Here is a 56,480-nt window from a genome sequence, read left to right on the forward strand (position 1 = left end):
CGGACGTCAGACCCGACGTGTAGTCGATGATGTAAAACATGAAGAACGTGCCGATCAGCGGCCCCAGCGTGGTCGCGGCGCCACCCGCCAGCACCCAGAGGAGCGGCAGGATAGAGTACTGGATCGAGGCAAAGCCCSAGCCGACATAACCGAACAGGATGCCGTAGGCAGCACCGGCCCCCGCGCAGAAGGTGCCGGAAAGCACCACCGCCGACAGCTTTGCCCGAAAAGTATCGTAGCCCAGCATGCGCATCCGCTCCTCGTTCTCACGGATCGCGACCAGCGTGCGCCCGAACGGCGAGCGCACCAGCCAGAGCGAAAGGAGCAGCACGATCGAGAACAGCGCCCAGCCGATCAGGTAGCGCAGCGATGGCTCCGACAGGCTGATCGCCGTGCCGCCAAGGTCAAGCGTGCGCATGGCGGGCGTCAGCACCAACCCTTCTTCGCCACGCGTCCAGGTCGTGAAGAACAGCGAGGTGAGATAGCCCACCTGCGCGAACATCATCGTCACGATCATGAAGGCGACGCCAGTCGTGCGCAGCGCAAGCAGTCCGATCACCAGTGCCAGCAGCGCGCCCGAAACGATGCCGCTGGCAAAGGAAACCGGCACGTTCCAGCCGAGATGGTAGATCGGTAACCCCGCGCCATACATGCCGGCGGCGAAGAACATCGCGTGGCCAAGGCTGAGCAGCCCGGTGTAGCCGAACAGCAGATTGTAGCCCATCGCGAAGACGGCCAGCACCAGCACGCGCGAGAACACGCTCCGATGGTATTCGGGCAGCACGTAATTGGCGGCAAGCAGCACCGCGATGACGGCGAGGTGCAGAAAAATGTCCTTGCGGGTCGAGCGGGGCATAGTCATTTCGCCACCGTCCCGAACAGGCCCTGCGGGCGGAACACCAGCACCATCGCCACCAGCAGCGTCGCCAGCATTTTTGCCAGCGTCGGCGAGAAATAGAGCGTCGAGATGATGCCGTCGGAAAGGCCGATCAGCAGCGCGGCGATGATCGTGCCGCGCAGCGAGCCGAGGCCACCGATGATGACGACGATGAAGGAGAGGAGCAGCGGGTCGCGCCCCATCAGGTAGTGCGCCTGCTGGATCGGCACGACCAGCACCGCCGCCGTTGCCGCCAGCATCGCGCCGAGCGCAAACACGCCGGCATAGACGCGGTCGACCGGGATGCCGAAGGCGAGCGCGGTTTCGCGATCATACTGGGTAGCCCGCATGATGAGACCGATCTTCGTGCGCGTCAGCACGAACCAGGTCGCCAGCATCAGCACGATGGCGGCGAAGATCACGAACAGCTTGTAGCCGGAATAGCCGAACCAGGGCAGCTGGACGCGCACGTTGAACGGCGCCTGCACCGGCCGTGCATCCGCGCCATAGAAGGTCAAGGCCAGTTGCTGGATGATGTAGAGAAGGCCGATGGTGGCGACGATCGTCGCCTCGGGATCATAGTTCAGCTGGCGTAGCACCAGCCGCTCGGATAGCATCGCCACACCGCCAACCACGAGTGGCGCGACGAGGAGCGCGGCGACGAAACCGATGGACGGATGGCCGGCGAATGCAGTCGAGATCGCCCAGGCCAGCACGGCGCCCAGCATGAACATCTCGCCATGGGCGACATTAACGATGCGCATGACGCCGAATACCAGCGACAGGCCGAGCGCCGTCAGCGCCAGCACCGCCGCCATGACGAGGCCCTCCATCGTCGCCAGCAGGAACATCGGGCCGAACGACATCAGCTTCTCCCTGCATGCGTAAACTGTCGGCGCAATTTACCCCCACCCCTAACCCCTCCCCACAAGGGGAAGGGGGATCGGGAGAGGTTTGCACCGATCGATTTCTGAAAAACCACCGCAGCAAAACCACGCGGCTCTAGCTGAGGGATAACGCTGAAATCCCCCTCCCCCTTGTGGGGAGGGGTAAGGGGTTGGGGTGCAAATCCCGTCGCCGCCGCGCGTTCGGGCACCAAGGAGAGCTGGTCGCAGGAACTCCCCTGCTGCCCTTGTCCGCTCCCCTCACATCGCCGCACCGACCTTTCCCCTCCCCGCACGCGGGGAGAGGCTTCAGCCAGGGCGGACTTGTGCCAGCGGAGCCGGATCAGCTTGCGCCTCAAAGCGGCTGGGTGGTGTAGTCGGCTTCGGGTTCGTACAGGCCGTCCTCGATCGAGGTGCGGTGCACCACGTTGAGGCGGCCGTTCTCTACCACCGAGATGTTCTGCGTACCGAACACCTGGTGGAGCTTGCCGTTGAACACCTTTGCGCCCTGCGGATGCTCCGCGCCTTCCGGAATGTCGGTGATGGCTTCGGTCGCCTCGATCAGCTTGGCGCGATCTTCCGGCCCCTTGTAGTCAGCCGCTTCCATCGCCTGCTTGATGATGTAGAGCGTCTCCCAGCAGCCAAACATGTGCGCCGCGGTCGACACGTCCTTCGGGTCGTTGACACTGGCGCCATTGTCGTCGAGACCGACGGCTGCGCGATAGGCCTTCTCATGTTCGCTGGCATTCGCCTGCAGGTAGCGCGGCGAGCCTTCCCAGAAGTGCGAGCCCTCGAGGAATTCGAGGCCGGGGCTGTTGATGTCGACCGCCTCGAGTGAGTCGATGAAGCCGAACAGTTTCGGGCCGCTGCCGCCGTAGAACTCGCCGAGTTCCTTGACGAAGGTGAGCACGGCCGGGCCGACCATGACGTGGTAGATCACGTCGATGTCCGACGGGATCTGCGGGAAATAGCGGGTGAAGGAGGTCTCGGTGGGCGGGATGGCGATCTTCGCCACCACCTGGCCGCCCTGCTCCTCGACGGCCGGCGCGAAGAAGTCGCGGTGGTCGTGGCCGAACGCATAGTCCGGATAGATCATCGTGACCTTCTTGCCGACATTGTTCATGATCCACGGTGCGACCGAGCGGCACTGCTGGCGCACGTCGGTGATGCCTGGCTGCACGACCCAGCGGTTCATCTTGCCGGAGGCGACGTGATAGCCCTCGGAGACAACATAATACGGGATCTTGAGCTCGCCCGCCGCCGGCGAGGACCCGACGACGACATGGCTGAACAGCGTGCCGTAGATCAGGTCAACCTTGTGCTGGTTGGCGAATTTCTCGACCACTTCGGCGCCGCGTGCGGCGTCGGTGCCATCATCCTCGATGACGATCTCGATCGGGCGGCCGTTGATGCCGCCGGCCTCGTTGATCGCCTTCACGGCGGCGGCGGTGGTGCGCTCGTACCAGCGCCCATAGGCGGCGCCGATGCCTGTGCGGTGTGCCTGGAAACCGATCTTGATCGGTGCGGAAGACTGCGCCTGCGCATAGCGCACGAAGCCCGGTGTGGTGCCGAGCGCGGCCGCGGCGCCAAGCCCCTTCAGGGCGCTGCGTCGGGATATCGAACTTGTCAGGATGCTGGAAGAATGCACGATGTCGGTCATCATTGATCCCCTTCACAAACCCGCGCCGAACGCTGCGCATCCCCGCACAGCCTGCCCAACGCTACGTCAATTGGTACAGGGTTAGGCCACCGTTCCGCAACAAGGCAATTTGCAGGAACGGTTTTGTCACCCGGCCGTCGGGGAGGAGAGCAGCCACAGGCCGAACACGGTATAACCGGCCATCAGCGCCGCCAGCGGCAGCTGGCTTGACGCTGCGTCTCTCGCGCTCCCGTAAAGCCGTGCGGCAATAACATGTGCGACGAGCACCGCAAGCACGTGCCCGCCGATAATCGCAGCCGATTGCAGGTTCCACACAAGCCACGCGGACTGGGCCCCCATCAGCAGCCCCGCCTGCACATGCATGCCGGCCGTACCGAACAGGTCGAGACCGTTCATCAGCGGATCGGACAACGCCGAGAGCGCATACTGGCCATTGATCACCAGCACGACGAGATAGTGCGAGAAGTGATAGGCCATCGAGATCGGGATGATCGACCACACTAGCGTGCCCGCCGCGCGGCCAAAGCCCGCCGGAGCGCGCGTCAGCCGCTCGCCGAGCCAGACGGCCAAGAGAAACGCGGTGGACAGAAGCACGAACATGGCGACCATGCCGAAGCTCGATATGCCAATGACGGAACTGCGGCCGGTGAACTCGAGCGGATTGATGCCGAACAGGCCGAACCAGAAGAAGGTGCGCATCAGCCCGTCGAACGAGACGGTTGAAAGCGCCAGTAGCAGGAAGAGCGTGCCCGACAGCGGCAGCGGCTTTGTCCCCACGAGCTTCGCGCCCGGCAGGCACAGGGCAAGGCGCCTGCACCCTTCTCCATCATCCTTGCTGTCAAGGATCGCGAGGCGCGAAATCATTCGCAGGAACACGGAAAGACATTCGCCCCGCTGCATCCAGGCTTCATAGCCGAAGGCGACCGCAGCCACGAGGTTCACCGCAAAGTAGGCAGAGACCGCCACCGCCAGCCGTGCCGGATCGTCCGGCGCCGGATAGACGAGCTCGAACCATGCGAAGGCGAAGAATTGTACGATGGCCGGCCAGTAGCCTAGCCACGCTGGCATGCGATCGCCCGTGCCGCGCCCGAGCAAACGAGAAAGAAGCCGCGCCGGCAGGTACCACGGATTGATCCAGCGCCAGAGGTCGCCGGCAATGCCCTGCAGGAGCGTCAGCCCCACCCAGAACACTGTCCACACCATCAGCGGCAGCGGATTGGACAGGGGATCGCGGCTGCCGATAAATCCGATCACGACCAGCGCCGCGAGAATCGCCAGGCAAAGAAGACTACCGGCCAGCCGCAGCTTGTCGGGTACCGCGAACAGCCTGATGCGGACATCGGCAAATCGGTTGAGGACGGTGAGCGAGCCGACCGCCAGCACCGTGAAGGTCAGCGCCACAGCGACTGCGCCGCCCGCGAGATAATAGTTGGTGGGAAGAAGCAGCACATGGCCTCGGTCCGTGGCATGCGCCAGCGCCTCGCCGGGCACCAGGCATGCCGAGGCCAGCGCGGCCGCAAGGCGCGCGCATGCGCTTCTGCTCCGCCGGCTTCTGTCCCGGCTATTTGGCCCGGTGATTCTCTGCATCCTTCCCCCGCGCATCGCGGCTACCGGCTGAACCTAGTTGATGCGCGCGGTTTTCAGCAACGCCGGGACGCTGCTTGCCACGGCATTTGCGCGGTCAGGACAGAAAGAATGAAGGACGCATGCATTTGGCGAAGTTTTCCCCTTGTCGGACCGCCCGTCCTTCGCTATGTGTGCGCCCGCGCCAGAGATGGCCGACCACGCACCGCGGAGAGGTGGCAGAGTGGTTGAATGCACCGCACTCGAAATGCGGCATGGGTGCAAGCCCATCGGGGGTTCGAATCCCTCCCTCTCCGCCAGCGCTTCTTTTCCCTTTATCTGATCGTTCCGCGCCCGTCTCATTCCTGCTGAAGGCAGTTCGCGCTTCAACTACCAGATAGGGGTGCCCGCGCCGTTCGGTGGCCTTTGACGGTTGTGCTACAAGTCCCGGATGAACTAAACGTGCCACGGATGACCCCCGGCGGGCGCGGAGACTGTTTGCGGAGCAATGATGACTACCAAGCCGATCGACGCGGTCATCGCCTGGGTCGACGGCGACGATCCGGCTCATGCCGCGAAGCGAGGCCTTTATCTCGAGGGCAATGGCAAGGCCGTATCAACCAGCGCCTCCGCGGCCTCCCGCTTTTCCGATCGCGGCGAGATTTACTACTGCATCGCGTCGATCCTCAAACATGCGGGCTTCATCCGTCGCATCTACGTGGTGACTGCCGACCAGTCGCCCCGCCATCTGGCCGACTTCGCCCGCGCCGGCATCTGTGAAGCGGATCGAATCGTGGTCGTCGACCACAAGGAGATCTTCCGCGGTTACGAGCAGTACCTGCCGACCTTCAATTCGCTGACCATCGAAGCGATGCTGTGGCGGATACCCGGCCTGTCGGAAAACTTCGTCTACCTGAACGACGATTTCTTCATCAATGCGCCTTTGTCACCGTCCGACTTCGTCGGCGAAGACGGAAAGGTGGTCGTTTACGGGCGGGTGCTGCCGAACTTCCATCACGTGGCGAGACTGTATCTGAAAAAGGTGCTGCTTTCGGCGCTCGGCCGAAATGTCTATCCCGGCTTCCGCTCCGCGCAGATCAGATCATCCACCCTCTTCGGCCTGCAGCAGTTCGTGGAGGTGGGCCACAGCCCGCAGACCCTCACGAAGAGCGTGTTCCGGGACTTATTCGAAGAGCATCCCGACAAGCTGGCGCAACAGCTCGCGCCGCGATTCCGGACGGCCGACCAGTTCCTGCCGGCCGGAGTGTCGCACCACTTCCATCTCAGGCAAGGCACGATCGAGGTCCGGCCGCCGGCGGACGCCTATCTCAAGGCGGACAATCTGAGCCCCGCAAAGCTCGACGACATCCGGCTCGAGCGCTACCTGTTCGGCTGCATTCAAAACCTCGAGCAGTTCGCACCTCGCGACCTGAAGGCGCTGCGCGACGTCCTGGCCAGGAAGTTTGCAGGCTTCCTGCCTGCCTCCGTGCTGGACTGGATGCGGGAAATTGATTCGATGGCTAGCCAGCCTGACGAGTAAGGCGCGGCGCCGGTATGACGGCAGGCCGGACTATTCCTCTGGCGAGCTTCGGTGAGGCCGAACGGCGAGCATGCCGCCATCCGGCCCATTTGCATCAGAGCGCATTGATCTTCTCGAGCATCCCTTCCCGCCAGTCCTTCGACAGCGGGGATTCGAGGTACTTCTTGTTGGCGTAGGCGCGGAAGGCCTCCACGTCAGGTGTGTAGACCTCGAGCCCCTCACCCTTGAAGTACTCGATCAGTTCCTCTTCCTGCTTGATGTACTCGGCGTCGCTCCAGGCAAAGGCCTCGTCCGCCGCCTCCTGCATCCGCTTCTGCTGCTCGGGCGTCAGCGAATCGAACAGCTTTGCGCTGATGAGCAGCAGGCCGAAGCCGACATTGTGGCCGGTCAGCACGATCTGGTCGGTCACCTCGTGGAACTTCATCAGCTTGTTGTTGGGCAGCGGGTTGTCCTGTGCGTCGATCGCGCCGGTCTGCAAGCCGGTGTAGACCTCCGCATAGTCAAGCGCGACCGGATTGGCGCCGATCGACTCGCCGAGGAACTGCCAGGCCTCGCCGCCCGGCATGCGCAGCTTGATGCCGGCAAGGTCCTCGGGCTTCTCGATCTTCTTGTCGCCCTTGAGGTTGACGTGGCGCGTTCCGTAATAGGCAGGCGCGAGCACGACGATGCCCATCTCGTCGCGCGCCATCTTCTTGAACTCATCGCCGATCTCGCTGTTGAAGATCGCCTTGAGGTGCGCCGCGTCGCGCACGAGATAGGCCGCGGTCAGGATCGAGAAGGCCGGCACCTGCTTGGCGAAATCCGACGGCGGCATCAGCGCCAGTTCGAGATTGCCGCGCTGGACGGCGACGATCTCGGTGCCCTGCTTGTAGAGGGTCGAGGCGAAATAGGGCTCGAACACGAACTCATCGCCGAGGCGCTTGGCGAAGATCTCGACCAGCGCGCGCGAGCGTGGCGCGTCAGCCGTGGTCGAATCGGCAAAGCGCAGCTTGATCGTCTCTGCCGCGGCTGCGCATGTGAAAAGCAGGCTGGCTCCCACAGCCAGCATGATCCTGCGGGTCATGTTCATTCCAGTTGTTCCTCCGAGAACGTCTAGCCGAAGCGATGCTCCGGCATTCCTTGTCCGACGCCATGGATGGCGAGCAGTGCGCCAGACAGCGGCTGCGCCTCCCGTTCCTCCGGCGTCAGGAATTTGGTGGCGGTGGTGACGTAGAGCGTCTTCAGGTCGCTGCCGCCAAAGCACACGCAGGTCGGGTTCTTGACCGGCAGCTCGATGCGCATGTCGATCTGCCCGTCGGGCCGGTAGCGCACGACGCGGCCGCCCGCGAAAAACGCCTGCCAGATGCAGCCGTCAACGTCGACGCAGGCGCCGTCCGGCCGGTCGCGGACGTCGGAATAGTCGGCAAACAGCCGCCGGTTGGTCACCGTGCCGTCGTCGGGATCAACGTCGAACGCCCAGGTCTGGTAGCGGCGCGTGTCGGTGAAGTAGAGCACCTTGCCGTCGGGCGAGAAGGCGATGCCGTTGCTGACGATGATATCGCCGGTAACGCGCGTCACGGCCCCGTCCGGATCGACACGGTAGAGGCTGCCATTCGGCGTCGCGAGGCCGTTGTCCATCGTGCCGATCCACAGGCGCCCCTTGGGGTCCACCCGGCCGTCATTCAGCCGGTTGTCGAGGCCCGTCTCGACCGTAGCGAAGTGCGTGAACCGGCCCTCCTCGACCTCCAGCCACTTTAGCTCAAGATCAATCGCGACCAGCCGCCGCCCGTCCTTTCCGAGCGCCTGCGAGCCGGCATAGGTGCCGGGCATGCCGATCCAGCGATGCGCGCCGGTGGCGGGGTTGTACCACTGCAGCTTCGGCCGCTCGATATCGAGCCACCACAGCAGCTGACTGCTTTCGTCCCAAAGGGGCGTTTCGCCAAGCTGGTCCCGTGTGGGAACAACGCACTCCACGCGCGCGGATGATACGGAAACGGTCACGCGATTGCCCCTCCCCTGAGCGTCAGCGCGAATGCATCTGCCAGCTGTTACTGGCGGCCCCGCGCTGAAAATTCCTCCTCAGCGGTTATCACGTTGCGGCGAGGACGGGTCAAGAGTGGGGGATAAGCCAATGGCAATTGCGGCGTGCCAGTCTCGTGACGAGATCCCGCAGTTGCTCGAAGCGCCTCCACTTAGTCATGCCCCGGCCATGACCCGGGCATCCATGCCGGAACGGTGGAGACATGGGTCGGTCGCAGCAACTGGACCCAAGCGGTTCGCGTTCAATTGCAGTCCCATGTAATACCATTTTACTCTGTACCGGGGGTCATCGTCCAGACGAACACACCCGCCATTTTCTTGCGGGACTCACTAAAAGCAACGCTGAAGAATATTCAGCGCTTTCTGATACGCGTCTCAAGAGGCTTTTCCTCACCAATTTCTTGTTTCGTTCAAATTTTTCTAGATTCCTCAAAAAGCTGACGTATTATCGCCATTGTTATTAGGAGGGACTTGGTGACACTGGCACGAGTGCAACAAAGTCTGCCAACTGCAATTTTCGCTTGGGGGTTCGCTTTCGCGGCTGCCGCCTTTCTAGGTTGGATTCTAGCTACAACGCTACCGACCGACCCCTTCATGGACGGACCAGCTACATCAATACTAGTGGCGACGTCTCTGTTCTTTTTTCTAGGAACAGTTATACACTTATTATTGGCTCGACCCAGCTCGGATCTAGTTAGGCCGCGCGTCATACTATATATAAATGCGGATAACGCAGAAAGTATATTGCTCTTCTCTCCGGCAGACTGGTTATCATATCGTTCTGTATATGCGATATTTGTAAAGGAGGAGAATTCATTCGAGAGATTCATTGGCCTTGGCCAAGTTTACGTGATCCAAGATGACAAAAGAATCCAGGTAGTAGTTACGCAAAAATTGGAGAGTGCAAAACACGTATGGGAAAATTTAGATTCAGGATCGCGAGACTATTTTGACAAGATCGTCCTGAAACCGGGAGTGCCGTCGAATGGATGACTCGCCGAAAGAAAAGATTGTAAAGGTAGCCGAGGTATTAAACGCATTCGAGGTTATACTCAATGTCGGCTCGCTCGATGGCGAAAGAATTGGAAACGAGTATGTAATATATAGATTTGCCGACGAGATATTTGACCCGGACACAAACGAATCTCTTGGCTATTTAGAGCAAGTGGTTGGACGTGGAGAAATCATCCATGTTCAAGAACGGATAAGCACTCTTCGCTCAATAGATTATGAGAGCGGGAATAAAAAGGTAATAAGAAGAAGTTCCGCTTTCGGAGTTGCTATGGGTCGCTTCTCCCCTGAGATTGAAGAGATAGTAGAAAGCCCAGATAAACCGAAGCCGTTTAACAAACCAACGGTAGGTGACCTAGCAAAGCGAATTTGACGCAATGGTCTTCTTTATGGATCTCAGTTGTTGGTGCGTCAACGCTACGCCCCCCTAATGCATCACCTCTTCGACCTTCATCCTCCGCCCGTTGCGGTCGAAGAAGTGACCCTTGTTGAGGTGGCGGCGGTCTTCGCGCAGCGTGGTTTCAAGATCGCGCAGCTTTGAGCGCGCGAGATCGTTGCTGACCGGCCCGGCGATGCTGTCGACAGGAAAGAAGGCCGCGCCGTTCCACTTCACACCCGAGCCGTCGAGCAGGTCGCGCATCTCGCGCCAGCGCGTCTCGTCGCCGATGACGTTGATGAAGGTCGAGCGCAGCAGGTCGATCGACGTGCCACGGATTTCGACCAGCACGACGAGCATGGTGAAATCGCCGCGCCGGCGGTATTCCGCCGGCAGCCACCTGTCGAACAGCGCAGGTCGCGTCTCAAAAATCGACAAGCTGCGTCTCCGGCATGTAGTGCTCGAACAGTACCCAGAACGGCTTTTCGCGCGTCGAGGCGTACCATTCTTCGAATTCGGCCAGCGCCTTCGCGGGGTCCGGCGCCTCGTCCTCCTCGCGCGGGTGGGTGGCGTCGAAAGCCGCGCCTGCGACCCCGGCATAACGCTCCAGCACCCCGGTGCGCGCCTCGCTGTCTTCCACCCAGCCGAGCCGGTCGCGCAGTGCCCGGACCGCCTTGGCAATAGCCGCTTCCCGGTCCTCCGCGCCTGACACCATGTCAAACAGCGCGCGCATGACGTTCATGCGCCGGAAGGCAAACGCTCGCGCCTCGGCGAGCTCGGCCACCTTCCTGTTCATCTCGCGGCGGAATTCGGCCTCGGCCGCCTCGCGGGCTTTCGCCTCGCCTTCAAGGGCGGCGATGAAGGGATGGATTTCGCTCATTCGCCCCTCCCGGAAGCTGGCGGAGGAGAGTGGGGGTCGAACCCACCTGGGACCGTCTCACGGCCCCACCCGGATTTGAAGTCCGGACGCCCCACCGGGGACGCTTCTCCTCCTCCCCTGCCTGACGAGCCGAACAGGTCGAGCCTGTGCGGGTTCAGGCGGCGCAGGTCGCCGCGGCGGATGGTGACGCCATGGCGATCCAGAAATTCGAGGATCTCGATGGACACCTTGCGGCCGTTTTCGAGACGGTCGCGAAGATCGGCGGCGACGAACTCGCCCTTGTCCTTCCCCGCCGCGATATCCTGCAAGATCTCGACAATGGCCGCAATGACGCAGCGGGCGAAAAAGCTGTCATGCGCCACCTCATGGACCAGCCCCATGCGGCCGGCGCGCTTGAGCAGCGCGCGCATGTGCTGCTCGTCCACGCCGAACATGTGGGCGAAGTCGCGAGTGCGCGGCGGGCGGAACCGCTCGGTGCCCGTAAGATGCGGCTCGATCTGCCGCCACAACGCCTCGTCCTCGGGCGAGAAGCGCACGACATGCGAGGCAAGCCGCACCCACGCGCCGTCGAGCGAGATCACGTTCTGGCGCTGCAGGCCCTGCAGGATAGTGCGGTAGATGGGAGCCGGCGGGCGGATCTCGCCCATCAGCCGCAGCCGCTCCATACCGATGCCCGGCTGGTCGGGGTTCTCGGCGTGGAACGCTTCGAGGTCGGCAAGCATCTTCTGGCGCAGCCGCAGCCAGCGCGCCGGGGCCATGACGATGGTGCCGGTCTCGGGCGGAATGCGGATGACGTCGGCAAAGAGCTGCGCCGTCTCAGCCTCACCCAGCGCCCGGTCGCGCGCGAAGCGGTCGAGGTCGATGAAGTAGGGCGGTGCGTCGAGCAACGCCGCCACGATGGCAGCTGGCTTGTCGCGCATGAGCGCATCGAGCTGCGTGCGGCGCTCGGACGAGCGGCGCTTTCGCGCCGGCGCGCGCAGGTCCAAGAACCTGCCGCCGCCTATGGTGCGCTGAGCCGAGGTGTCGCGAATGACGAAGCGGTCGTTGGCAGCCGCCGCGATCGGCCGCTCGAGCACAAGTTGCACGATCGCCTTGCCGCCGGGTGTGAGCTGGTCGTCGTCGAGCAGGACGATGCGCGCCGGCACTTCCACCGCCGCGTGGTGCAGATGAACCGGGAACCATTGCCCGAGCGGCCGCGGCTCCGAAGGAAGGACGTAGAGCTCCGCATCGATGCGCGCGGTCGGCGCATGCAGCGCCTCGTTGACCACCATGTCGCCGCGCAAGATGACGTCGCGGCCGATGCGCTCGCCGGCAAGGTTGAGGGCGCAGCGGTCGCCGGCGCGGCCGATCTCGGACTTCTGGTTCTGGGCATGGATCGAGCGAACGCGCGCGGGCAGCCCCGACGGGCTGATGACGATGGCGTCGCCCACGCGCACCTCGCCGCTGAGGACAGTGCCGGTGACAACGGTGCCCGCGCCCTGCAGCGCGAAGGAACGGTCGACGGAGAGGCGGAAGCGCCCGGCGTCGCTCCTCCGGCCGATCTCGGCGGAAGCGGTTGCAAGCCGCTCTTCGAGCGTGGCGACACCGAGGCCGGTTACGCTGGAAACCGGCAGAACTTCAGCGCCCTCGAGTCCAGTCCCCGCGAGGAGCGCCTCGATCTCGATCTGGACGGCAAGCAACCGCTCCTCATTGACGAGGTCGGCCTTGGTGATCGCGACGATGCCGCGCTTCACGCCGAGAAGGTCGAGAATCGCCAGGTGCTCGCGCGTCTGCGGCATCACGCCGTCGTCGGCGGCAACCACCAGCAGCGCATAGTCGATGCCGCCGGCGCCAGCGAGCATGGTGTGGATGAACCGCTCGTGGCCCGGCACGTCGATGAAGCCGATGCGCTCGCCATTCGGAAAAGTCCGGTAGGCAAAGCCGAGGTCGATCGAAATGCCGCGCGCCTTTTCTTCCTTGAGGCGGTCGGTCTCGACGCCGGTGAGCGCGCGCACCAGCGCACTCTTGCCGTGGTCAATATGGCCGGCGGTGCCAACGATCATGGCTCACCCGTTCCGGCAAGCGGCTCTGCTGCGCGGCGTGCGACCTCGGCGCGCTGGTCGGGCGTCAGCGCCTCATTGGCGGCGGGGATGAAATTGCCGGCGAGCTTCGAGCCGCCATCGCGTCCGCGCAGCAGCCAGGTCAGGGCCTCCAGCGGATCGCGCCCAATGCCTGAACCGGTTAGGTACGCAGCACCCAGCATCGCCTGCGCATCGGCATCGCCGCGTTCGGCGGCCTTTTGCCACCAGCTGACGGCGGCAGCGGGGTCCCGGGGCACACCCAGCGCGTCGTGATAGAGATTGCCGAGCCGCGTCATCGAAGCGGCAACGCCCTGCGCGGCAGCCTTTTCGGCAAAGCTCCGCGCCTCGGCATAGTCGCCCTGCTCGGCATACATCCAGGACAGCATGTCCTGCGCCACCGCATCGCCCTGGTCGGCTGCCAGCCGATAGAGCCGCATCGCCTCGGCGTCGTCCTGCGGCACCCCCTCGCCCCGGAAATGGAGCGTCGCAAGGTTGCGCTGGCCGACCGGATCGCCCGACACGGCCGACAGTTTCAGCCACTTCGCCGCAAGTTCCGGGTCCGGCTCGACACCGTAGCCGCCGGAGAAGCAGGCGGCGATGTTGTTCTGCGCCCTTGCATTGCCGGCGCGCGCCAGCGGCTCCCAGATCGCAAGCGCGGCCGCGTAGTCGCCGGCTTTTGCCGCCGCGAGCGCCACCGCCATGTCGTCATCCTCGCGCTTGCGCTTCGGCAGCAGCCGATCAAGCCAGCCCATGTCTCAACCTGCTTAGATTGGCGAGGAAGGCTTCGGCGTCCTCAAGACAGCGAAGGTCGAGGACGAGCATCCCGTCGGCGATGCGGCCTATCACCGGCACCGGCAGGGCGCGCAGCGCCGCCGCCAGCCTGTCGAGCGCGCTGCCGCTGCCCGAAACCGGGCGGAAGCCAAGCCCGGCCGAGGGCAGCGTGTCGAGCGGCAGGGCGCCGGAGCCGATCTGGCTGGCGCAGTCGATGACCTGCACCGCGAAATCGCTGCCCACCGCCGACTGCACCTTCGGCGAGAGCGCCAGAGCCTGCGCAGTGATGTCCTCGCGCTGGCGTGACAGCAGCCGCAGCGTCGGCAGCTTTTCAGCGAGCCGGTCGGGGTCGCGATAGAGCTTCAGCGTCGCCTCGAGCGCGGCAAGCCGCAGCTTGTCTACACGCAGTGCGCGCTTCATCGGGTTCTTGTTGATCCTTGCGATCAGCTCCTTGCGGCCGACGATGAAGCCGGCCTGCGGTCCCCCGAGCAGCTTGTCGCCCGAGAAGGTGACGATGTCGGCGCCTTCCGCGACCGCCTCGCGCACGGTCGGCTCGCGCCGCAGCCCCCACTTTGCCAGATCGACCAGCGTGCCGGAGCCGAGATCGTTGACGAGCGGCACGCCCGCTTCATGCGCGATTTGCGACAGCTCCGGCGCGTGAACTTCCTTGGTAAAGCCCTCGATGCGGTAGTTGGAGGTGTGCACCTTGAGGACGAGCGAGACGCCTTCCTCGGCAAGGGCGCCGCGATAATCCTTCTCATGGGTGCGGTTGGTGGTGCCGACCTCGATCAGCCGTGCACCGGCGCGCGCCATGATGTCGGGCATGCGGAACGCGCCGCCGATTTCGATCAGCTCGCCGCGCGAGACGATTGCGCCGCCACCATTTCCAGCGAGCGTATTGAGGACGAGCAGCACCGCCGCCGCATTGTTGTTGACGAGGGTTGCATCCTCCGCCCCGGTCAGTTCGCAGATGAGGCGGCGCAGATGATCGTCGCGCTCGCCGCGCTTGCCGCTGTCGAGGTTGAATTCGAGCGCCACCGCATTGCGCATCGCCCCGGCGGCAGCCTCGATCGCGGCTTCTGCCAGCAGCGCGCGGCCAAGGTTGGTGTGCAGCACCGTGCCGGTCAGGTTGAAGACCGGGCGCAGCGAGCTCATGGCGCTTGCTCCGAGATCCGCCATCGCGGCAGCTGCAACGCCGTCGGCATCCGCAAGCGCTTCGCCCTTTCGCGCCGCCTCACGCTGGGCATCCAGCTGCCGGCGGATCGCCGCAGTCGCCTCGACGCGCCCGAAGCGTTCGACCAGCACGGCACCGGTTCCGGAGCGAAGCACCGCATCGACGGACGGAATGGAGCGGAACGCCGTGTTCATGCGCAAGCCCCCGTACCGGTGCTCGACCCGGGCCTACCCCCACCCCTCATTCCGCCCCACAAGGGGGAGGGGGAACGGAGAAGTCCGCGCAACTCGAACTCGCGGGAGAAGCTGAGGCCACCATCGGCAAGAGTGAACACGACGCGAGGAAGTGAAACCTGCTCTTTCGACCGTCTGAAGCCGTCTCGGCCCCGTCGCTCCAGCGTTTCAGGCGCACCAACATCCCCCTCCCCCTTGCGGGGAGGGGTTAGGGGTGGGGGTACAAACAGCAGCTCCTTCCCCCACGTCAGTGGCAGCTCGTCGCCAGCCCGGCGCGCCTCCCGCATCGCCGCGCCTCCTAGTAGCCCAGGAGGAACGGGTTGAACGAGCCGCGACGGAATTTCGTCTCCTTCATCAGAAGGTCGAGGCCGAGACTGCCGACGTCGTCGGCGAACGGGTCGAGCGACACGTCCTTCTGCTGGTTGAAGATCTTTACGTAGCAGCCGCACTCGTCGCAGGTCTCGGCCTTGATCGTGCCGGGGCCGTCCTCGATCTCCTGGTAGCGGATACCCTTAGTTGACGAGCAGATCGCGCACTTGATGCGCACATGATGCCAGAGCGTCCCGCACAGCGCGCAGGAACAAAAGCGCGAACCGCTCGCGTGCGGCCAGTTGACGATCAGGGAACTGACCGGCGGGCCACCGCAGGCCGGGCAGGCGCCATCGCCGACCGGCTTCAGCTCCCGCTCCGGCAGCGTCGAGGCAAGGCGCACGAAGCGCAGCTGCAGGGCGGCGGCGACATAGCCGTATTCCGCCATGCGCTCGACAGGGACGGAATCGGCCATCAGGTCGGTAACGATCGCCGTCAGTTCGGCCTGGGTGGCCTTGCGCACGCTCTCGAGCGCGGCCTGTGCGGCCTTCGGCTTCTGGAGCGTCTCCAGCTTTCCAAACAGCTTCTCGCTCAGCGACAGGAACTCTTCGTCGGGCGTGAAGGCGTTGCGGTCGAGCGGCGGCATGCCGTATTCGAGCGCGCGGTCGAGGCTCGCCTCAGCCGGTGCCTCGGGCTCGGGCAGCTCCTGCGCGAGCTCGTGCTGCGCGCGGGCGATGCCGGCGAGGAAGCCGAGATACGGCCCGATGCCGTCCGGTCCCGACAGGACCTCGAAGCGCTTCGCGCGCCGCTCGAACAGGCGGACAGGGTCCGGCACCCGCGCAATGGGCGGGGTCCTGACTTCGCCGATCTGGGTGACATCTCCCTGGACGGGAATTCTGCGGGGCATTCGGTCCTCCACGAGCCGCACGGGCCACGCGGCATTCTCGGATGAAGATCCGGCGAAGGATTTCGCCGGACCGGATGCTTGCATGTTCAGCGCTTGTCGGCGCTGCTGATCTTCTCGCGCTGGCCATAGGCCGCAAGGGCGCGGAACCACTTGCGGTGATGGCGCCAGGCCCAGCCGCCACTCACCTTGCCGCGGGTCATGGCGCCGAGCGTACCCTGAACCCAGAAGGCTGCATAGACGTGGACGATCCACACGCAGATGATCGCCACAGCGGCCATCGAGTGGATGAGGACGGCGATACGGCGCTGCGGGATCGTCAGCATGCCGGAGAAATATTCCTCCCAGACGCCGAGGCCTGAAACGATCAGCGTGATGATCAGGATCGACATCGCCCAGAAGACGAACTTCTGGCCGGCATTGTACTTACCGACTTCGGGCAGCTTTTCCTCGTTGCCCTTGAGCACGTCGCCGATCCGCGCCGTCCACTGCGCGTCCTCGCGCGAGGGCAGGTTCAGCCGGAAGAAGCGGATGAACAGCCCCGCAAACGAGACGAACAGCACGACGCCGATCCACGGATGGATCCAGCGTGTCATCTGCCCGCCGCCGAACAGGCCGGTCAGCCAGTAGAGCGACGGGTGGAACAGCGCGAGGCCGCTGAGTGCGAGCAGGATCAGGCTGATCGCCGTGATCCAGTGGTTGATGCGCGCCCATCGCGTGTAGCGGTTGACCTGGACCTCCGGCCCGACGATCAGCTTATCCCCGCGGTCGATTTCCTTCTTGCTGACCTGCGGTGCGGGACGCGGAGCGCCATGCATCATGGTATCCGTCATGCGCGCGGCTCCCCATCCTGAGGCTCGGCGGCCGGTGCCTGCGCAGCCAGGCGCCTAGCTTCCTCGTCATCCTCGCGGCTGACGCGGTTGCGGCCGGACAGCGCCATGTGAACGACGCCTGCTGCCGCGGCAAAGCCCATCAGCGCAAGACCCGCATATTTGGTCACGCCCTTCCAGGCCTCGACCACCGGCGAGATGCGCGGATTGTCCGGCAGGCCCGCATAGAGCGATGGCCGGTCGGCGTGGTGCAGCACGTACATGACGTGCGTACCGCCAACGCCCGGCGGATCGTAGAGGCCGGCATTGTCGTAGCCGCGAGACTTCAGGTCCTCGATGCGCTTTTCCGCGTGGGCCTTCATCTCCTCCTTGGTGCCGAACACGATCGCCTTTGTCGGGCATGCCTTGGCGCAGGCCGGGCCCTGGCCCACCGCGATGCGGTCGGAGCACAGTGTGCACTTATAGGCGCGGTTGTCAGCCTTGGAGATGCGCGGGATGTTGAACGGGCAACCCTGCACGCAGTAGCCGCAGCCAATGCAGTTCTCGTGGACGAAGTCGACGACGCCGTTCGAGTACTGCACAATAGCGCCCGGCGCCGGGCAAGCCTTAAGGCAGCCCGGATCCGCACAGTGCATGCAGCCATCCTTGCGGATGAGCCACTCGAGATTGCCGGTCTCGTCGTTCACCCACTCGGTGAAGCGCATCAGCGTGAAGGTGTTCGGGGTCAGGTCGTGCGGGTTGTCGTAGACGCCCACATTGACCCCGACTTCCTCGCGCAGGTCGTTCCACTCCAGGCATGCCGACTGACAGGCCTTGCAACCAATGCATTTCGACACATCGATGAGCTTGGCGACCGGCTCGAGCTTGCGTTCCGGCTCCGGCACCTTCGATGCCGACCGCCGGATGTAGTCCTGCGGTCCCATCGTCTGCTGGGTGTCGGGAGCGACAGGCGGATTGACGTTGATGGTCATGGCTCAATCCTCCCCTACGCTGTCGCCGGTCCGTCGGACCGCTCGATGTTGACAAGGAACGCCTTGAACTCCGGGGTCTCGATGTTCGCGTCGCCCACGAACGGGGTCAGCGTGTTCGGGCCCCAGCCATTCTTGGCCGCGCCGGTGAAGCCCCAGTGCAGCGGAATGCCGACGATGTGCACCGGCTTTCCGTCGCAAACGAGGGGCTGGATGCGCTTGGTGACGACCGCCTTGGCGTGGACGGAACCACGCTTGTTCCAGACCCGGCACCAGCCGCCCTTCTCGATGCCCTTCTCCGCCGCGAGCTCTTCCGAGATCTCGACGAAGAATTCCGGCTGGAGAACGGCGTTCACCCAGACGTGCTTCGTCCAGTAGTGGAAGTGCTCAGTGAGACGGTAGGAGGTCGCCGCGTACGGGAACTCCGCCGCATCGCCGAACTCCTCGCGGTCGCTGGCAAAGACGCGGGCAACCGGGTTGCCGCGGATCGCCGGGGCGACGACGTTGGCGACGGGCGACTCGAACGGCTCGTAGTGCGCCGGGAACGGTCCGTCACGCATCATGCCGCGGGTGAACAGTCGCGACTGTCCCTCCGGGTTCATGATGAACGGCCCGACTTCGCGTGGATTCGCCGTCACGGCGATATCCGGCACGTCATAGCCGACCCACTTCTCTCCGTTCCACTCGATCAGCTTGCGGGACGGATCCCAGGGCTTGCCGTCAAGGTCGCAGGAAGCGCGGTTGTACAGGATGCGCCGGTTCGCCGGCCACGAGAACGCCCAGTTGGAATAGGCGCCGGTGGCATCCGGGTCATTATTGTCCCGGCGGGCCATCATGTTGCCGTCCTCGGTGTAGCAGCCGGAATAGATCCAGCAGCCGCAGGCGGTCGAACCGTCGGCGCGCAGCGTGCCGAAGTTCGGAACCTGCTTGCCCGCCTCCAGCACCACCTTGGTCGGATCGTTCGGGTCGCGCAAATCGGCCACCGCATAGCCGTTGAGCTCGCGGGCGAGCTCATCCGGTGAAGGCTCGTCCGGATTGGCGTATGGCCAGGTCAGGTTGAGGATCGGATCGGGGAACTTGCCGCCTTCTTCCTGGTACATCTTCTTCAGCCGCAGGTGCAGCTGCGCCATGATCCAGGTGTCGGCCTTCGCGTCGCCCGGCGGGTTCTGTGCAGCCCAGTGCCACTGCAGCCAGCGGCCGGAGTTGACCAGCGCGCCCTCGTCCTCGGCGAAGCAGGTGGACGGAAGCTGGTAGACCTCGGTCTGGATCGACGCCGTGTCGACGTCGTTGTGGGTGCCGTGGTTTTCCCAGAACCGGGCCGTCTCCGTCTCCAGCGGATCCATGATGACCAGGTACTTCAGCTTCGACAGCGACCGGGTCAGCTTCCCGCGGTTCGGGAAGGCAAGGAGCGGATTGAAGCCCTGGCAGAAGTAGCCGAACATCTGCCCCTGATCCATCATCTCGAAGGCCCGCAGGACGTCGTAGGACGCCACGTCGAGCTTCGGCAGGAAGTGATACGCGAAGTCGTTTTCCGGCGTCGCTGCCGAGCCCCACATCGCCTTCATGAAGGAGACGAAGAACTTCGGATAGTTCTGCCAGTAGCTCATCTGGTTCGGCCGAAGCGGCTTGAACCCGCGCGAGCCGATGTAGGTCGCGTAGTCGACTTCCCGTTCGGTCGGGATGTTGAGGTATCCCGGGATCAGGTTCGACATCAGGCCGATGTCGGTGAGGCCCTGGATGTTGGAGTGACCGCGCAGCGCGTTCATGCCGCCGCCACGGACGCCGATATTGCCAAGAATCAGCTGCAGCATCGCCATCGAGCGGATGTTCTGCGAACCCTTGGAATGCTGCGTCCAGCCCAGCGCGTACATCGACGTCATGGTCTTGTCAGGCGTCGAGCACTCCGAGATCATCTCGGCCACCTTCAGGAACTTGTCCTTAGGCGTGCCGCAGATGCGCTCCACCATCTCCGGCGTGTAGACGGAAACGTGCTTCTTCAGCAGGTTCCACACGCAGCGGGGATTCTGCAGCGTCTCGTCGGTGACGACATAGCCGTCCTCGCCGATCTCGTAGTCCCACGTCGAGCGGTCGTAGTCCCGCTTTTCCGAGTCATAGCCGGTGAAGAGGCCGTCCTTGTAGTCGAACCCTTCCTTGACGATGTAGGCGGCGTTGGTGAACGCGCGGACGTAGTCCCACTGCACCTTGTCGTTGTCGATGCAGTACTTGATGACGCCGAGCAGGAACGCGATGTCCGTGCCCTGACGGATCGGCGCGTAGTAGTCGGCAACCGACGCCGAGCGCGTGAAGCGCGGATCGACGACGATGAGCTTTGCGCCACGGTTGGCCTTGGCCTCCGTGACCCACTTGAAACCACAGGGATGTGCTTCGGCGGCATTGCCGCCCATGATGATCACCAAATCCGTGTTACGGATATCCGTCCACGAATTCGTCATTGCACCACGACCAAAAGTTGGGCCCAGACTGGACACCGTGGGGCCGTGTCAGACTCTCGCTTGGTTGTCGAAAGCCACCATGCCGGTTGAACGGACAACCTTGTACGTGAGCCAGGCTGTCTCGTTGGTCGTCGCCGATGCGGCGAGGAACCCGGTCGAAGTCCAGCGATTCACCGGAACGCCATCCATGTTGCGTTCGATGAGGTTCGCGTCGCGGTCTTCCTTCATGTGCCGCGCGATCTCGTCGAGGGCCTGCTCCCAGGAAATCTCCTCGAACTTGTTGGAGCCCGGACGACGGACCTTTGGCTTGGTCAGGCGTGTTTCCGACTTGATGAAGTCCAGCAGCGCCGCGCCCTTCGGGCAGAGCGTACCGCGGTTGGTCGGATGGTCTACGTCGCCCTCGAGGTGGACCGCCTCAGCGGTGCCCTGGGTGATGTCACCCTTCGAATAGATGATGACGCCGCAAGCCACCGAGCAGTACGGGCAGGTGTTGCGGGTTTCCGTCGTCCCTGCAAGCTTGTAGGGCCTCAGGCCTTCAACAAATGCGGCTTCCGCTTCCCCAAAACCGAAAGCGCCGATCGTTGTTGCTGCAACGCCCGCGCCCGCGCCTTTCAGAAAACTTCGCCGAGAGATTTCCATATTCATCAGAACCTCCCTGCAAAAGGGTTTCAGACTGGAATTCACCAGACTCTGGGAGGATGCTACCTGCGCAATCCGGGTCTGTCAAAAGACCTGTCAAGTCATAAAACATGATCTTATTACTCATGTTACCTGATGCGGACTCCTGTTACCGACATTTCTCAGTATAGTGTTCCGGCATTAGTGAAAAACTTCGAGGTCGACAGATGGACAAACCGACGGAAAAGCCGCGCCTCACAAGTCTTGCACACGGCGGAGGCTGCGGATGCAAGCTGGCGCCTGCGGTGCTGCAGGATCTGCTTAGCGAGATGCCGCAGGCGGGGCCGTTTGCGAACCTTCTTGTCGGCACGGAGACCGCCGACGACGCCGCCGTCTGGGACCTCGACGGAACCACCTCGATCATCGCCACCACCGACTTCTTCATGCCGATGGTCGACGATCCGCACACCTTCGGCCGCATCGCCGCGACCAACGCGATCTCCGACGTCTACGCCATGGGCGGCAAGCCGATCTTCGCACTCGCCATTGTCGGCATGCCGATCGACAAGATGGACCCGGCCGACATCCGCCAGATCCTGGCCGGCGGCGCTTCCATCTGCGCCGAAGCCGGCATCCCCGTCGCTGGCGGCCACTCGATCGACTGCCCGGAGCCCGTCTACGGTCTTGCGGTCATCGGCTCCTGCCCGACCGCGCAGGTGAAGCGCAACTCGCATGCGCGCGCAGGCGATGCCCTCATCCTCACCAAGGGGCTCGGCATCGGCATCTATTCCTCAGCGATCAAGAAGGACCAAATTTCCTACTCGGCCTATGAGGAAATGGTCGCCTCGACCACGCTGCTCAACAAGATCGGCGCCGAGCTTGCGGCACACCCGGCTGTCAGCGCCATGACCGATGTCACCGGCTTCGGCATCCTGGGCCACTCGCTCGAAATGGCGCGGGGCGCAGGCCTGACCGTGAAGCTCGACCTCGCCTCGCTTCCGCTTCTCAGCGAGGCGGAGGCACTCGCGCAAAATGGCTGCGTGACGGGCGCCTCGCACCGCAACTGGAAGAGCTATGGCGAAAGCGTCGTCCTGCCGGAGGGCCTTGAGGACTGGCGCCGCCACATCCTGACCGACCCGCAGACCTCCGGCGGCCTGCTGGTGGCGGTCGCGGCGAATGAGGCGGAGAACCTTGTTCGTCATATCCGCGACAACGGCTATCCGCGCGCCTCCATCGTCGGCCGCATAGAACATGGGCCCGCGCAGGTGGTGGTCGAGTAGCCTTAGTTCCGGCCGGACCGTCCTACGCAACGAAATCGCGCTTCATCTGTTCTTGCCTCAACCATGATGGAGGTAATGATGAAGCGCATGCTCTTCGCCCTGCCGCTGGCAGGAGCCATGATGACCGCGCCGATTGCCTGGGCGCAGACCACCACAGCTCCGGTGCAGCAGGATGCCCCGGCAGCCGCACCAGCGCAGCAGCCCGCTGGCTCCGAGGCGCCGGCGGCCAAGGATGTGGCTCCGGAAACCCAGTCCAGGCGCACCGACTGCGTCGACACCGGCGCAGCCCCTTCCGGCAGCACTGACGATCTCGCCAGCTCGCTGGATGCCACAACATCTGCAAGCACCAGCGCGAGTGCCGATGCGACGGCACCAGACAGCAATGTCGCGTCAGCCGAAGCAGAAACAAGCACTGCGGGATCAGCTTCAGACACCTCCACCGCCAGCTCCGGCACGGACAGCAGCGAGGAATCTGGCGAAGTCGCCGCGGCCAACGGCCCCTCCGCTTCCGAGACCCAGCCGGTTCAGGGAGCTGATTCGGGGACCGCGCCCGGCGGTTCGGGCTCCAGCGGCTGGACAGGAGGAACCGGCGGCTCCTTCATTGGCACCAATCAGACGGAGCCGATCGAAACCTCGCCGCAGCAGGAACATCCCGCCGTCGCCACGGGCCTTGACCCCATCACGGGCGAGACAGCTGTGGAAGGCCCCCAGTCCCCTCCCCCACCGCTGGATGAGGCGAATCCGGGCGACGTCGCCAGCGCACAGACGGAGTGCTGAGCGCCGAGTTTCCGCTGCTGCCGGTTGATGACTGTCAACGCCGCCAGACAACTTCGGCTGTAATCTCCCCCACCCTCCGGCACCCGGTCAGCGCCATCGCGACCTCGAACTCGGCGCGGAGGAGCGTGAGGAGGTGAAGAACGCCGACGGCGCCGCCGACGGCGAGCGCATGGAGGATCGGCGCCCCGATCATGACGGCATCAGCGCCAAGGGCCAAAGCCTTGAGCATATCGGTGCCGCGGCGAATGCCGCCGTCGACGATCACTGGCACACGGCGCTGAACCTGCGTCGCAACCCGCTCCAACATGTCGAGGCTTGCAGGCAGCGTGTCCAGCGTGCGCCCGCCATGGTTCGAGACCACAATCCCGTCGACACCGCAGGCAATTGCCCGCTCGGCATCGTCCGGGTGCGGAATTCCCTTGAGCAGCAGCGGTAGCGAGGTTTCTGAGCGCAGCCATTCAATGTCGGCCCAGCTCGGCGCGCGGTCGAGCAGCCCCTTGAATACCGGGCTCTCGCCGGGTCCCGCATGCGAGACCGGCCCCGCCATGCCGTCCAGATTTACCGCCCGCACATGCGGCGGCAGGCGAAATCCCGCGCGCTGCTCGTCGTTGCGCACGCCGTTGACCGGGGCATCGACCGTGACCATCAGCGCCTTGTAGCCGGCAGCCTCGGCGCGGCGCACCAGCCGCAGCGTGTCGTCGCGACTCTGCTGCATGTAGAGCTGGAAGAGGAGCGTCGTCTGCGACGCCGCCGCGATCTCCTCGAGGCTGACGCTCGCCTGGCAGCTGACGGTCATCCATGTCTTTGCCGCGCTCGCGCCGATGACCGTTGCGCGCTCGCCGTCCGGATGCACCAGCATCTGAAACGCCGCCGGGGCCACGATGAGCGGCATGTCGAGCGGCATGCCGAACAGTTCCGTCGCCGTGGTGGCGCCGCTCATGTCGGCAAGTACACGGCCAGACAGCGCAAGGCGGTCGAAAGCCTCGCGGTTCCAGCGCTTCGTGATGCCGTCGGCGCCGGCGCCGGAGATGTAGGCCCACACGTCGGCGGGCAGCCGCGCTCTGGCATGCCGCTCGTAGTCGAAGGCCGAGACGACATCGGGCGGGATCGGACTGCCGGCTTGCGAGGCCATCAGGTCTCCGACCAGTGGCGGATCAGGTTGTGGTAATGCGCCGCAAGGCTCACCACAGCCGGATCGTCGTCCGGCAGCTTCTGGCGGATGCTGATGATCGACATGTCGAGATCATAGAGCATGTGGCGGCGCCAGTCGTCCTTGACGAGCGACTGTGTCCAGAAGAACGAGGCCCAGCGGCTGCCGCGGGTGACCGGATTGACCGAGTGCAGGCTTGTCGCGGGGTAGACGACCATGTGGCCGGCCGGCAGCTTGACGGTATGAATGCCGTAGGTGTCGTGCACGACGAGCTCGCCGCCGTCATAGTCTTCCGGGGGGGTGAGAAACAGCGTCGAGGAGACGTCAGTGCGGATGCGCTTTCCCGTGCCCGGAATGATGCGGATCGAGCCGTCGACATGCGCGCCGAAGGTCATGCCCTCGTCGTAGCGGTTGAACATCGGSGGCAGCACATGCAGCGGCAGCGCCGCCGAGGAGAAGGTCGGGTTGCGGCTCAGCGCTCGCAGAACGATCTGGCTCAGCTCGCGCGCAGCCTCCGAATCGACCGGCACCTGCAGGTTCTTCTTCACCAGCGCCGCCTGGTCGCCCGCGGTGGTGCGTCCGTCAACCCAGTCGGTCCCCTCGAGAACCTGGCGGACATAGGCGAGTTCCGCCGGCGTCAGGACATCGGGAATAGTGACAAGCATGACCAGTCTCCAAAGCTGTCGCGGCGTATATAAAGCAGAATTGCCGGGAATGGCCCGGCAATTCCTTGATCAGGTTCAGCGGGTCAGAACTTGGCGCCGACCGTCAGCACGAAGGTCCTGGCGGGCTCGACGATCGCGCGGTTGTTGTGGCTGCCGTTGTAGTTCACGCGGTTGGTGAGGTTGTAGGCATTCAGCGCGACGTTGAAGTTCTTGTACTCGTACGAGACAAACGCATCGAGCGAGAAGCTCTCCGGCACGATCGCCGAGTTGGCGGAGTTCGTATAGTACTCGTCGCGGTAGGTGATGCCGCCACCGATATCGAGCTTGCCCTCGATGTCGAGGTGCTTGGTCAGCTCATAGCTGGTCCACAGCGACACCGCGTTTTCCGGCGAGTTCGCGACCCGGTTGCCGACATTTTCAGCCGTGGTCGAGGTCAGGATCTCGCTGTCGAGGCGCGAGTAGGAGACCCCAACCGTCCACGCATCCGTCGGACGTCCCGATACCCCAATTTCGAAGCCGCGCACCCGCTGCTTCTCGCCCGTCTCGACGAGGTCGCCGGTGGTCGGGTCGGTGTAGTAGGCATTGCTCTTGGTCACCTGGAACAGCGCGCCATTGATGCCGAGCATGCCGTCGAACAGGTTGATCTTGCCGCCGACTTCATAGAGGTCGCTGGTTTCCGGCTCGAGGCTCGGCTGGTTGCCGAGCGGGTTCGCAGCGTTGGCGACGAACTGTCCGGGAGGCGTAAAGGAACGCGCCCAGGAGACGTAGTAGGTCTGGTCGGGCGTCGGCTCCCAGATGAAGGCGAGCTTCGGCGACAGCGTGCTCGTCGTCTCCTCGAGCGAGGCGGTCGCTGTGTCGTAGCTCGCCTTGTAGTGATCCCAGCGCACGCCGCCGAGCACCGAGACTTCCGGCGTGAACCAGACGCGGTCGCTCGCGAAGAGGCCGACACTGGTGCCGGTCGACTTGCGGTCGTTGGCAGGATTGCGGGTCACCGTGTACGGCAGGTAATACGTCGCGCCGGGGTTGTAGAGGTTGACCAGCGTCGCGTCCTTGCCACTGACGGAATACGCCTTGCGTTCGTTGTCCTGGTAGAACACGTCGAGGCCGAAGACGAGCTCATGACGCAGCGCCCCGGTCTCGAACTTCGCCACGCCGGTGGTGATGTTCTGGATTCCCCACGAGTTCTGCTTGAAGGTCGGGTTGCCGCCGCCGTAGTTCGACAGGAAGGCCGGCAGGCCTGCCTGGATCTCGCTTCCCGTCGCGGTGGTGCCCGGAATGCTCGTCGCGAAGTCGCGATCGTATACCGACAGGCGCGTGTCGTTGTAGAGCGTCAGGTTCTCGTTGGCGTCCCACTTCAGCTTCGAGGTCAGCACGTGCGTGTTGAACACGTCGTGATCCTGCTCCTTGCCGTAGAAAACCGAGCGCGGCACGCCGAACTCGGTGACCGGACGGGACGGGTTGTCCTTCGAAGCCGTGCCCGAGAACGGGACCATCGGAACGCCTGCGTCTGGCTTGCGTTCGCCGCGCTGGTACATGTAGCTGAGGTCCCAGGTCAGGTCCTCGCCGATGCCGAAGGCAGCCGCCCCGAGGAAGCCCGCCGAATTCGAATAGACGTGGTCGCGGCCGGCGAGATCCTGCCAGCGGCCGGTCGCCACCGCGCGGACCGCAGTCGTCTCGTTGATTTCCTTGTTCACGTCGACGACGACGCGGCCGAACGGGCCGTTACCCGCCTGGCCCTCGATGCTGTACTCGTCGCCAAGATGTGCGCGCTTCGTGGTGGTGTTGATCGCGCCGCCGGTGGTGCCCATGCCGAAGTTTTCCGACGAGGGGCCCTTGAACACCTGGACTGATTCAAAGGCGAAGCTGTCACGGACATAGACGCCGAAGTCGCGCAGGCCGTCGTTGTAGATGTCGCCCTTGGCCTCGAAGCCGCGGATGCGGAACTGGTCGCCGTTGAGGCCGCCATTGCCTTCGCCCGCACCCATGGTGATGCCTGGGACGTTCTTGAGCGCCTGCTCCAGCGTCTGGACCCGCTGCTGCTCGAGCGTCTCCTTGGAGATCACGTTGACGACCTGCGGGGTGTCCTTGACGGTACCCTGGATGCGGCCGAGATTGGTTTCCTGCTCGTTGGCGTTCGCCGGACCCGCTCCGCCCTCGACCGTGATCGTGCCAAGCTCGGTGACACCCTGCGCGCCCTGCTCCTGTGCAAAGGAAGGACCGGTGAGCGCCGCCGACACCGCAATGACTGGCAGCAGCCCCAAAGTTGTCCTGACTGCGGGCGATGCGTCAGTTCTCTCGTCCTTGAAATTCACGCTCACGTGGAGACTCCCTCATGTCGTCCGGCCGCGTCGCGCGACCGTAAAATTCTGGATGCCAGGCAGGTCTGGAAGACGCTGCCAGAGCCGTCAGATGCGACGTACTAAAACATGAGTAATTGAGTCAACCTTTTTTCTGCCGCTTTCACCGACAGTCGCGCGAGCGGCTGAAGCCCGGCGGCAGGGACGCAGCCAGGTGAAGGATCTTGCGTGTCCGAGAAGCCTACTTTGCCGCGAATTCCAGCGCGGGCTTCAGCGAAGCAGGCAGCGTTGCGGCATGGCCGGCGCCGGCAAAGATCTTGTGCGTGATGCTGATGCCAGGACGCTCGCCAAGGCGGCGGATCATTTCGAGCGTGTGCGGAGCAGGCCCATCCCAGTGAGGGCCTTCGGGGCTTGAGCGACGTTCGCTGTCGCCAAGCATGACAAGAATCTCCGCTTTTCCTAGCGCGTCAGGGGCAATATCCGCTTCACGCTTCAAAAGCAGCTTGTCCTCCCACCACAGCGAGGGGCTGACAGGAACGTAGCGATCGAAATGGCCCGGCCGGGTAAACAGCGTGTGCAGCACGCACATGCCGGCAAGGGAGTGTCCCCAGATCGCGCGGCAGGCAACCGCGAACGGCAGCTCCGCTTCCGCCTGCGGCATAAGCTCCGAGATCAGCCGCCCCACGAACAGCGAAGCACCGCCGACCATGCGCTCCGGGCGCTGCGGATCGGGCTGCGGGTCGTTCTCATTGCGCGGCGGCGTGTAATCGAGCGAACGCGCGGAACGGTCAAAGCGCAGCGGCGTGTCGTAGCCGATGCCGACGAGCGCGAGGCCCGGCACGAGCGCAAGCAGTTCCGGCGTCAGCGCGTCGAAGGCCGCGTTGCCGTCCAGCATGTAGAGGACGTGGGCTTGTGCAGCCGCGTTCTGATCGCGCGGAACCGCCAAGAAAAGCTGGTAGCGTCGCCCGTCGCGGCAATCGATGAGCTTCCGCGACAGTGCATGCGTCGGCACGCCCCCCTCGAAGATCGCGAGCCTTGCCTCTTCCGGCGGCAGCTTGGCGGCGGGCGAAACGGGTGCGGAAGGCGTATTCATCGAGACTGCTCAAACTTGACGGGGAATTTCATGTATCTCATAAGCGGGCGCCCGGTCCATACGCGGCCAGGGGCGCGACGGCGCTGAAGGCCGGCAATCGGGAAACCCGCGTGGCAGACAGAAGTGCACAGTTTCCGCATCTTGCGGAGTATGACCGGCTGGTACGCCGACGCATTGCCATCATGGCCGTGCTCGCGATCGGGGCGGTGCTCGCGTTTCTCGCCGACATTGCGATTGGCCCTTCGAGCCTGACGGCCATGGAAGCCGTGCGCGGCGTTCTCTTTCCTTCCGAACTCTCCGGCCCCAGGCAGATCATCGTTTGGGATGTGCGCCTGCCGCAGGCGGTGATGGCATTGCTTGTCGGCGCGGCCCTCTCGCTTGCCGGCGCCGAGATGCAGACCATCCTCAACAACCCGCTTGCCAGCCCCTTTACGCTGGGCGTTTCCTCGGCGGCCTCGCTGGGTGCGGCGCTCGCCATCGTTCTCGGGATCGGCTGGCCGGGCATCGACATCACCTGGCTGATCTCGGCCAATGCCTTCATCTTCGCCTTCGGCTCGGTGCTCCTCCTGCAGGCATTGTCGCGGCTGCGCGGCACCAGCCCCGAAACACTGGTCCTGTTCGGCATCGCGATGGTGTTCACCTTCAACGCGCTGGTTGCCGTCATCCAGTTCATCGCCTCGCAGGAAGCGCTGCAGCAGCTTGTTTTCTGGAGCATGGGCAGCCTGTCGCGGGCCTCATGGGACAAGATCGCGATCCTTGCGCTGATCATCGTCCTCGTCGGCCCGTTCTCGCTAAGCGCCTCCTGGCCGATGACGGCGCTACGCCTCGGCGAGGATCGCGCCCGCAGCTTCGGCATCAACGTGCCGCGCCTGCGCTTCATGGCGCTGCTGCGCGTTGCCATCTTCGCCGGCGTCTCTGTCGCCTTCGTCGGCACCATCGGCTTCATCGGCCTCGTTGGTCCGCACATCGCCCGCCTGCTCGTCGGCGAGGACCATCGCTTCTTCCTGCCGACGGCAATGCTCTCTGGCGCGCTCGTCATGTCACTGTCGTCGGTGGTCGCCAAGTCCATCGTGCCGGGCGCGATTCTGCCCGTCGGCATCGTCACCGCGCTGATCGGCGTGCCCTTCTTCGTTGCGCTCATCTTCTTCCGGAGGGAGCGCACGTGACCCAGACGACGCAGCTTCTCAAGGTCTCGAACCTCTCCGTTGGCTATGCCAAACGGAAAGTCATCGACGATCTCACGCTCGCGCCGTTCGAGCCAGGCACGCTGACCGCACTCGTTGGCCCGAACGCGGCCGGCAAGTCGACACTGCTGCGCGGCCTTGCCGGCCTGCAGCGCGCGACCGGCGCCATCCACCTCGGCGACCTCGATCTCCTGCGCCTGCCGCTACCTGAATATTCCAGGCATGTCGGCTACATGCCGCAGTCACTGCCGCAGCGCGTCGCGCTGACTGTCTACGAGGCAATGCTAAGCGCGCTGCGCACCTCGCACGGCAGCTCCTCGCCGGCAGACGCCCGCCACATCGCCATGGCGACGCTGGAACGCCTTGGCATCGCCGATCTCGCCATGCGCGGCCTCGATGAATTGTCCGGCGGCCAGCGCCAGCTTGCCAGCCTCGCGCAGGCAATCGCCCGCCGTCCCTCCGTGCTGCTCCTCGATGAGCCGACGAGCGCGCTCGACCTTGCCCACCAGCACCGTGTGATGAGCGCGGTGCAGGAGCTTGGCCGCGAGCGCGGCACCATCACCATCGTCGTCCTGCACGACATCGCCCTGGCCGCCCGCTGGTGCGAGCGCATCCTCGTCCTGTCGCCGCGCGGGCTTGCAGCCGACGCCGAGCCGAAGATCGCGATCACGCCGGACACGCTTGCCAGCGTCTATGGCGTCCAGGCCCGCGTCGAACACTGCAGCCGCGGCTTCGTCCAGGTCATGGTCGACGGCATCGTCTGCGACCGCGGCATCTGATCCTGAAAGGAATGTCCATGAACAGCACCGAGCCCGCCCGCGGTGGCAAGGCCAACCTACGCGACTGGACCCTTCGCGTCGTCGCCGGCCGCGACGTCGAGCCCAACATGCGCCGGGTGACCTTCACCTGCGACGACATCACGGAGTTCAGCTACCAGCCCGGCCAGGCCATCGTCTTCTTCCTGACGCTGCCGAACGGCGAGACGGGCCGGCGCCACTACACGATCCGCTCGTTCCACCGCAGCGCCGGCACATTTGACGTTGATTTCTTCAAGCACGGCTCGTCGCCCGCGACGAACTGGGCGCGGTTGGCACAGCCCGGCGACGCGATCGTCGCGAGAGGCCCTCGCGGCAAGACGACGTTCGACCCGGCCGCCGACTGGCACCTGATGACCGGCGACGAGACCTGCATCCCGGCCTTCGCGCACATTCTCGAGACGATGCCCGAGGGCGCGCGCGCCTTCGTCTTCCTCGAGACATCCGGTCCGGAGGGCGAGATAGCCATCGAGACAAAGGCGAATGCCGAGATCCGCTGGTTGCACCGCAACGGTGCCGCTGCTGGCCCGAGCGACCTGATGTTCAAGTCGGTTGAAGCGTTCGAGCTGCCAGCAGGTAACGGCCGTGCGCTCATCATCGGCGAGACCAGCAATGTGCGCCGCCAGCGCCACGCACTGATTGCCCGCGGTATGTCCCGCGAACAGGTCTCTTCCGAAGGCTATTGGCGACCGGACCGCGTCGGCGGTCACGACCACGTGGACGACTGAGCCTTACGGCTTCAGCGCAATCCAGTTGATGTCCACGAGTGGCACCGCGAGGAACTGCTCGTTGAGGAGCTTCATCGTCTCTTCCGGCTTGATATCGGAAAAGAGGTCGGGACGGATCCAGGACGCCAGCGTCTCGATCGTCAGGATGTCGAGCGGCGAGTTGAGCAGCTGGTGCGCGAGGCCGTAAGCCCGGCCTTCCCGCACCGCCTTCAGGCCTGAAATGCCCGGACGCGCCACGACGCGCTCCAGCGTCGAGCGTACGGTCGCCTCGTCATAGCCGGGTCCGATCAGCAGGCCCTGCGTGCCTTCCATGTGCGGCCCGCCCGTCGCGATATAGACGTCGGGGTCCGATTCAATGACATATTCGAGGTTGAGAACGCCGGTAATGCCCTGGATCACGTCGGCGCCGATATTTTCGCCGCCCGCGAGCGCGATGTAGTCGCCGATATTGCCCTTGCCCGGAGAGGCGCAGCACTCTTCGGTGCGAGCGGCATGCGGCTCCAGCATCACTTTCGGGCGCGCGGCGCTGTCAGCCGCCAACCTTTCCTTGATCATTTCGATCCGATCGCTGCGCAGCTTGATGAAGGCCTCGGCCTGCTCCTCGCGGCCGGTCACGGCGCCGAGCAGCCGGAAGCTATTCTCCGAATTCTCGAGCGGGTGGTTGAAGAAGTCGATGATCGCGACCGGAATGCCGGCCCGCTCGATCTGGTCGATCTCGACCTCCGAAGGCTGCGACTGCAGCGAGAAGATAGCGAGATCGGGCTCTGCGGCGAGCACCTGCTCGACCGAGAAATTGCCGGCCGAGCTCGACGTCTGTTTCAGATTCTCGATCGCTGGGAACTTCTCGACATAGCGCTTGTAGGTGTCCGGGCCGATGCGGTGGATGTCCTTCGGCCATGCAGACAAGACGCTCACCGGATCAGGATGGATCAGCGACAGCGCGATCAGGTAGCGGCCGTCATCGATCAGGATGCGTTTGGCACGCTCTTCAAGCCGCACCTCGCGACCAGCAACATCGTTGACAGCAATCTCCGCGAAGGCCGGGGCCGCAAAAAGCCCCGCGATCATCAGCGCAACGGCACCGATGCTGCGACTGAGGGAGAAGATGGACATCACTTTCATTCCTTATGTGCGCGCCGGGATCATGCGCCGGATCAGTCCGTCGCGGCGAATGAATTGGTGCCAGACCGCTGCCGCAACATGCAGCACGATGATCGCCGCGATCACGTTGACCAGCGCCATGTGCAGCCCGTGCGGCCAGCGGCCAAGGCTCTTCCCGAAGGCGGTGATGGTGAGGAGCCCCAGCGCCGGCTGGATGAGGATCGCCAGGTAGAGGAGGCCGTGCACGACCTTCGACGCGATCACCATTGCCCGCGACATGCTGCGCGGCAGCGGCGGCGCCACGTGCGTCAGGCGCCAGACGACACGGATCAGCGCAAGAACCAGCACGATCGTGCCGACGATGATGTGAATCCGGAACAGCACCATGCGCGGGTCGCTGCCGCGCTCGAAATTGCCCCATACCCAGCCGGTGGTGAACTGGATGAGGACTGCAAGGGCCACCAGCCAGTGCAGCCAGATTGACACCCTGTCGTAGCTATCTGTCTTCATGGGCGACCCGAACCTGCGATCTAATCTCAGCAGTGACCTACCCCAACATGCTCGACATTGCGAGATTGTAAGTTGACTTTTTGAGTCTCGTTTATATTGCTCGCGCCAGTAGCGCATGGCGCGCTGTGAACGGCGGGACGAACGTACCTATCCGAGGAGGAGACAGGGAACGTTCTGCGTAACGTGGTCGGTCCGGACCGGGGGATTGCTCGGACCGTCAGGAAACGCGAGGCATGATGACTTCTGACTTTGATCGCAAGGCGCGGGATGTGTTCCGTCTGCTCACACCCTCCGACAGCTTCACCGCCGCGGGCATCCGCAGCGAGCTTGAACGCGGCGATGCCACCACGCTTGGGGCGCGCGTCGCTTCCTTCTTCGCCTCGACGCAGGCCGGCGCCGACCGTCTCGTCGGCGCCATGCCGTTCGACCSCGCCCSCCACGACTATCTCTACCAGCCCGAGACGATCGCGCATGGCGCCACCCTTCCGCCCCGCGCGGCCCGCGCCGGCGACGTCTGCTCACAGCAGTGGGCCGTCTCGGCCGAGCCTCCGGCTGAAAATTATGGCCGTGCCGTCAGCCGCGCGCTGGAGATGATGGAGACCTCGAAGGCCTTGGCCGAGCCGCTGCGCAAGGTCGTGCTTTCGCGCAGCCTTGCCGTCCGCGCCCCACAGCCGGTCGACCTCGACGCGCTGATGCAGCACCTCGCGCAGGACCGCTCGATCAACGCCTTCCAAACGCCGCTGCCGGGAGGTTCCGCCGCGCTGGTCGGTGCCACGCCGGAACTGCTCGTCTCACGCAAGGGCCGTCAGGTCGTCTCGCATCCGCTCGCGGGATCGGCCCGTCGCTATGCCGATCCGGTGCGCGACCGCGAGTCGGCAAAGTGGTTGGAAAGTTCAGACAAGAATCGCCGCGAACACCGTGAGGTGATCGAGGCGATCACCGACCTGCTTTCGCCCTACTGCACCGACATCGCGATCCCGGACGGCACGACGCTGCGCACCACCGCCACGATGTGGCACCTCGGCACCCGCATCACTGCGACCCTCAAGGACGAGGAGATCAGCGCGGCCGAGCTCGCCGCCGTGCTGCACCCGACCCCGGCCGTCTGCGGCATGCCGCGCCTTGCCTCGGCGAAGGCAATCACTGAACTCGAGGAGTACGATCGCGGCTTCTATGCCGGTGCTGTCGGCTGGGTGGATCGCAAGGGCGACGGCGAATGGTACGTCGCGCTACGTTGCGCCGAGGTGGACGGCTGCAACGTGCGCCTGTATTCGGGTGCCGGCATCGTTCCCGGCTCCGAGCCGGAAGCGGAGATTGATGAGACTTCCGCCAAGTTCCTCGCCATGCTGACGGCGCTGGGCATCGACGAGAGCGGACGTCCGCTGAGGGAGATCGCAGCATGATTCCGCTGCAGCAGATTTGGCCTGAGGAATTCGCGCAGCGCTATCGCGAGCGCGGCTACTGGCGGGGCGAAACCTTCCCCGGTTTCCTGCGCGAGCGCGCTCAGCAGTTCCCTGACCGCGTCGCCGTCACCGGTGGCGACGGCACCAGCTGGACCTATGGGGAGCTGTTCGCGCGCGCGGAAGTGAATGCCGCCGGCTTCCTTGCCCTCGGCCTCAAGCGCGGCGATCGCGTCGTCGTCCAGCTCGGCAACATTCCGGAATTCCTTTCCGTAGTTTGCGGCCTGTTCGTTGCCGGCCTCATCCCGGTCTACGCCCTGCCGGCGCATCGCCTGACCGAGATCGTCCACTTCGCGCAGAAGTCAGAAGCTGCCGCCTATGTCATCGCCGAGCGCTATGACAATTTCGACTACCGCGCGCTCGCCCGCGAGGTGGTCGCCGCGGTTCCTGCGGTGAAGCACGTCGTCGTGGTCGGCAACGCCGAGGAGTTCATCCCGCTCGACAGTTTCGAGGCAGACCGTTCGCTGCTCCCGGCCGACCCGTCGCCGTCGTCGGTGGCGTTCCTGCAGATCTCCGGCGGCAGCACGGGCCTGTCGAAGCTCATCCCGCGCACGCACGACGACTACATCTACTCGTTCCGTGCCAGCGCCGAGATCTGCGGCCTTGACGAAAACAGCGTCTACATGGCGGCGCTGCCGGTGGCGCATAATTTCCCGATGTCGTCGCCCGGCGTGTTCGGCGCTCTCTATGCCGGCTCGCGCGTCGTCATGTGCCCGTCGCCGAGCCCGGAGACGGCATTTGCGCTGATCGAGCGCGAGAAGGTGACGATCACCGGACTCGTTCCGCCGCTGGCGCTTCTCTGGATGCAGGCCGCGCCGAAGACGAGCCACGACCTCTCCAGCCTGCAGGTGCTGCAGGTTGGCGGCGCCAAGTTCATGCCCGAGGCGGCGCGCCGTGTGCGCGACACGCTCGGCTGCAAGCTGCAGCAGGTGTTCGGCATGGCCGAGGGCCTCGTCAACTACACCCGCCTCGATGATCCGTACGAAATCATCGTCGAAACGCAGGGCCGTCCGATCAGCTCGGATGACGAAGTGCTGATCGTCGACGATCAGGGCAATCCGGTGCCGGAAGGCGAGCCGGGCAACCTGCTCGCGCGCGGGCCTTACACGATCCGCGCCTACCACAACGACCCCGGCGCCAATGCCCGCTCCTTCACCGAGGATGGCTTCTACCGCACCGGCGACGTGGTGAAGCGCACGCCCGAGGGTTACCTCATCGTCCAGGGCCGCGCGACCGACCACATCAACCGCGCCGGCGAGAAGATCTCGGCGGAGGAGATCGAGGATCACCTGCTCGCCCACCCGAACGTCTTCGACGCGGCGGTGGTGTCGCTGCCCGATCCGTTCCTTGGCGAGAAGAGCTGCGCCTTCGTGATCCCGCAGGGCGAACAGCCCAAGGCGTCGGAGCTGAAGGCCTTCATGCGCGCTCGCAAGGTCGCCGACTTCAAGGTGCCGGACCAGATCGTCTTCGTCTCGGAATTCCAGACGACGGCGGTCGGCAAGATCAGCCGCAAGGAGCTGCGCGCCAAGCTGCGCGCCGATTTCCTCGAAAAGAAGCAGGGCTGAGACATGGCCGGACTGCCCAAGATCGCCAGCTATGAGCTGCCGCGCGCGGATGAAATTCCGGCCGCACGCGCGCCGTGGAAGGTGGAGACGGAGCGTGCCGCGCTGCTGATCCACGACATGCAGAACTACTTCGTCGGCGCCTTCGAGCGCGGATCATCGCCCATTGCGCCGGCAGCGGCGAACATTGCCCGCCTTGCCACGCACTGCCGCTCGAAGGGCATTCCGGTGTTCTACACCGCCCAGAACGGCAACCAGGACCGCCGCGACCGTGGGCTTCAGGCCGACCTCTGGGGTCCCGGCATGTCTGACAGGCCGGAGCACCAGTCGATCATCGACGAGCTCACGCCCGAGCCGACGGACTTCGTGTTGATCAAGCACCGCTACAGCGCCTTCCAGCGCTCGAACCTCGAGACGCTGATGCGCGCACGCAAGCGGGACCAGCTGATCGTCACCGGCATCTACGCCCATATCGGCTGCATGATGACGGCGGCAGAGGCGTTCCAGCTCGACATCGAGCCGTTCTTTGCCGCCGACGCCCTGGCGGATTTTTCGCGCGAGAAGCATGACCTTGCTCTCGACTGGGTTGCCGGCCGTTGCGGCGTCCCGATGACAACGGCGCAGCTCATCGCCGCGCTCGACTGATAGGAGCCTTCCATGGCAGTGACGCTCGAAAAGATGCGTGCAGACATCGCCGAGATGATCGGCGAGGAACCCGAAGCGATCGGCCTTGAGGACAATCTGATGGATCTCGGCCTCGATTCGATGCGGCTGATGAACCTGATCCTGATGTGGCAGGAAGCCGGCGTCGATCTCGAATTCGGCGAATTCGCCGAGCACTTCACGCTGGGCGCTTGGTGGGACGCGGTGCAGAAGCGCCAGGCTTCGAAATAACTCACCTTCGCGGAACCGCGCCGGCGGTCCCGCACTCCGACTTGCGCAAGAACATCTCCGGAGCACTCCGCGATCGCGAACTGGCTGCTCCGGACGGCCGCACCCGGCGGCCCGCCATCCAGGGCACTGATATGACGCGGTTTCCTCTGACAGAAGCACAGTCCGGCCTCTGGTACTTCCAGAAGATGGAGCCGGAAAATCCGATCCTCAACACCGGCCAGTTTCTGGAGATCGTCGGCCCGCTCGACGTCGACGTCTTCCGCGCGGCCTTCGACCGTATGGTCGAGGAGACCGAGGCGCTGACGCTGCGCTTTGCTGAAGAGGCAGGCGGCCCGGTCCAGTATCTCGACCCGGCCATGCGCCCGACCCTCGGCTACGCCGACCTGCGCAGCGAGGCAACTCCGGAAGCCGCTGCGATTGCCGCGATGCGCCGCGACACCGACACGCCACTCGACCTGACGCGGGATCCGGTTGCCGCCTTCACCCTGTTTCGGCTGAGCGACGAGCGCTACTTCTGGTACGAGCGCGTTCATCACCTTGCCATCGACGGCTATGGCTGGGTGCTGATCACCAACCGCGTCGCCGAACTCTATTCGGCCGCGATTAACGGCACCAATCCGGCGCCGGCCTTCCCGCCCTTTGAGCAGGCGGTCAGCGAGAACGCCGAGTATCTTTCCTCCGAGCGCCGCGCGGCCGACCGTGCCTACTGGCACGACTACCTGGCCAACCTGCCGGAGCCTGGCTCGATGTCGGCAGGCCGCCCGGTCTCCGGTCACTCTTTCCGCCGCCATTCCCGCTTCCTGCGCGGGCCGATCCTCGACAAGCTGCGCGCAGTGGCGCAGACCGCCAAGGTCACCTGGCCGGACGTGCTCACCGCGCTCGTATCCGCCTACTGCCAGCGTTTTACCGGCACCAGCGAGGTGGTGGTCGGCGTGCCGCACATGGGCCGCCTCGGCAGCAAGGCCGCCCGCGTGCCCTGCACGCTTATGAACGTGCTGCCGCTGCGCGTGAAGATCGATGACAGGCAGCCAATGCCGGAATTCCTAGGAGCGGTTGCCAAGGACCTCATCAAGGCCCGCCGCCACGGCCGCTACCGCTCCGAGCAGATGCGCCGCGACTTCGGCCTCATCGGCGGCGCGCGCCGCCTGTTCGGCGCCATGGTCAACGTCCAGCCTTTCGACGTTGCGCCCAAGATGGCCGGCCTCGATGTCACCCTACACATTCTTGGTGCCGGTGCTGTCGACGACATCACCTTCACCTTCCGCGGCGACGCCAACCACGAGTTGCTGTTCGAAACCGACACCAATCCGAACCTCTATTCGGAAGAGGCGACCCGCGCCCATGGCGAGCGGCTGGAAGAGTTTCTTCTGCATGCGCTGGATGCGGCGACACTGTCTGAAGTCGCCACCGCTTCCGCTGCAGAGGCGCAGCGCTTCCTGTTCGACCTCAACACCACCGAACACCCGGTGCGCGACGTCACCCTGACGCAGCTTATCGTGGAGGGCATGCGGTGGGCGCCCGACGCGCCGGCCCTGCGCTTCGAGGGCGAGACGATGAGCTACCGCGAACTCGATGCTCGCACCGCAGCGCTTGCCGAAAAACTCAAGGAAATGGGTGCGGGGACAGACAAGATCGTCGCCGTGGCCCTCCCCCGCTCGTTCGAGCTGGTCATCGCGCTGGTGGCGACGCTGCGCGCGGGCGCGGCCTACCTTCCGCTCGACACAGAGCATCCGCGCGACCGCATCGCCCGCATCATGCAGTCGGCAAAGCCGATCTGTGTGCTTGCCACCGCGGAAACGTCTGAACTCTTCGAGGGCGACCCCGTACTGCTCACGTGCGACTGGCCGAAGATCCCCTCCGGTGCAGACCTTGCCATGCCCGCTCCCGGCGACATGGCCTATGTCATCTACACTTCCGGCTCGACCGGCGAGCCGAAGGGCGTGGTCATCGAACACCGCGCCATCGTCAATCGGCTGGAGTGGATGCGCACCCACTACGGCTTTGGATCGCACGACCGCATCCTGCAGAAGACGCCGGCAACTTTCGACGTATCGGTGTGGGAGTTCTTCCTGCCGCTGATGTGCGGCGCAGCGCTCGTCGTCGCCGCGCCCGGCGCTCACCGCGACCCGGCGGCGATCGCAAAGCTCATCCGCGACGAGGCGATCACGACGCTGCACTTCGTCCCGTCAATGCTGTCCGCCTTCCTCGCCTGGCCGGGCGTTGCCGGGCTCAAGGTGGCGCGAGTGTTCTGCTCCGGCGAGGAATTAACTGCCGACCATCGCGACCGCTTCCACAAGGCGATCGACGGCGAGCTGCATAATCTCTACGGGCCGACCGAGGCAGCCGTCGACGTCAGCTACTGGCCGGCCTCGAAGGACGACCGCTCGATGCCGGTGCCGATCGGCTTGCCTGTCTGGAACACGCGCCTCTACGTGCTCGACGCCAACATGAAGCCGGTCCCGGCCGATGTGGTCGGCGATCTCTGGCTCGGCGGCGTGCAGCTCGCGCGCGGCTACCTCGGCCGCCCGGATCTCACCGAAGACCGCTTCCTCCCCGACCCGTTCCGCCCCGGCGAGCGCATCTACCGCACCGGCGACGTCGCCCGCTTCCGCCAGGACGGTGCCGTCGTCTTCCTCGGCCGCTCCGACCATCAGGTGAAGATCCGCGGCCTGCGCATCGAGCTCGGCGAAATCGAAGCGGCGATCATGTCCTCTGGCCTTGCCCGCCAGACGGGCGTCATCGCCCGCGAGGATCGCCCGGGCGACAAGCGCATAGTCGCCTACATTGTGCCCACCGAGACCTACTCGGAAGACGCGATGCAGCGCCACCTCGCCGCGACCGTACCGGATTACATGATCCCGGCCGCCTTCGTGACGCTCGACGAACTTCCCGTCACTTCAAACGGCAAGCTCAATCGCGCGGCCCTGCCCGCCCCGAGCTTCGCCGACACCGGCGTGCGTCAGGCCACTGGCCCGACCGAGACGCTGCTGGCAAGGCTGTTCGCGGAAGTGCTCGGCCTGCCGGAGCCAGCCAGCGCCGATGCCGACTTCTTCGCGCTGGGCGGCGACTCGCTGCTTGCGGTGAACCTGACGCTGCGCATCCAGGAAGCCTTTGGCCGCGACCCGGGCCTCGGGGCAATCTTCGAGCATCCTACGCTGTCGTCGCTCGCCGCTCTGCTCGACGCCGACGCGCAGTCGGACGACGGCCTCGGCAACCTGATCCGCCTCTCGAACGAGACCCCGGACAAGACACCGCTGTTCGTCATCCATCCGGCTGGCGGCATATCCTGGTGCTATCGCGGCCTTGCCCGCGCGATCGGCCGCCCGGTCTACGGCCTGCAGTCGCCTGCGCTGGACCCGGCAAAATCACTTCCCGAAAGTCTAGATGCGCTTGCAGCCTCTTATGTGGAGGCGATCCGCGCGGTTCAGGCTGAAGGTCCTTACAACTTGCTCGGCTGGTCGGTGGGTGGCATTATCGCCCATGCAATGGCGACGAAGCTGCGCGAAGCTGGCGACAAAGTCGACCTGCTTGCCCTCCTCGACGCCTATCCGGCCGAGTGCTGGCGCGCCGAGCCAGAGCCCGACGAGAAGGCTGCGCTGCGCGCCCTGCTCGCCATCGCCGGTTACGACCCGGAAGGCTACCCGGAACTCGAGACGCGCGAGGACATCCTTACCTTCCTGCGCGAAGGCGACAGCCCAATTGGCAACCTACCGGCAGCCGCCCTCGACGGCGTCGTCCGCTCAGTGCTCGACACCAACCGCCTCGTGCGCGGCCATTATCACGGCCGCTTCGACGGCGTGCTCACCCACATCCGCGCCGGCAACGATCATCAGGGCACCAATCTCGTCTCTGAATTGTGGAACGAACACGCGGCAGCGCTTCGCGTGATCGAGGTGCCGTTCAAGCACTCGCAACTCACTTCGCCAGAAGCGACGGCGATGATCGTCCCGGCGCTGAAGAACCTGCTCGAAACGGAGAGACGCTGATGAAACCATCGGGAATTGCGGGAAAGCTCGCCTTCGTCACCGGCGCTTCCGGCGGCATCGGGCGCGCTGTGGTCCGGCAGCTGCTTGAGGAAGGCGCCCGCGTCGTCGCGACAGACCTCGACATCTCTGCCATCGCCGATCTCGGCTGCGAGACCCGCGCGCTCGACGTGCGCGACAGTGCCGCGGTCGATACCGTGATTGCCGAGGTCGAGAGCACGCTCGGGCCGGTCGACTACGGCGTAAACGTCGCCGGCATTCTGTCCACCACCCTTGTCACCGAGACCGACGACGCCACCTGGCGCAACGTTTTTGCCGTCAACACCGACGGCGTCTTCCACGTCTGCCGCGCACTCGCCCGCGTCATGCAGCCGCGCAAGAGGGGCGCGATGGTCACCGTCTCGTCCAATGCTGCGGGCATCCCGCGCCATGCCATGGCCGCCTATGCGGCCTCAAAGGCAGCCGCGACGATGTTCACCCGCTGCCTCGGCATCGAACTCGCGCCGCACGGCATCCGCTGCAACATCGTCGCGCCGGGCTCGACGCTGACGCCGATGCAGACCGGCATGTGGGCTGACGAAAACGGCGCGGCGAAGGTGATCGCCGGCTCGCTGGAGACCTTCAAGGCGGGCATTCCGCTCGGCAAGCTGGCAACGCCCGACGACATCGCCGACGCGGTCCTGTTCCTTTTGTCGGACCGGGCCAGCCACATCACCATGGCCGACATCTATGTCGACGGCGGCGCGACCATGCGCGCCTGACGGCGGAAATTTAATTTGAGCTTTTAGCTCATATTTCGTAGCAATTCGTGACGTCGCGCTTTGGAACGCCCCTGAGCGCGCACCGATTCAACAGCTCGGGAACTTGCCCATGAAACACTTCGCAACGCATCGCTCGCTGAACGGCTTCCGGATCGCGGCCCGCGCGGCCATCCTCGCTGGCACCATCGCCGCCGGCATGAGCGCGGCGCTGGCGCAGGTTGCCTTCGATGCCCCGGACACCGCCTATGCTGGGCAGGTGCGCGCTCAGGCGGCTCGTCCTGGTGCGCCGATCCTGCCGGGGAGCAAGGTGAAGATCGTTGGCGACAAGTTCAAGCCGGGCCAGGAAATCACCCTGTCGCGCGGCATCGTCCCGCTGGTCGATCCGCTCAAGGCTGACGGCGAGGGCAAGTTCGAGGCGACGTTTGATCTGCCGGCCGACGCCGCCGTCGGCACTCACCCGCTGGTCCTGTCGAGCCAGGCTCCTTACAACGCCGCGATCGTTGAACTGAAGGTCTCGCCGGACATCGCGATTTCGGGCACCGAAAAGTTCGACAGCCAGAGCGCTAAGCTGGTCCCGGGCCTGTACCAGACCGCCTACAGCGCCAGGAACGACGTCCTGTTCGTCACTTCCGCCGTCGGCCGTCCGCCGGTCAAGGAATCGGCGCTCCTGAAGGTCGACCCGAACACGCTTGAGATCGTCGCCAGGGCGACGCCGGGAGAGGCCCCGACCCAAGGCGAGCGAGGGGGTGGCGTCTATGCAGTCTACGGCGTGGCCGTCGATGACGAGAACGGCAATGTCTGGGTCGGCAACACCCGCCAGGACACCGTCGCCGTCTACAAGCAGGACGATCTTTCGCTCGTAAAGCAGTTCGAGCCGGGCGCAACGCCCCATTCGCGTGACATCGTCGTCGCCGGCGGCAAGGCGTTCGTCTCGACCATCGGCACGCCGGTTGTCATCGTCTTCGACGCCAAGACCCTTGAACCAGCCGACCCGATCAAGATCAGGTCCGGCAAGCGCGGCGAGGAGTTCTCGCCCGCAAGCCTCGAATATGACGCGAAGAACAACAAGCTTTTCGCCGTCAGCCTTTCTACCGCTGAAATTGCGATCATCGACGTTGCTGCAGGCAAGGTCGAGAAGGTCATCCCGGTCGCGGGCGCGAAGGGCACGATCGGCATTGCCTATGACGCGGAGACCAACCGCATCTTCGTTGCCGGCCAGGGCAGCGACAGCGTCGCGATCGTTGACGCCGCTTCGGGCGAAACAATCAAGAACGTTCTCGTCGGCGCTGGTTCGCTCAACGTCGCCTTCGAGCCGGTGAAGCGCCTCGCCTACGTCGCCAACCGCGGTGCCGGCACCGTCACCGTGCTCGACACCGACGGCAACATTGTCGCCAACCTCGAGAACGGCCCGATGCCAAACCACCTGCACGAGGACGGCAAGGGCAACGTGTTCGTGGTCAACAAGGGGCGCGGCGAGGACGAGGCCAGCGACCGCATCGTGCGCCTGACCCTCAAGGACTGAACGCCAATCGGCGGGGAAACATAGCCCGACCGGCGCCGTCAGCAACTCCCAAACAGACCATCTTCTCACGGATACGCGGGGCGCCTCGGCGCCCCATTTGCTTTTCCGGGCATGGCCACTCGCGTGAGGAAAGCCCCCCCCCGCTGGTTTCCGTCGCCCAGCATCCGGAAACGCCCGCACCCAGCAGCCCCCTCCACCGCCTTCGGCGGTTCCCCTCCCCCATAAATGGGGGAGGATCCGAGGCCGCAGCCCTCAGAAACGTTGAGCCCAATCACGAACGCAAGCCCACTCAGAGATGCTGCGCTTCTTCATCGACCATTTCGATTGTTCTCAGCGCATCCACCGGCACGCCGCAGGATCCTCCCCTACGAAGTGGGGGAGGGGGACCATGCGAAGCATGGTGGAGGGGGCGTGACGGAACTCAGCCTACAACAGGAAGCCCAATACCTTTGAACCCAAGTGGAGCGTTCCGGTTAGCGTGGCTGTGTTGATGACAACTCGCCGGAACCACTTCCGCCTTCTCTTAATCCCCTAACCCCCTAAGCCCCCGTCCCCTTGGCCCCCTACCCACCTACTCCCATTGCTCCGCCTTTCGCGTTCCGCGAAAACTCTGCGCCTGAAATTCCCCGTTCCGCAGGGGAGTGTTCCTGAATAAGTTCCCCCTCGAGGACGGCCCAGGCGGGCCAGACGGGAGGGAGACATTCATGAACGATACGCCAGTCGTGCGGGAGATCCGCCAGAACGAGGACCGTTTCCTTTCCTCGGACATCTTTGAGTCGCACCGCTACATCTTCCCGCGCCGCAATGGTGAAGGCACGGTCGCCGAGCCCGCCCGGGAAGTGCCGGTCTACCACAAGTGCGACGTGCTCGTCGTCGGCGGCGGTCCGGCCGGCACGGCGGCAGCTCTGGCGGCTGCCCGAACCGGTGCCGACGTCGTCGTCATGGAACGCTACAATCACCTCGGCGGCCTTTCGACCGGCGGCGTCGTCATCTGGATCGACCGGATGACCGACTGGCAAGGCAACCTCGTCATCCGCGGCTTTGCCGAGGAGGTGCTCGACCGCCTGCCGCCTGAGGGCAAGGCCGGCCCCGACCGTTCGCTGTGGGGCGTGAAGGATGAAGCTCTGGCAAAATACTGGCGCCTGCGCACCTCCGCCTTCCATGGCATCGTCACCTGGGCGCCGACCATCGACCCCGAGCGGCTGAAGCTCACCTNATCACGGGCGAGAGCGTGCCTGACTTCTCCTGGATCTGGCTGATTGCCGCGCTCGGCATGGGCGTTGCGAGCTCGATCATCCAGTTCACGATGAACTGGGCGCAAAAGGAAGTCTCGCCGACCCGCGCGACCGTCATCTATGCGGGCGAGCCGGTCTGGGCAGGCATTTTTGGCCGCATCGCCGGCGAGCGCCTGCCGGGCCTTGCCCTGCTGGGCGCGGCCCTGATCGTGCTTGGCGTCATTGCCAGCGAAATGCAGCCGCCGAAATCGATGCGGAAGAGCGACGGGGAGAAAGCGTAGGGCGCTTGTGCTGCCGGCTCTAGTGATGCTGCGGTTGGGCCCGCCTGCGTCTGTCTCCCGATCTCTCCCGCAGCTCGCTTGTGATGGCGCCTCATGTTGGTCGCGTCTGGCTTCTACGCCGCCCCTTTGCCTTCGAAGTCTCCGCTTAATGAGCCCCCTCCGCCGCCTTCGGCGTCACCTCCCCCGCTTCGCAGGGGAGGATCCGCGGCAGCGCCTAGGTTTGGCGTCACCTTCTCGCCTTCAGCGTTCCGCCCATCCATGCCTGAACCTTCAAGCCGCAGCGGCGGGACAGAACGCGCGCGGCGGTTCCGGGATCCTCCCCTACGAAGTGGGGGAGGGGGACCATGCGAAGCATGGTGGAGGGGGCGTCGTGGAGCGCGGACGGGGCCCGCTTTCCTGCTCCGCGCAGGGGGGATCCGCGGCAGTGCTGGTGGTTGGCGTGGCCTTTCCGCCTTCATCGTTCCGGCATGGATGGCCGGGTCAAGCCCGGCCATGACGAAAGGGAGGGGGGTAGGAGGGGGACCATGCGAAGCATGGTGGAGGGGGCGGCGTGGAGCGCGGCGTCGATGGGAAAACCTGCTATTCTGCCTCTGCCCAGAAGCGGATGAGGTGGTGCGCGATCGCCGCGCTTGGCGGCAGGCGCAGTTCCTGCGGATGCGTGCCGGCGAGCATCTCTCTGACCTCCGCCCGGTCGAACCAGCGGCAGTCCTCCAGCTCCTTGCCGTCGAAGCTGATGTCGTCGTTGAGCGCCTCCCCGTAGCAGCCGATCATCAGCGAATGCGGGAAGGGCCAGGGCTGACTTGCATGGTAAGCGACGCGGCCGAGGCGGATGCCGGACTCTTCGAGGACCTCGCGGCGCACCGCGTTCTCGATGGTCTCTCCCGGCTCGATGAAGCCGGCGAGTGCGGAATACATGCCGGGCGCAAAGTGCGGGCTGCGGCCGAGCACGCAGCGATCGCCCTTGACCGCCAGCATGATCGCGACCGGGTCGGTGCGCGGAAAATGCTCGGTCTCGCACTGGGTGCAGACGCGCTTGTAGCCGCCGATCCGCATCTCCGTCCTGCCGCCGCAGCGGCCGCAGAACTTGTGGGTGTGATGCCAGATGAGCAACGCCGCGCCCTGCGCCAGTTCGCCGGTCGCTTCGGACGAAAGCAGACCCTGCGTGTAGATCGAGCGGTGGTCGATCGCCTTGATGTTTTCGGGAAGATCGTCGGGCTCGACCGAGCCGGGTGCGACGACGACCGGCCCAAGCTCGGACATGCCGAGCAGCACGGCGTTGTCGAGCTTTGCATTCATCGCCTCTGCCTCGACACGGCTAAAATAGGCGTCAGGCTCGGCGCCGCCGATCTTCACGTAAATGCGGCCGGCACGTGACTGCATGATGCGCACGCGCGGGTCGGCGAGTGCCTGGGAGAGGGATTCCTCGCTGCGGTTTTCGGACTGGCGGTCGATGCGGTTGCCGGCGAAGCCGACGAACTGGCTGGGCTCGCGTTCGGGGCCGGTGAGCGGAGCAAAGGTCATGTTCGTAATTTTCTGCGGTGTCAGGAAAGCGCGGCGCGGATGGTGTCGATGAACCGGTGCAGGTCCTCGCGCCGGTAGGGCTCGCGCTGGCCGTAGCCCCACACCGGGCCCGGCCAGTTGGGATCGTTCTCGTCGCGGGCAACGACGTGGTAGTGCAGCTGCGAGACGACATTGCCGAGCGCGCCGACATTGATCTTGCGGCAGGAGGTGAGGCGCTTCAGCGCCTGGCTCACCGTATTCGCCTCGAAGATCAGCATCGTCTGGTCGAGCGGGGTGAGATCATGGAGCTCGGTGATGCCGGGGCGCTGGGGGACGAGGATCAGCCACGGCCAGCGGCTGTCGTCCATCAGCCTCAGTTCGCACAGGCCGAGCCACAGCACGGGCACAGTGTCGCGCTCCAGGCGCGGGTCGAGTTCGAAAGCGGCCTTCCCGGCACCTATCACGACGTTTCCTCTCCATGTTTTTCCAGTGAAGCTAGATGGCTGCAGCGCGGCCTGCAAGCGAATCGTGAATGGCGGGCAGATCGCCCCTTGCATTCGGCCGGCGAATTGCCGATATGGACGGTGGGAGGTTGGTGGTGGACGAGCCACTCGCCAACCGGGTCAGGTCCGGAAGGAAGCAGCCCTAACGAGCCACGGCACGGGTCACCGTGCCAGCCTCCCACCCTTTTCTTTCCGCCATCCGCCGCATCGGCTGCGGCGTGCGGTTGACGCAGTCGGCTGCCGGCGGCGAAACTCGGGCTTCGCAGCATTCCGCAGGGGAGTTTGGCCGCAGGCATGGCTGACGCAGGAAAAGACGCGACACAGACCGGCGCCTACAGGGTCCTGGCGCGCAAGTACCGTCCCCGCGACTTCAATTCCCTCATCGGCCAGGAGCCGATGGTCCGCACCCTCACCAACGCCTTCAACACCGGCCGCATCGCGCAGGCCTGGATGCTGACGGGCGTGCGCGGTGTCGGCAAGACGACCACGGCACGCATTCTTGCCCGCGCCCTCAACTACAAGACCGACACGGTCGACCGCCCTTCGGTCGACCTTTCGGTGCCGGGCGTCCACTGCGACGCCATCATGGAAGGCCGCCATGTCGACGTGATCGAGATGGACGCGGCCTCGCACACCGGCATCGACGACATCCGCGAGATCATCGAGCAGGTCCGCTACGCGCCGGTATCCGCGCGCTACAAGGTCTACATCATCGACGAGGTCCACATGCTGTCGAACCAGGCCTTCAACGGCCTGTTGAAGACGCTTGAGGAACCGCCGCCGCATGTGAAGTTCATCTTCGCGACCACGGAAATCCGCAAGGTCCCGATCACCATCCTGTCACGCTGCCAGCGCTTTGACTTGCGCCGCATCGATGCCGCGCTGATCAAGCAGCACCTGGCGCATATCGGAGAGCTCGAGGGCGTCGAGGCCGAGGACGAGGCGCTTGCCATGGTCGCGCGCGCCGCCGAAGGCTCGATGCGCGACGCGCAGTCGATTTTCGACCAGGCGATCGCGCATTCGTCGGGCAAGGTGACGGCCGAGACGGTGCGCGACATGCTGGGCCTTGCCGACCGCGCCCGCATCATCGACCTGTTCGAGCTTCTGATGAAGGGCGACGTTGCCGGGGCGCTGACGGAGTTCCGCGCGCAGTATGACGCCGGCGCCGACCCCGCGACCGTGCTGACCGAGATGGCCGAGTTCAACCATCTCGTCACCCGCATCAAGTTCGTGCCGGCTGCGGCCGAGGACGCGGCGCTTTCGCAGGACGAGCGCACGCGCGGCCTCGATTTTTCGAAGCAGCTTTCGGTGCGCGTCCTGTCGCGCACCTGGCAGATGCTGCTCAAGGGTATTTCCGAAGTGCAGACGGCGAACCGCCCGGTCAACGCGGCGGAGATGGTGCTGATCCGCATTGCCCATGCCGCGACGCTGCCGACGCTCGACGAGGCGCTGAAGCAGCTGGAGCAGGGCGGCGGCGTTCCTTCCGGCGACGGGGTGCCGCGCGGCAATGGCGGAGCGCCGATGGGCGGCGGTGTCACGGCAGCGGCAATTGCCACGCAGACCTTCGCCGCGCCGGTCAATGGCGGCGGCCAGACCATGCGGCTCGTCGCCTCGCAGCCGCAGCCGCAGCCTCAGATCCAGCCGCAAGCCGTGGCGGCGCCGCAGCCCGAGCAGGCGCCGGCCCCCGAGACCGAGCCTGCGGTCAAGATCAACTCGCTGTCCGACCTTGCCAAGCTCGCGGAATCGAACCGCGACATCGCGCTGAAGGTGATGATCAAGCGCTTCCTGCGCCCGGTCTCGATCGAGCCCGGCCGACTGGAGGTAAGCCTGACGCCCGATGCGCCACGCGACCTAGTGCCGAACCTTTCCAACCGTCTCAAGGAATGGACGGGACGGCCGTGGATGGTGACCGTCTCGCGCGAGGCAGGCGGCGCAACGCTCGCCGAGATCGAGGCCGAGCGGCGCGAGCACGCGATGATGGACGCGCGCAACGATCCGGCGGTCGCCGCGATCATGGCGCGCTTCCCCGGCGCCAAGATCGTCACCGTGACCATCCCGAATGCGGGCGAGGACGACGAAGAAGCGGAAGCGACGGCTGATCCGATGCCGGATCCCGGCGTTGACGACGACGATGATGAAATCTGACGTTTTGTGGAGACGAGTATGAAAGACCTCCTCGGCATGATGAGCAAGGCGAAGGAGATGCAGGCCAAGTTCCAGGCCATGCAGGAAGAGATCGCCAACACCGAAGCCACCGGCCTCGCAGGGGGCGGACTCGTTCAGGTCGTGCTTTCCGGCAAGTCGGAGATGCGCTCGCTGAAGATCGACCCGTCGCTGTTCAAGGAAGACGACGTCGAGGTTCTGGAAGACCTGATCCTTGCCGCGCACAACGACGCCCGCTCCAAGGTCGAGGCGATCATGCAGGAAAAGTCGCGCGAGCTGACCGCTGGCCTGCCGATCCCTCCCGGCTTCAAGCTGCCGTTCTAGGAACTTTGCGAATCGGGCCGTTTCAGCTTCGGCCTGATCTGCGGCATTTACGGAAAAAGGCGAGCCTCCGGTTTCGGGGGCTTGTTTGTTTTGACGGTTTCCTGCGCCGGGCTTGCAGCGCCGGCGGGCGGCCGCACGCGTTTAGGCATGGCAACTGTGTTTGTCAGGCGAAGGCTTTGCCGTCCCGGAGCATGGCGTTGAGGACGGTGACGAGCTTTCGGGCGACGGCGATGATGGCGACCTTCTTCGAGCCAGAGCGCTGGGCAATGCCACTGTAGAAGTCCTTGAAGCGCTGGTTTGCCCGGATGGCTCCAAGCGCTGCCATGTAGAGTGCCTTGCGCACCCGCGGCCTNACCACTCGATGAACACCGGCTTCATGCTGGGCGGCGTCGACATGGAGACCTGGCTGAAATTCCGCGGCGAGCAGGAGGAGGCATTCGCCGAGTTCAACCGCATGGGTCGCGAGGCGCTCGGCTTCTTCCAGACGCCGTACGTCTCCTGGCGCAACGACATCGCCCTGTTCCTCGGGCCGCGCCAGTCGGGGCTGTCGGCGCTCAACGTCGACGACATCACCGAGGTCGAGATCCGCTCGCACCGCTTCATGCAGTCGCACTGCGAGTTCTTCCGCAAGAACGCGCCTGGCTTCCAGAACGCCTACATGCTGCTCAGCGCGCCGCAGCTCGGCGTGCGCCACACCCGCCGGCTTGCCGGTGCCGGCCGCATCGAGCGTGGCCAGTGGAGTTCGGGCGTCGCGCTTCCCGACGAGGTCGGCGTCAGCCCGTCCGTCTCGCCAAAGTTCCCGGTGATCTCGGTGCCCTATGGCGCACTCGTACCCGCCCGCCTCGACGGCCTGCTTGCTGCCGGCCGGCACGTTTCCTGCGACGCCAACAGCCATGGCTTCATGCGCGAGATTCCGCAGTGCTGGCTGACGGGACATGCGGCGGGCGTCGCGGCAGGCATTGCGGCCAATCGCGGCGTTCAGCCCCGCAACGTCGACATCACGGAACTCCAGGCCACCTTGCGCAAGCAGGGCGCCTTCGTCCGCGAAGCAGGTACCGTCGCAGCAGCCTGATCGCACGCGGGGTCAAAGCAGGAGGAGCGCCGGTCACCCGACGCTCCTCCCGATCCATACTCGCCTAGCGCGAACGCGAACGTCCCGTTCCTGATCGCTCTTCTCGCTCATTTGCTTGCCTCAGCTGTCAGCCTCCGGCGTCAGCATCTCCGCCACCGTGACCGCTGCCCCTCCCTCTGCCGCCTTTGCCACCGCGGCAACGGTTGCTAGTGTGCGCAGTCCGTCCATGCCATCGACGACAGGCTTGGTACCGCTGCGGATGACAGAGACCAGATCATCGACTTGCGCGAGGTAGCAATCGTGCTGCAGGCCGCCGAGATGGGTCCGCTGTAGCGGGTGGCGCCAGTCCCCATCGTTCTCGTGAGTCCACACATGCAGGGTCGGCACCGCGAGCGTGCCACGCTCGCCGCCAATCACGTAGCAGTCGCCCGGCTGGTGCGCGAGGTAGAGCGCCTGTTTGGCCGCCATGTCCCAGACGTAAGGGGACGGCACCGCGTCGCTGAGCAGAAAGCTGCCGAGCGCTCCGCTCTCGAACTTGAGGATCACGGCGGCCGTGTCCTCGACGGCAAAGCCGCGCGCGGAATTGTTGGAGACCGCCTGCACGCTTTCGATATCACCGCAGAGATAACGCAGCACGTCGATGTCGTGGATGAGGTTGATCAGCAACGGCCCGCCGCCGGGCTCGCGGCGCCACGCAGTATCGAAATAATCGAGCGGCTTCTTGGTGAGCCACAGACCGTTGACGGCAAGGATGCGACCCAGCCGGCCGCTCTCGATGATCTGCCGCGCCTGGCGGATGTCGGAAGCGTGGCGCCGATGATGCCCCACCATCATGGGAACGCCGGTTGCCTCCGCCGCCTCGACCAGCTTCAGCCCCTCGGCGATCGTGGCAGTGACCGGCTTTTCCATGAAGAGCGGGATCTTCCGCTTCACTACCTCGAGCCCGGCCTCGAGGTGGAGATGGTTCGGCAGGGCGACGACGACGCCGTCGGGCTTCGTCGCGTCCATCATCTCGCGGTAATCGGCAAAGTGCGGCACATCGAATGCCGCGACTGCCGCGGCCGCATCGGGAGCGGGATCCGCAACGCCCACGAGTTCCGTATCCGGATGCCGGCGAATGAGCCGCGCATGCTCGCGCCCCATCAGCCCAAATCCTGCGATGGCGATCCGTAGCCGTGCCATATAACTCCTCCCGATAGTCCTGGCTCGCGGCTGATCCTAGCTGGAAGTCCAAGACAGGCAACAGAAGTCAGGAGAAGGCCATCGCGCAGTCCACAAATCCGCAACCAACGAAAAAGGAGCGCCGGTTTCCCGCGCGCTCCTTTTGCAGTGGTAATATCGGATAAGATTAGATCATGCCCAGTGCCGAGAGGTAGAGATCGAGCATTGCCTCTTCTTCCTCACGCTCGGCTTGGTCCTTCTTGCGCAGTCGGCTGATGGTGCGCATCGCCTTGGTGTCGAAGCCGTTTCCCCCCCACGCTAAAGTGTAGCCTTATTGACGGTGTGCCTGAGCGGAAGCTGTCGGGGCGGCGCGCCCTCAACAGCGCTGTAGCCGCCCCGACAGCGAGTCGGATTGTTTAAAGAATGATTTGTCGGTTTGCTTGGAAACAATTTTGGTTGACGAAGCCTTCGTGCAACTGCCCCACGTTGAAGCTGGGGTCGACAGCCTGGGCCAGGAGCAGATGGTGCAGTTGATACCACTTCCCTCACCCATCTCCCCGCGGCGGCCTCTTCCACCGCAACCCCGGCCCAAAAGAGTCGCTTCCGAGGGTGAATTCGATTCCCAAGCGTTCATAGGTTTTTTTTAGATGAACGCTCTGTTCGATCTTCACGTTTTCCTGAGTGCTTTCTAGTCGCGCAACCACCCTCCGCTCAAGTCCAGCCTCTTTAGCCAACTCCTGTTGGGTCAGGTTGAGCATGGCGCGGGCGGCCCTAAACAAGTCGGGGGTAAGTACGTTGATCATTTCCGAGGAGGGAAACCAGCGCCGAAAATTTGTCAACGAATTCCGCAACTTATGTATTTTTTATCCGTTGTGTTGGACAAATTTTCCCGTAAAGCTTACATTTTGGACAGAACCACGTATTCTCTGGGCGTTTTCGCGTAGACGCAGCCAGAGCGTTCGACGCAACCCTCGTTGAGCAATGCCTTCTACGGGACGTCTTTGTGGCTCAGGAAAAAAGTTATGTATGATAAGCATCGTCAGCCACTCTCATACTCGCGTCTCGTGTCTCACTTCGAAGACAGACTGCGTCACGCGTGTCGCAGCGAAGTGTCCATCAGCGCAATAGAATATGGAGTGTTGTGCCATCGGGCTCCAGCTGACGAAAAAGTCCTCTGTTTCTAAAGGGGCGCAGAGGTAGTGCTTGGGGACCTAGTACGTGGCGCGTACTTGTCCCCCAGCATGTTGAAGATTCAGGCCTGAATTTAGATCATCCCGAGTGCCGACATGTAGAGTTCGAGGACTGCCTCAGCTTCCTGCCGTTCCGAGGGATCCTGTTTGCGAAGTCTGACGATCTGGCGGATGGCGGACACGTCGAAGCCGTTCCCCTTGGCTTCCGCGTAGACGTCCTTGATGTCGTCAGCGATGGTCTTTTTTTCCTCTTCAAGGCGCTCGATACGTTCAACAAACGCACGTAGCTGCCCCGCCGCGACGGTCTGGGAGGATTGGGTAATTTCGTCCGACATTAAATTTCCTTTCGCGACTGCTGTCGTCTTGGGGCTCGGTTTGTAGCGCACCTAAGTGACTGTTTTCACTGATAGACTACAGATTTTAGGGGGGGACGAATCCCGTGCCTTTAGCCTCGGCATAGACGTCCTTGATGTCGTCGGAGATCGTCTTCTTCTCTTCCTCGAGGCGTTCGATGCGCTCGATGAAGGCACGCAGCTGGCCTGCGGCAACGGTCTGGCTGCTTCCGGTGATTTCGTCTGACATCGTAACTCCAGCAGTGATGTTCGTTCAGGGGGGACATGGGCGCAACAGAGTCGCGCCGCTTAGAGGGATGCGGTTTCGTTGCCCCACGCGGCGCGAAGAATCAATGGTCTTTTGGCCGGCTCTTCTCGAACGCCGCCTGCTTGTCCGGCGAAGCCTCGGTCTGGTAGCGCGCGCGCCACTCGTCGTAGGGCATGCCGTAGATGATTTCCCGCGACGTCTCCTTGTCGAGCGCGATGCCGGAGGCCTCGGCTGCCTCGCGGTACCAGTTGGAGAGGCAGTTGCGGCAGAAGCCCGCAAGGTTCATCAGGTCGATGTTCTGCACGTCGGTGCGCTCGCGAAGATGCGCCACCAGCCGGCGGAATGCTGCCGCCTCAAGATCCCGCTTCTGCTCTTCAGTCAGCTCGGTCATCGGTTCATCTCCCTCGTCAGCGGCCCGGTGSGCGAGCCGTACTGGCGTACCTCATGGATATCGGCCATGGCGTTGATCGATTCAAGCATAGGGGCAAGCCGCTCTGCCCATTCGAGCTGGCCGTTCTCGTCGGCAATCAGGTCCTGGCGGATCTCCAGCAGCGCGTGCGCATAGCCGTTGACGATGCAGTGGCGGTACATGGTGTCGCCGCGCAGCGCCCCGTCATAGGGCTCATTGTCACCGACAATGAGCCCCGGCCAAGCCGATAGCAGCTCGATCAGCGGCTGCACCGCGCGCGGATCGGAATCCCAAAGCACGCCCGCGTGCCACGGCCGCGCCCGGCCCTGCATGAACGGCGTGAAGGAGTGGACGGAGAAGACGAAGGGCGCAGCTCCCGTTGCCTCGGCCACCGAGGCGATCACTGAGCCCACCGCCTGTTGATAGGGCCGGTAGTAGTTTTCGATCCGCCGCTGGCGCTCTTCCTCGTTCAGCGGGTAGTTCGCCGGGATGATGGTGCCGTCATAGAGCTGGCGGATCAGCGTCGGGTCGTCCTCCCCACGGTTCGGATCGATCAGCAGGCGAGAGAAACGCGCCATCACCGCGGGAACGCCCAAAAGCTTCGCCAGCGCGCGTGTAACGCCCTCGACGCCGATGTCATAGGCGATGTGCCGGTCGAACTCGCTGGCCGGCAGGCCGAGATCACCGTACTGTTCGGGAAGCTCTCGCCCGGCGTGGTCGGCCACGAGAACCAGCCCCCTGGTCCTGTCCCCGTCGATCAGCTCAAAGGGGGCGAAAAGTGAGTCGCGCGTCATGAGAAATCAGTCGTTCCATAGGCGAATGGCGCAACTGTGTTCCACGAAGCAGGCCAGCATGCAATGGCGCACGGAGGAGGTCTGTTGAGGTCAGGCAGTATCAGGCCACAAATGCGTCAGATCCGGTAAGTCTAATCGTTTCGATTAGCCGCGCCCACGCGTTGACATGTCGCGGCAGTTCTTCGAAAAGAGGCTCAGCATGGCGATTCCTTTGGCGGACAAGATGAGGACGGCTTTGGCAACCGCAGCAAGCTCGCGGCTGGCGGCTTGCACTCTTGGCTTGACGGTCGCTGCAGGAGCACTCCTCGCCGCGCCCAACGCCGCTTTCGCCGATTTTCGCGTTTGCAACGCGACGCAGAGTCTCGTCGGCGTCGCGATCGGCTACCGCGCAAGCACCGGCTGGGTGACGGAAGGCTGGTGGCACATCGAGGCTTCGAGCTGCAAGACGCTGATCGAGGGTCCGCTCTCGTCGCGCTATTACTACCTCTACGCAGAGGATGCGGATCGCGGCGGTCGCTGGGACGGCCCGGTCAACATGTGCGTCGCCGAACGCGAGTTCAAGATTGCCGGCGCGGGTGACTGCTTTGCCCGCGGCTTCCAACGCGCCGGTTTCCAGGAATATGACACCCGGGAGCAGTCCAGCTGGATGGTCCAGCTGACGGATGGTCCCGTCAACGACGGGCCCGCCGTCACCGGAGCAGGTACTCAATGAGACGTAGCCGTAAGGTCAAGATACTCGCCACACTCGGCCCGGCTTCCTCTGAAGAACACATGATCAAGCGGCTCTTTGAAGCCGGCGCCGACGTGTTCCGGATCAACATGAGCCATGCCGACCACGACCTGATGCGCACGCTGGTCGGACGCATCCGCAACGTGGAGCGGGAGGTTGGCCGGCCGATCGGCATCCTTGCGGACCTGCAGGGCCCGAAGCTGCGTGTCGGCAAGTTTGCCAATGGCGCGGAAACGCTCACCGTGGGCCAGACTTTCACGCTGGATGACGACCCGAAGCCGGGCGATTCCACCCGCGTCTACCTGCCCCATCCGGAAATCCTGAAGGCCGTGCAGCCGGGCCATCATCTGCTGATCGATGACGGGCGCCTGCGCCTGCGCGCGGTGGAGGCCGATGGCAAGAAGATCGTCTGCACCGTCGTTTCCGGCACCAAGATATCGGACCGCAAGGGCGTCAGCCTGCCGGATACCGACCTTCCGGTCGGCGCACTGACGGCAAAGGACCGCAAGGACCTCGATGCGGCGCTCGATGCCGGCGTCGACTGGATCGCGCTGTCCTTCATCCAGCGCCCCGAGGACCTCGCCGAGGCCCGCAAGATCGCCCGCGGTCGCGCGCTGCTGCTCTCGAAGATCGAGAAGCCGCAGGCTGTTACCCGCTTGGCTGAAATCATCGAGCTTTCCGACGCGCTGATGGTCGCCCGTGGCGATCTCGGCGTGGAAATGCCGCTCGAGGCTGTCCCCGGCATCCAGAAGCAGATCACCCGCGCGGCCCGCAAGGCCGGCAAGCCGGTTGTGGTCGCCACCCAGATGCTGGAATCGATGATCTCCGCACCGGTGCCGACCCGCGCCGAGGTGTCGGACGTCTCGATCGCCGTGTTCGAGGGCGCCGACGCCATCATGCTGTCGGCCGAATCTGCTGCTGGCGATTATCCGGTCGAAGCCGTGGCGACGATGAACGCCATTGCCGAGCAGGTGGAGCGCGATCCGCTCTATCCCGGCATCATCAACGCGCAGCGTTCCGAGCCGGAGCCGACGGGCGCCGATGCGATTTCGCTTGCCGCCCGCGAGATCGGCGAGACGCTGAAGCTCTCGGCCATCGTCTCCTATACCGCCTCGGGCGCGACGGGCCTGCGCGCCGCGCGTGAGCGCCCGCAGCTGCCGATCATCGCCCTTTCGCCCGTCACCGAGACCACCCGCCGGCTGTCGCTGGTGTGGGGCATCCACTGCGTGGTGACGGAAGATGCGTACAACCTCGACGACATGGTCGACCGCGCGTGCCGCATCGCCAAGGAAGAAGGCTTCGCCAAGGCCGGCGACCGCATCATCATCATGGCAGGCGTGCCGCTCCGCACGCCGGGCGCCACCAACATGCTGCGCATCGCCATCGTCAACTGACACTCGTCAACTGACACCGGCGCAACTCTTCCTGCAAACGGTCTGAAAGTCAGATCCCCTGCCCGGCAAGCTCGTCCGCGAGCTTGCCGAGTTCGGTTTGCGCCTCGCGCATCATCGGATAGATCTCAAGCAGCCGCTGGTAGGCGCGCATAGCTGCCTCCTTGCGGTCGTCCTCGCGAAGAATCGTTGCCATGCCGGAAAGCGCCCCGAAA

At 64.5% G+C, this 56,480-nt stretch carries 50 protein-coding genes, 2 tRNA genes, 1 other RNA gene and 3 pseudogenes (2 of these 56 cut by a window edge); 23 read left to right on the top strand and 33 right to left on the bottom strand.

Annotation, left to right across the window (positions count from 1 at the left end; genetic code table 11):
* The 4 genes from L610_RS01180 to L610_RS01195 all read right to left on the bottom strand — a co-directional run.
* Positions 1-862: the 5' portion of a branched-chain amino acid ABC transporter permease gene (locus L610_RS01180; RefSeq protein WP_371712927.1), read on the bottom strand. The gene continues 104 nt to the left of window position 1, outside the view; only the first 862 of its 966 coding nucleotides appear in the window; it begins with the start codon at positions 860-862; its stop codon lies off the left edge, out of view.
* Positions 859-1,743, bottom strand: coding sequence for a branched-chain amino acid ABC transporter permease (locus L610_RS01185; RefSeq protein ID WP_024847294.1), 885 nt, complete (start codon positions 1,741-1,743; stop codon positions 859-861). The genes L610_RS01180 and L610_RS01185 overlap by 4 nt, the downstream gene beginning before the upstream one ends.
* A gap of 373 nt (positions 1,744-2,116) precedes the next feature.
* A complete protein-coding gene (locus L610_RS01190) occupies positions 2,117-3,421 on the bottom strand; it encodes an ABC transporter substrate-binding protein (protein WP_024847293.1) in 1,305 nt (434 codons plus the stop codon).
* A gap of 126 nt (positions 3,422-3,547) precedes the next feature.
* On the bottom strand, positions 3,548-4,870 hold the full coding sequence (locus L610_RS01195; protein ID WP_246658882.1) for a hypothetical protein: 1,323 nt from the start codon (positions 4,868-4,870) through the stop codon (positions 3,548-3,550).
* Positions 4,871-5,214: 344 nt separating this feature from the next.
* Between L610_RS01195 and L610_RS01200 the strand changes: the two genes are divergently transcribed.
* Both L610_RS01200 and L610_RS01205 read left to right on the top strand, forming a co-directional pair.
* Positions 5,215-5,304: transfer RNA gene (locus tag L610_RS01200), tRNA-Ser, on the top strand.
* A 191-nt stretch (positions 5,305-5,495) separates the two neighbouring features.
* Positions 5,496-6,524, top strand: coding sequence for a stealth family protein (locus L610_RS01205; RefSeq protein WP_024847291.1), 1,029 nt, complete (start codon positions 5,496-5,498; stop codon positions 6,522-6,524).
* Between the two features lie 94 nt (positions 6,525-6,618).
* On the opposite strand, the gene L610_RS01210 is transcribed toward L610_RS01205, so the two are convergent.
* Both L610_RS01210 and L610_RS01215 read right to left on the bottom strand, forming a co-directional pair.
* Positions 6,619-7,587, bottom strand: a complete 969-nt coding sequence (locus L610_RS01210; RefSeq protein ID WP_144701869.1) for a sialic acid TRAP transporter substrate-binding protein SiaP — start codon at positions 7,585-7,587, stop codon at positions 6,619-6,621.
* A gap of 29 nt (positions 7,588-7,616) precedes the next feature.
* The gene (locus L610_RS01215; RefSeq protein WP_024847289.1) at positions 7,617-8,504 is read right to left on the bottom strand and encodes an SMP-30/gluconolactonase/LRE family protein; all 888 of its coding nucleotides are present in this window, start codon (positions 8,502-8,504) and stop codon (positions 7,617-7,619) included.
* Positions 8,505-9,528: 1,024 nt separating this feature from the next.
* On the opposite strand from L610_RS01215, the gene L610_RS01220 reads away from it, so the two are divergent.
* Entirely contained in the window at positions 9,529-9,927 is a 399-nt protein-coding gene (locus tag L610_RS01220) for a hypothetical protein (RefSeq protein ID WP_144701763.1), read from the top strand.
* Between the two features lie 54 nt (positions 9,928-9,981).
* On the opposite strand, the gene L610_RS01225 is transcribed toward L610_RS01220, so the two are convergent.
* The 10 genes and pseudogenes from L610_RS01225 to fdnG all read right to left on the bottom strand — a co-directional run bounded on the left by L610_RS01225 (position 9,982) and on the right by fdnG (position 21,157).
* Positions 9,982-10,368 carry a hypothetical protein gene (locus tag L610_RS01225; protein WP_246658883.1) on the bottom strand — a complete coding sequence of 129 codons (387 nt, stop codon included), beginning with the start codon at positions 10,366-10,368 and terminating at the stop codon, positions 9,982-9,984.
* Positions 10,355-10,810 (bottom strand): hypothetical protein, encoded by a 456-nt coding sequence (locus L610_RS01230; RefSeq protein ID WP_144701766.1) that lies wholly within the window; start codon positions 10,808-10,810, stop codon positions 10,355-10,357. Before L610_RS01230 ends, L610_RS01225 begins: the two co-directional genes overlap by 14 nt.
* A gap of 17 nt (positions 10,811-10,827) precedes the next feature.
* Positions 10,828-10,923 (bottom strand) — tRNA-Sec (locus L610_RS01235).
* Between the two features lie 102 nt (positions 10,924-11,025).
* Positions 11,026-12,852 (bottom strand): annotated as a pseudogene (gene selB / locus L610_RS01240) (selenocysteine-specific translation elongation factor); the annotation flags it as partial.
* Entirely contained in the window at positions 12,849-13,622 is a 774-nt protein-coding gene (locus L610_RS01245) for a tetratricopeptide repeat protein (protein ID WP_144701769.1), read from the bottom strand. The gene L610_RS01245 and the pseudogene selB, both read right to left, overlap by 4 nt.
* A complete protein-coding gene (gene selA, locus L610_RS01250) occupies positions 13,609-15,009 on the bottom strand; it encodes an L-seryl-tRNA(Sec) selenium transferase (protein ID WP_144701771.1) in 1,401 nt (466 codons plus the stop codon). The genes L610_RS01245 and selA overlap by 14 nt, the downstream gene beginning before the upstream one ends.
* 337 nt (positions 15,010-15,346) lie before the next feature.
* On the bottom strand, positions 15,347-16,264 hold the full coding sequence (gene fdhE / locus L610_RS01255; protein ID WP_144701774.1) for a formate dehydrogenase accessory protein FdhE: 918 nt from the start codon (positions 16,262-16,264) through the stop codon (positions 15,347-15,349).
* Positions 16,265-16,350: 86 nt separating this feature from the next.
* On the bottom strand, positions 16,351-17,094 hold the full coding sequence (locus tag L610_RS01260) for a formate dehydrogenase subunit gamma (protein WP_024847283.1): 744 nt from the start codon (positions 17,092-17,094) through the stop codon (positions 16,351-16,353).
* Positions 17,091-18,062: a formate dehydrogenase subunit beta gene (gene fdxH, locus L610_RS01265; RefSeq protein ID WP_024847282.1), complete on the bottom strand. Its 972-nt coding sequence runs from the start codon at positions 18,060-18,062 to the stop codon at positions 17,091-17,093. Before fdxH ends, L610_RS01260 begins: the two co-directional genes overlap by 4 nt.
* 14 nt (positions 18,063-18,076) lie before the next feature.
* A complete protein-coding gene (gene fdnG / locus L610_RS01270) occupies positions 18,077-21,157 on the bottom strand; it encodes a formate dehydrogenase-N subunit alpha (RefSeq protein ID WP_144701777.1) in 3,081 nt (1,026 codons plus the stop codon).
* Between the two features lie 200 nt (positions 21,158-21,357).
* Between fdnG and selD the strand changes: the two genes are divergently transcribed.
* Both selD and L610_RS01280 read left to right on the top strand, forming a co-directional pair.
* Positions 21,358-22,410, top strand: a complete 1,053-nt coding sequence (gene selD, locus L610_RS01275; protein WP_024847279.1) for a selenide, water dikinase SelD — start codon at positions 21,358-21,360, stop codon at positions 22,408-22,410.
* A 78-nt stretch (positions 22,411-22,488) separates the two neighbouring features.
* Complete coding sequence (locus tag L610_RS01280; protein ID WP_024847278.1) at positions 22,489-23,187, top strand: hypothetical protein; 699 nt, start codon at positions 22,489-22,491, stop codon at positions 23,185-23,187.
* A gap of 34 nt (positions 23,188-23,221) precedes the next feature.
* On the opposite strand, the gene L610_RS01285 is transcribed toward L610_RS01280, so the two are convergent.
* From L610_RS01285 to L610_RS01300, 4 genes are all read right to left on the bottom strand, one after another.
* Positions 23,222-24,319, bottom strand: coding sequence for an alpha-hydroxy acid oxidase (locus L610_RS01285; RefSeq protein ID WP_144701780.1), 1,098 nt, complete (start codon positions 24,317-24,319; stop codon positions 23,222-23,224).
* Positions 24,319-25,002: a Fe2+-dependent dioxygenase gene (locus L610_RS01290; protein ID WP_024847276.1), complete on the bottom strand. Its 684-nt coding sequence runs from the start codon at positions 25,000-25,002 to the stop codon at positions 24,319-24,321. The genes L610_RS01285 and L610_RS01290 overlap by 1 nt, the downstream gene beginning before the upstream one ends.
* An 83-nt stretch (positions 25,003-25,085) precedes the next feature.
* Positions 25,086-27,320, bottom strand: coding sequence for a TonB-dependent siderophore receptor (locus L610_RS01295; RefSeq protein ID WP_084465780.1), 2,235 nt, complete (start codon positions 27,318-27,320; stop codon positions 25,086-25,088).
* Positions 27,321-27,540: 220 nt separating this feature from the next.
* Positions 27,541-28,392, bottom strand: coding sequence for an alpha/beta hydrolase (locus L610_RS01300; RefSeq protein WP_024847274.1), 852 nt, complete (start codon positions 28,390-28,392; stop codon positions 27,541-27,543).
* 110 nt (positions 28,393-28,502) lie between these two features.
* Between L610_RS01300 and L610_RS01305 the strand changes: the two genes are divergently transcribed.
* The 3 genes from L610_RS01305 to L610_RS01315 are packed head-to-tail and all read left to right on the top strand — an operon-like array spanning position 28,503 to position 31,119.
* A complete protein-coding gene (locus L610_RS01305) occupies positions 28,503-29,558 on the top strand; it encodes an iron ABC transporter permease (protein ID WP_246658884.1) in 1,056 nt (351 codons plus the stop codon).
* Positions 29,555-30,355: an ABC transporter ATP-binding protein gene (locus tag L610_RS01310; RefSeq protein ID WP_144701785.1), complete on the top strand. Its 801-nt coding sequence runs from the start codon at positions 29,555-29,557 to the stop codon at positions 30,353-30,355. The genes L610_RS01305 and L610_RS01310 overlap by 4 nt, the downstream gene beginning before the upstream one ends.
* Before the next feature lie 17 nt (positions 30,356-30,372).
* Positions 30,373-31,119: a siderophore-interacting protein gene (locus tag L610_RS01315; RefSeq protein ID WP_246658885.1), complete on the top strand. Its 747-nt coding sequence runs from the start codon at positions 30,373-30,375 to the stop codon at positions 31,117-31,119.
* Positions 31,120-31,122: 3 nt separating this feature from the next.
* Here the strand turns inward: L610_RS01315 and L610_RS01320 are convergent, their stop codons facing one another.
* The gene (locus tag L610_RS01320; protein ID WP_144701792.1) at positions 31,123-32,232 is read right to left on the bottom strand and encodes an ABC transporter substrate-binding protein; all 1,110 of its coding nucleotides are present in this window, start codon (positions 32,230-32,232) and stop codon (positions 31,123-31,125) included.
* A gap of 12 nt (positions 32,233-32,244) precedes the next feature.
* Positions 32,245-32,730: a cytochrome b gene (locus L610_RS01325; RefSeq protein WP_144701795.1), complete on the bottom strand. Its 486-nt coding sequence runs from the start codon at positions 32,728-32,730 to the stop codon at positions 32,245-32,247.
* 233 nt (positions 32,731-32,963) lie between these two features.
* On the opposite strand from L610_RS01325, the gene L610_RS01330 reads away from it, so the two are divergent.
* From L610_RS01330 to L610_RS01370, 9 genes are all read left to right on the top strand, one after another.
* Positions 32,964-34,133: an isochorismate synthase MenF gene (locus L610_RS01330; RefSeq protein ID WP_144701798.1), complete on the top strand. Its 1,170-nt coding sequence runs from the start codon at positions 32,964-32,966 to the stop codon at positions 34,131-34,133.
* Positions 34,130-35,755 (top strand): (2,3-dihydroxybenzoyl)adenylate synthase, encoded by a 1,626-nt coding sequence (locus L610_RS01335; RefSeq protein WP_144701801.1) that lies wholly within the window; start codon positions 34,130-34,132, stop codon positions 35,753-35,755. The genes L610_RS01330 and L610_RS01335 overlap by 4 nt, the downstream gene beginning before the upstream one ends.
* Positions 35,756-35,758: 3 nt before the next feature.
* The gene (locus L610_RS01340; RefSeq protein WP_144701804.1) at positions 35,759-36,397 is read left to right on the top strand and encodes an isochorismatase family protein; all 639 of its coding nucleotides are present in this window, start codon (positions 35,759-35,761) and stop codon (positions 36,395-36,397) included.
* Positions 36,398-36,409: 12 nt separating this feature from the next.
* Positions 36,410-36,646, top strand: coding sequence for a phosphopantetheine-binding protein (locus L610_RS01345; RefSeq protein WP_144701807.1), 237 nt, complete (start codon positions 36,410-36,412; stop codon positions 36,644-36,646).
* A gap of 131 nt (positions 36,647-36,777) precedes the next feature.
* Positions 36,778-40,632: a non-ribosomal peptide synthetase gene (locus tag L610_RS01350; RefSeq protein WP_034329489.1), complete on the top strand. Its 3,855-nt coding sequence runs from the start codon at positions 36,778-36,780 to the stop codon at positions 40,630-40,632.
* A complete protein-coding gene (locus tag L610_RS01355) occupies positions 40,632-41,390 on the top strand; it encodes a 2,3-dihydro-2,3-dihydroxybenzoate dehydrogenase (protein WP_024847263.1) in 759 nt (252 codons plus the stop codon). Before L610_RS01350 ends, L610_RS01355 begins: the two co-directional genes overlap by 1 nt.
* Before the next feature lie 109 nt (positions 41,391-41,499).
* A complete protein-coding gene (locus L610_RS01360) occupies positions 41,500-42,912 on the top strand; it encodes a YncE family protein (protein WP_144701810.1) in 1,413 nt (470 codons plus the stop codon).
* 704 nt (positions 42,913-43,616) lie between these two features.
* On the top strand, positions 43,617-44,171 hold the full coding sequence (locus tag L610_RS01365) for an FAD-dependent oxidoreductase (protein ID WP_246658886.1): 555 nt from the start codon (positions 43,617-43,619) through the stop codon (positions 44,169-44,171).
* A complete protein-coding gene (locus L610_RS01370) occupies positions 44,144-44,428 on the top strand; it encodes an EamA family transporter (protein ID WP_371712928.1) in 285 nt (94 codons plus the stop codon). Before L610_RS01365 ends, L610_RS01370 begins: the two co-directional genes overlap by 28 nt.
* A 579-nt stretch (positions 44,429-45,007) precedes the next feature.
* Here the strand turns inward: L610_RS01370 and nudC are convergent.
* Both nudC and L610_RS01380 read right to left on the bottom strand, forming a co-directional pair.
* The gene (nudC, locus tag L610_RS01375; protein ID WP_024849208.1) at positions 45,008-45,949 is read right to left on the bottom strand and encodes an NAD(+) diphosphatase; all 942 of its coding nucleotides are present in this window, start codon (positions 45,947-45,949) and stop codon (positions 45,008-45,010) included.
* 20 nt (positions 45,950-45,969) lie between these two features.
* Entirely contained in the window at positions 45,970-46,392 is a 423-nt protein-coding gene (locus tag L610_RS01380) for an HIT domain-containing protein (protein WP_024849209.1), read from the bottom strand.
* 123 nt (positions 46,393-46,515) lie between these two features.
* Here L610_RS01380 and ffs point away from each other — a divergent pair.
* The 3 genes from ffs to L610_RS01395 all read left to right on the top strand — a co-directional run bounded on the left by ffs (position 46,516) and on the right by L610_RS01395 (position 48,918).
* Positions 46,516-46,613, top strand: an RNA gene (gene ffs, locus L610_RS01385) — signal recognition particle sRNA small type.
* Positions 46,614-46,725: 112 nt separating this feature from the next.
* Positions 46,726-48,576: a DNA polymerase III subunit gamma/tau gene (locus L610_RS01390; RefSeq protein ID WP_144701816.1), complete on the top strand. Its 1,851-nt coding sequence runs from the start codon at positions 46,726-46,728 to the stop codon at positions 48,574-48,576.
* An 18-nt stretch (positions 48,577-48,594) separates the two neighbouring features.
* The gene (locus tag L610_RS01395) at positions 48,595-48,918 is read left to right on the top strand and encodes a YbaB/EbfC family nucleoid-associated protein (RefSeq protein ID WP_034330566.1); all 324 of its coding nucleotides are present in this window, start codon (positions 48,595-48,597) and stop codon (positions 48,916-48,918) included.
* A 163-nt stretch (positions 48,919-49,081) separates the two neighbouring features.
* On the opposite strand, the gene L610_RS20090 is transcribed toward L610_RS01395, so the two are convergent.
* Complete coding sequence (locus L610_RS20090; protein ID WP_186441271.1) at positions 49,082-49,243, bottom strand: hypothetical protein; 162 nt, start codon at positions 49,241-49,243, stop codon at positions 49,082-49,084.
* Between the two features lie 36 nt (positions 49,244-49,279).
* Between L610_RS20090 and L610_RS01400 the strand changes: the two genes are divergently transcribed.
* Positions 49,280-49,990, top strand: coding sequence for an FAD-dependent oxidoreductase (locus L610_RS01400; protein ID WP_246658887.1), 711 nt, complete (start codon positions 49,280-49,282; stop codon positions 49,988-49,990).
* A gap of 120 nt (positions 49,991-50,110) precedes the next feature.
* Here the strand turns inward: L610_RS01400 and L610_RS01405 are convergent, their stop codons facing one another.
* From L610_RS01405 to L610_RS01435, 7 genes and pseudogenes are all read right to left on the bottom strand, one after another.
* Positions 50,111-51,172 carry a Gfo/Idh/MocA family protein gene (locus L610_RS01405; protein WP_024847260.1) on the bottom strand — a complete coding sequence of 354 codons (1,062 nt, stop codon included), beginning with the start codon at positions 51,170-51,172 and terminating at the stop codon, positions 50,111-50,113.
* A gap of 166 nt (positions 51,173-51,338) precedes the next feature.
* A pseudogene (locus L610_RS01410) lies at positions 51,339-51,461 on the bottom strand (DUF2312 domain-containing protein); the annotation flags it as partial.
* Positions 51,462-51,696: 235 nt separating this feature from the next.
* Complete coding sequence (locus L610_RS20800; protein WP_144701822.1) at positions 51,697-51,954, bottom strand: helix-turn-helix transcriptional regulator; 258 nt, start codon at positions 51,952-51,954, stop codon at positions 51,697-51,699.
* Positions 51,955-52,415: 461 nt separating this feature from the next.
* Entirely contained in the window at positions 52,416-52,676 is a 261-nt protein-coding gene (locus L610_RS01420) for a DUF2312 domain-containing protein (protein WP_144701826.1), read from the bottom strand.
* Between the two features lie 97 nt (positions 52,677-52,773).
* Positions 52,774-52,923: pseudogene (locus tag L610_RS01425) on the bottom strand (GapR family DNA-binding domain-containing protein); the annotation flags it as partial.
* Positions 52,924-53,023: 100 nt separating this feature from the next.
* Complete coding sequence (locus tag L610_RS01430) at positions 53,024-53,332, bottom strand: DUF1244 domain-containing protein (protein ID WP_024847258.1); 309 nt, start codon at positions 53,330-53,332, stop codon at positions 53,024-53,026.
* On the bottom strand, positions 53,329-54,144 hold the full coding sequence (locus L610_RS01435) for an N-formylglutamate amidohydrolase (protein ID WP_144701829.1): 816 nt from the start codon (positions 54,142-54,144) through the stop codon (positions 53,329-53,331). The genes L610_RS01430 and L610_RS01435 overlap by 4 nt, the downstream gene beginning before the upstream one ends.
* A 259-nt stretch (positions 54,145-54,403) precedes the next feature.
* Here L610_RS01435 and L610_RS01440 point away from each other — a divergent pair, with 259 nt between their 5' ends.
* Complete coding sequence (locus L610_RS01440) at positions 54,404-54,856, top strand: DUF1036 domain-containing protein (protein ID WP_371712930.1); 453 nt, start codon at positions 54,404-54,406, stop codon at positions 54,854-54,856.
* Positions 54,853-56,268, top strand: coding sequence for a pyruvate kinase (pyk, locus tag L610_RS01445; RefSeq protein ID WP_034329450.1), 1,416 nt, complete (start codon positions 54,853-54,855; stop codon positions 56,266-56,268). Before L610_RS01440 ends, pyk begins: the two co-directional genes overlap by 4 nt.
* A gap of 49 nt (positions 56,269-56,317) precedes the next feature.
* On the opposite strand, the gene L610_RS01450 is transcribed toward pyk, so the two are convergent.
* Positions 56,318-56,480, bottom strand: the end of a protein-coding gene (locus tag L610_RS01450; RefSeq protein WP_144701832.1) for a tetratricopeptide repeat protein. It continues 431 nt past the right edge of the window; 163 of the gene's 594 nt are visible here — the last part of the coding sequence; the start codon falls outside the window, past its right edge — the gene reads right to left on this strand; its stop codon occupies positions 56,318-56,320.

It is taken from the genome of Aminobacter sp. J44 (assembly GCF_007829415.1).
GTDB lineage: Bacteria > Pseudomonadota > Alphaproteobacteria > Rhizobiales > Rhizobiaceae > Aerobium.

Bases quoted from the DNA above. Each gene is read 5' to 3' on its own strand.
- L610_RS01185 (WP_024847294.1), bottom strand. From the start codon at position 1,743: ATGTCGTTCGGCCCGATGTTCCTGCTGGCGACGATGGAGGGCCTCGTC.
- L610_RS01190 (WP_024847293.1), bottom strand. From the start codon at position 3,421: ATGACCGACATCGTGCATTCTTCCAGCATCCTGACAAGTTCGATATCC.
- L610_RS01205 (WP_024847291.1), top strand. From the start codon at position 5,496: ATGACTACCAAGCCGATCGACGCGGTCATCGCCTGGGTCGACGGCGAC.
- L610_RS01210 (WP_144701869.1), bottom strand. From the start codon at position 7,587: ATGACCCGCAGGATCATGCTGGCTGTGGGAGCCAGCCTGCTTTTCACA.
- L610_RS01220 (WP_144701763.1), top strand. From the start codon at position 9,529: ATGGATGACTCGCCGAAAGAAAAGATTGTAAAGGTAGCCGAGGTATTA.
- L610_RS01230 (WP_144701766.1), bottom strand. From the start codon at position 10,810: ATGAGCGAAATCCATCCCTTCATCGCCGCCCTTGAAGGCGAGGCGAAA.
- L610_RS01245 (WP_144701769.1), bottom strand. From the start codon at position 13,622: ATGGGCTGGCTTGATCGGCTGCTGCCGAAGCGCAAGCGCGAGGATGAC.
- selA (WP_144701771.1), bottom strand. From the start codon at position 15,009: ATGAACACGGCGTTCCGCTCCATTCCGTCCGTCGATGCGGTGCTTCGC.
- fdhE (WP_144701774.1), bottom strand. From the start codon at position 16,264: ATGCCCCGCAGAATTCCCGTCCAGGGAGATGTCACCCAGATCGGCGAA.
- L610_RS01260 (WP_024847283.1), bottom strand. From the start codon at position 17,094: ATGACGGATACCATGATGCATGGCGCTCCGCGTCCCGCACCGCAGGTC.
- fdxH (WP_024847282.1), bottom strand. From the start codon at position 18,062: ATGACCATCAACGTCAATCCGCCTGTCGCTCCCGACACCCAGCAGACG.
- selD (WP_024847279.1), top strand. From the start codon at position 21,358: ATGGACAAACCGACGGAAAAGCCGCGCCTCACAAGTCTTGCACACGGC.
- L610_RS01280 (WP_024847278.1), top strand. From the start codon at position 22,489: ATGAAGCGCATGCTCTTCGCCCTGCCGCTGGCAGGAGCCATGATGACC.
- L610_RS01285 (WP_144701780.1), bottom strand. From the start codon at position 24,319: ATGGCCTCGCAAGCCGGCAGTCCGATCCCGCCCGATGTCGTCTCGGCC.
- L610_RS01300 (WP_024847274.1), bottom strand. From the start codon at position 28,392: ATGAATACGCCTTCCGCACCCGTTTCGCCCGCCGCCAAGCTGCCGCCG.
- L610_RS01315 (WP_246658885.1), top strand. From the start codon at position 30,373: ATGAACAGCACCGAGCCCGCCCGCGGTGGCAAGGCCAACCTACGCGAC.
- L610_RS01320 (WP_144701792.1), bottom strand. From the start codon at position 32,232: ATGTCCATCTTCTCCCTCAGTCGCAGCATCGGTGCCGTTGCGCTGATG.
- L610_RS01325 (WP_144701795.1), bottom strand. From the start codon at position 32,730: ATGAAGACAGATAGCTACGACAGGGTGTCAATCTGGCTGCACTGGCTG.
- L610_RS01335 (WP_144701801.1), top strand. From the start codon at position 34,130: ATGATTCCGCTGCAGCAGATTTGGCCTGAGGAATTCGCGCAGCGCTAT.
- L610_RS01340 (WP_144701804.1), top strand. From the start codon at position 35,759: ATGGCCGGACTGCCCAAGATCGCCAGCTATGAGCTGCCGCGCGCGGAT.
- L610_RS01345 (WP_144701807.1), top strand. From the start codon at position 36,410: ATGGCAGTGACGCTCGAAAAGATGCGTGCAGACATCGCCGAGATGATC.
- L610_RS01350 (WP_034329489.1), top strand. From the start codon at position 36,778: ATGACGCGGTTTCCTCTGACAGAAGCACAGTCCGGCCTCTGGTACTTC.
- L610_RS01355 (WP_024847263.1), top strand. From the start codon at position 40,632: ATGAAACCATCGGGAATTGCGGGAAAGCTCGCCTTCGTCACCGGCGCT.
- L610_RS01360 (WP_144701810.1), top strand. From the start codon at position 41,500: ATGAAACACTTCGCAACGCATCGCTCGCTGAACGGCTTCCGGATCGCG.
- nudC (WP_024849208.1), bottom strand. From the start codon at position 45,949: ATGACCTTTGCTCCGCTCACCGGCCCCGAACGCGAGCCCAGCCAGTTC.
- L610_RS01390 (WP_144701816.1), top strand. From the start codon at position 46,726: ATGGCTGACGCAGGAAAAGACGCGACACAGACCGGCGCCTACAGGGTC.
- L610_RS01395 (WP_034330566.1), top strand. From the start codon at position 48,595: ATGAAAGACCTCCTCGGCATGATGAGCAAGGCGAAGGAGATGCAGGCC.
- L610_RS20090 (WP_186441271.1), bottom strand. From the start codon at position 49,243: ATGGCAGCGCTTGGAGCCATCCGGGCAAACCAGCGCTTCAAGGACTTC.
- L610_RS01400 (WP_246658887.1), top strand. From the start codon at position 49,280: ATGAACACCGGCTTCATGCTGGGCGGCGTCGACATGGAGACCTGGCTG.
- L610_RS01405 (WP_024847260.1), bottom strand. From the start codon at position 51,172: ATGGCACGGCTACGGATCGCCATCGCAGGATTTGGGCTGATGGGGCGC.
- L610_RS20800 (WP_144701822.1), bottom strand. From the start codon at position 51,954: ATGATCAACGTACTTACCCCCGACTTGTTTAGGGCCGCCCGCGCCATG.
- L610_RS01420 (WP_144701826.1), bottom strand. From the start codon at position 52,676: ATGTCGGACGAAATTACCCAATCCTCCCAGACCGTCGCGGCGGGGCAG.
- L610_RS01430 (WP_024847258.1), bottom strand. From the start codon at position 53,332: ATGACCGAGCTGACTGAAGAGCAGAAGCGGGATCTTGAGGCGGCAGCA.
- pyk (WP_034329450.1), top strand. From the start codon at position 54,853: ATGAGACGTAGCCGTAAGGTCAAGATACTCGCCACACTCGGCCCGGCT.